The sequence below is a fragment of the Kineococcus rugosus genome, assembly GCF_050871975.1.
GTDB lineage: Bacteria > Actinomycetota > Actinomycetes > Actinomycetales > Kineococcaceae > Kineococcus.
Genome location: NZ_JBJLSJ010000020.1, coordinates 1 through 57,263, shown reverse-complemented (window position 1 = coordinate 57,263; position 57,263 = coordinate 1). Strand labels below are relative to the sequence as shown.

At 74.7% G+C, this 57,263-nt stretch carries 52 protein-coding genes (1 of these 52 running past the window's edge); 36 read left to right on the top strand and 16 right to left on the bottom strand.

The annotated features are described in order from the left end of the window. On the bottom strand, nt 1-1,236 hold the 5' portion of the coding sequence (locus ACRYM6_RS13055; RefSeq protein WP_432543310.1) for a hypothetical protein. The gene continues 123 nt to the left of window position 1, outside the view; the window shows 1,236 of its 1,359 coding nt (coding positions 1-1,236); it begins with the start codon at nt 1,234-1,236; the stop codon falls past the left edge of the window. A 318-nt stretch (nt 1,237-1,554) separates the two neighbouring features. On the opposite strand from ACRYM6_RS13055, the gene ACRYM6_RS13050 reads away from it, so the two are divergent. From ACRYM6_RS13050 to ACRYM6_RS13035, 4 genes are read left to right on the top strand one after another with little or no spacing between them, the layout of a single operon-like run. Beyond that, on the top strand, nt 1,555-1,875 hold the full coding sequence (locus ACRYM6_RS13050; RefSeq protein ID WP_432543309.1) for a hypothetical protein: 321 nt from the start codon (nt 1,555-1,557) through the stop codon (nt 1,873-1,875). 43 nt (nt 1,876-1,918) lie between these two features. Next, nucleotides 1,919-2,518, top strand: coding sequence for a TetR/AcrR family transcriptional regulator (locus tag ACRYM6_RS13045; protein WP_432543308.1), 600 nt, complete (start codon nt 1,919-1,921; stop codon nt 2,516-2,518). Beyond that, a complete protein-coding gene (locus tag ACRYM6_RS13040; RefSeq protein WP_432543307.1) occupies nt 2,515-4,104 on the top strand; it encodes an MDR family MFS transporter in 1,590 nt (529 codons plus the stop codon). Before ACRYM6_RS13045 ends, ACRYM6_RS13040 begins: the two co-directional genes overlap by 4 nt. A gap of 46 nt (nt 4,105-4,150) precedes the next feature. Beyond that, a complete protein-coding gene (locus ACRYM6_RS13035; protein ID WP_432543306.1) occupies nt 4,151-5,161 on the top strand; it encodes an ABC transporter substrate-binding protein in 1,011 nt (336 codons plus the stop codon). A 16-nt stretch (nt 5,162-5,177) separates the two neighbouring features. Here the strand turns inward: ACRYM6_RS13035 and ACRYM6_RS13030 are convergent, their stop codons facing one another. Then, nucleotides 5,178-5,981 carry a DeoR/GlpR family DNA-binding transcription regulator gene (locus ACRYM6_RS13030; protein ID WP_432543305.1) on the bottom strand — a complete coding sequence of 268 codons (804 nt, stop codon included), beginning with the start codon at nt 5,979-5,981 and terminating at the stop codon, nt 5,178-5,180. Between the two features lie 76 nt (nt 5,982-6,057). On the opposite strand from ACRYM6_RS13030, the gene melA reads away from it, so the two are divergent. The 9 genes from melA to ACRYM6_RS12985 all read left to right on the top strand — a co-directional run bounded on the left by melA (nt 6,058) and on the right by ACRYM6_RS12985 (nt 15,558). Then, entirely contained in the window at nt 6,058-7,377 is a 1,320-nt protein-coding gene (gene melA / locus ACRYM6_RS13025) for an alpha-galactosidase (protein WP_432543304.1), read from the top strand. Between the two features lie 25 nt (nt 7,378-7,402). Beyond that, the gene (locus ACRYM6_RS13020; RefSeq protein ID WP_432543303.1) at nt 7,403-8,704 is read left to right on the top strand and encodes an ABC transporter substrate-binding protein; all 1,302 of its coding nucleotides are present in this window, start codon (nt 7,403-7,405) and stop codon (nt 8,702-8,704) included. Nucleotides 8,705-8,712: 8 nt separating this feature from the next. Next, complete coding sequence (locus ACRYM6_RS13015; protein WP_432543302.1) at nt 8,713-9,654, top strand: carbohydrate ABC transporter permease; 942 nt, start codon at nt 8,713-8,715, stop codon at nt 9,652-9,654. Then, nucleotides 9,651-10,496, top strand: a complete 846-nt coding sequence (locus tag ACRYM6_RS13010) for a carbohydrate ABC transporter permease (RefSeq protein ID WP_432543301.1) — start codon at nt 9,651-9,653, stop codon at nt 10,494-10,496. The genes ACRYM6_RS13015 and ACRYM6_RS13010 overlap by 4 nt, the downstream gene beginning before the upstream one ends. A 77-nt stretch (nt 10,497-10,573) precedes the next feature. Then, nucleotides 10,574-11,674 (top strand): SIS domain-containing protein, encoded by a 1,101-nt coding sequence (locus ACRYM6_RS13005; RefSeq protein ID WP_432543300.1) that lies wholly within the window; start codon nt 10,574-10,576, stop codon nt 11,672-11,674. Beyond that, nucleotides 11,671-12,594 (top strand): N-acetylglucosamine kinase, encoded by a 924-nt coding sequence (locus ACRYM6_RS13000; RefSeq protein ID WP_432543299.1) that lies wholly within the window; start codon nt 11,671-11,673, stop codon nt 12,592-12,594. Before ACRYM6_RS13005 ends, ACRYM6_RS13000 begins: the two co-directional genes overlap by 4 nt. Further along, nucleotides 12,591-13,538, top strand: a complete 948-nt coding sequence (locus tag ACRYM6_RS12995) for a 1-phosphofructokinase family hexose kinase (protein WP_432543298.1) — start codon at nt 12,591-12,593, stop codon at nt 13,536-13,538. Before ACRYM6_RS13000 ends, ACRYM6_RS12995 begins: the two co-directional genes overlap by 4 nt. Continuing rightward, nucleotides 13,535-14,374 carry a class II fructose-bisphosphate aldolase gene (locus ACRYM6_RS12990; RefSeq protein ID WP_432543297.1) on the top strand — a complete coding sequence of 280 codons (840 nt, stop codon included), beginning with the start codon at nt 13,535-13,537 and terminating at the stop codon, nt 14,372-14,374. The genes ACRYM6_RS12995 and ACRYM6_RS12990 overlap by 4 nt, the downstream gene beginning before the upstream one ends. Next, nucleotides 14,371-15,558 (top strand): Gfo/Idh/MocA family protein, encoded by a 1,188-nt coding sequence (locus tag ACRYM6_RS12985; protein WP_432543296.1) that lies wholly within the window; start codon nt 14,371-14,373, stop codon nt 15,556-15,558. Before ACRYM6_RS12990 ends, ACRYM6_RS12985 begins: the two co-directional genes overlap by 4 nt. A 25-nt stretch (nt 15,559-15,583) precedes the next feature. On the opposite strand, the gene ACRYM6_RS12980 is transcribed toward ACRYM6_RS12985, so the two are convergent. The 3 genes from ACRYM6_RS12980 to ACRYM6_RS12970 form a co-directional block, all read right to left on the bottom strand. Further along, on the bottom strand, nt 15,584-16,600 hold the full coding sequence (locus ACRYM6_RS12980; protein ID WP_432543295.1) for a Gfo/Idh/MocA family oxidoreductase: 1,017 nt from the start codon (nt 16,598-16,600) through the stop codon (nt 15,584-15,586). A gap of 86 nt (nt 16,601-16,686) precedes the next feature. Further along, entirely contained in the window at nt 16,687-17,373 is a 687-nt protein-coding gene (locus ACRYM6_RS12975) for a LuxR C-terminal-related transcriptional regulator (protein WP_432543294.1), read from the bottom strand. Next, entirely contained in the window at nt 17,370-18,596 is a 1,227-nt protein-coding gene (locus ACRYM6_RS12970; protein WP_432543293.1) for a sensor histidine kinase, read from the bottom strand. The genes ACRYM6_RS12975 and ACRYM6_RS12970 overlap by 4 nt, the downstream gene beginning before the upstream one ends. Before the next feature lie 114 nt (nt 18,597-18,710). Between ACRYM6_RS12970 and ACRYM6_RS12965 the strand changes: the two genes are divergently transcribed. The 6 genes from ACRYM6_RS12965 to ACRYM6_RS12940 are packed head-to-tail and all read left to right on the top strand — an operon-like array spanning nt 18,711 to nt 24,540. Further along, complete coding sequence (locus ACRYM6_RS12965; protein ID WP_432543292.1) at nt 18,711-19,154, top strand: PspC domain-containing protein; 444 nt, start codon at nt 18,711-18,713, stop codon at nt 19,152-19,154. A 50-nt stretch (nt 19,155-19,204) separates the two neighbouring features. After that, nucleotides 19,205-20,677, top strand: a complete 1,473-nt coding sequence (locus tag ACRYM6_RS12960) for a PspC domain-containing protein (protein WP_432543291.1) — start codon at nt 19,205-19,207, stop codon at nt 20,675-20,677. Next, nucleotides 20,674-20,898, top strand: coding sequence for a hypothetical protein (locus ACRYM6_RS12955; RefSeq protein WP_432543290.1), 225 nt, complete (start codon nt 20,674-20,676; stop codon nt 20,896-20,898). The genes ACRYM6_RS12960 and ACRYM6_RS12955 overlap by 4 nt, the downstream gene beginning before the upstream one ends. A 21-nt stretch (nt 20,899-20,919) precedes the next feature. Further along, complete coding sequence (locus ACRYM6_RS12950) at nt 20,920-21,996, top strand: aldose epimerase family protein (RefSeq protein ID WP_432543289.1); 1,077 nt, start codon at nt 20,920-20,922, stop codon at nt 21,994-21,996. A 55-nt stretch (nt 21,997-22,051) separates the two neighbouring features. Then, a complete protein-coding gene (locus tag ACRYM6_RS12945) occupies nt 22,052-22,330 on the top strand; it encodes a DUF1490 family protein (protein WP_432543288.1) in 279 nt (92 codons plus the stop codon). Between the two features lie 8 nt (nt 22,331-22,338). Next, a complete protein-coding gene (locus ACRYM6_RS12940; RefSeq protein ID WP_432543353.1) occupies nt 22,339-24,540 on the top strand; it encodes a heavy metal translocating P-type ATPase in 2,202 nt (733 codons plus the stop codon). On the opposite strand, the gene ACRYM6_RS12935 is transcribed toward ACRYM6_RS12940, so the two are convergent. Both ACRYM6_RS12935 and ACRYM6_RS12930 read right to left on the bottom strand, forming a co-directional pair. Further along, nucleotides 24,452-25,684 (bottom strand): YibE/F family protein, encoded by a 1,233-nt coding sequence (locus ACRYM6_RS12935; RefSeq protein WP_432543287.1) that lies wholly within the window; start codon nt 25,682-25,684, stop codon nt 24,452-24,454. The two genes, ACRYM6_RS12940 and ACRYM6_RS12935, sit on opposite strands and share 89 nt — an antisense overlap. Before the next feature lie 64 nt (nt 25,685-25,748). After that, nucleotides 25,749-27,011 (bottom strand): TolB family protein, encoded by a 1,263-nt coding sequence (locus ACRYM6_RS12930; RefSeq protein ID WP_432543286.1) that lies wholly within the window; start codon nt 27,009-27,011, stop codon nt 25,749-25,751. A gap of 91 nt (nt 27,012-27,102) precedes the next feature. On the opposite strand from ACRYM6_RS12930, the gene ACRYM6_RS12925 reads away from it, so the two are divergent. The 5 genes from ACRYM6_RS12925 (at nt 27,103) to ACRYM6_RS12905 (ending at nt 32,237) form a co-directional block, all read left to right on the top strand. Then, entirely contained in the window at nt 27,103-27,927 is an 825-nt protein-coding gene (locus ACRYM6_RS12925; RefSeq protein WP_432543285.1) for a DNA-formamidopyrimidine glycosylase family protein, read from the top strand. Nucleotides 27,928-28,095: 168 nt separating this feature from the next. Further along, complete coding sequence (locus ACRYM6_RS12920) at nt 28,096-29,016, top strand: carbohydrate ABC transporter permease (protein WP_432543284.1); 921 nt, start codon at nt 28,096-28,098, stop codon at nt 29,014-29,016. Continuing rightward, complete coding sequence (locus ACRYM6_RS12915; protein ID WP_432543283.1) at nt 29,013-29,912, top strand: carbohydrate ABC transporter permease; 900 nt, start codon at nt 29,013-29,015, stop codon at nt 29,910-29,912. The genes ACRYM6_RS12920 and ACRYM6_RS12915 overlap by 4 nt, the downstream gene beginning before the upstream one ends. Nucleotides 29,913-29,937: 25 nt before the next feature. Then, nucleotides 29,938-31,293 carry an ABC transporter substrate-binding protein gene (locus ACRYM6_RS12910; protein WP_432543282.1) on the top strand — a complete coding sequence of 452 codons (1,356 nt, stop codon included), beginning with the start codon at nt 29,938-29,940 and terminating at the stop codon, nt 31,291-31,293. 17 nt (nt 31,294-31,310) lie between these two features. Beyond that, nucleotides 31,311-32,237 carry a glycerophosphodiester phosphodiesterase gene (locus ACRYM6_RS12905; protein WP_432543281.1) on the top strand — a complete coding sequence of 309 codons (927 nt, stop codon included), beginning with the start codon at nt 31,311-31,313 and terminating at the stop codon, nt 32,235-32,237. Nucleotides 32,238-32,282: 45 nt separating this feature from the next. Here the strand turns inward: ACRYM6_RS12905 and hisS are convergent, their stop codons facing one another. The 5 genes from hisS to ACRYM6_RS12880 form a co-directional block, all read right to left on the bottom strand. Further along, a complete protein-coding gene (gene hisS / locus ACRYM6_RS12900) occupies nt 32,283-33,551 on the bottom strand; it encodes a histidine--tRNA ligase (protein WP_432543280.1) in 1,269 nt (422 codons plus the stop codon). 59 nt (nt 33,552-33,610) lie between these two features. Continuing rightward, nucleotides 33,611-35,086, bottom strand: a complete 1,476-nt coding sequence (locus tag ACRYM6_RS12895; RefSeq protein WP_432543279.1) for a mannitol dehydrogenase family protein — start codon at nt 35,084-35,086, stop codon at nt 33,611-33,613. A gap of 77 nt (nt 35,087-35,163) precedes the next feature. After that, a complete protein-coding gene (locus ACRYM6_RS12890) occupies nt 35,164-36,048 on the bottom strand; it encodes a carbohydrate ABC transporter permease (protein ID WP_432543278.1) in 885 nt (294 codons plus the stop codon). Then, nucleotides 36,045-37,010 carry a carbohydrate ABC transporter permease gene (locus ACRYM6_RS12885; RefSeq protein WP_432543277.1) on the bottom strand — a complete coding sequence of 322 codons (966 nt, stop codon included), beginning with the start codon at nt 37,008-37,010 and terminating at the stop codon, nt 36,045-36,047. The genes ACRYM6_RS12890 and ACRYM6_RS12885 overlap by 4 nt, the downstream gene beginning before the upstream one ends. 78 nt (nt 37,011-37,088) lie before the next feature. After that, nucleotides 37,089-38,504 (bottom strand): ABC transporter substrate-binding protein, encoded by a 1,416-nt coding sequence (locus ACRYM6_RS12880; RefSeq protein WP_432543276.1) that lies wholly within the window; start codon nt 38,502-38,504, stop codon nt 37,089-37,091. 199 nt (nt 38,505-38,703) lie between these two features. Here ACRYM6_RS12880 and ACRYM6_RS12875 point away from each other — a divergent pair, with 199 nt between their 5' ends. Continuing rightward, nucleotides 38,704-39,678 carry a sugar-binding transcriptional regulator gene (locus ACRYM6_RS12875; RefSeq protein WP_432543275.1) on the top strand — a complete coding sequence of 325 codons (975 nt, stop codon included), beginning with the start codon at nt 38,704-38,706 and terminating at the stop codon, nt 39,676-39,678. Here ACRYM6_RS12875 and ACRYM6_RS12870 read toward each other — a convergent pair. Further along, nucleotides 39,675-40,703 (bottom strand): LacI family DNA-binding transcriptional regulator, encoded by a 1,029-nt coding sequence (locus ACRYM6_RS12870; RefSeq protein WP_432543274.1) that lies wholly within the window; start codon nt 40,701-40,703, stop codon nt 39,675-39,677. The genes ACRYM6_RS12875 and ACRYM6_RS12870 overlap by 4 nt on opposite strands. A gap of 122 nt (nt 40,704-40,825) precedes the next feature. On the opposite strand from ACRYM6_RS12870, the gene ACRYM6_RS12865 reads away from it, so the two are divergent. From ACRYM6_RS12865 to ACRYM6_RS12855, 3 genes are read left to right on the top strand one after another with little or no spacing between them, the layout of a single operon-like run. Then, a complete protein-coding gene (locus ACRYM6_RS12865) occupies nt 40,826-41,710 on the top strand; it encodes a phytanoyl-CoA dioxygenase family protein (protein WP_432543273.1) in 885 nt (294 codons plus the stop codon). Next, complete coding sequence (locus ACRYM6_RS12860) at nt 41,707-43,137, top strand: sugar porter family MFS transporter (protein ID WP_432543272.1); 1,431 nt, start codon at nt 41,707-41,709, stop codon at nt 43,135-43,137. Before ACRYM6_RS12865 ends, ACRYM6_RS12860 begins: the two co-directional genes overlap by 4 nt. Before the next feature lie 56 nt (nt 43,138-43,193). Beyond that, nucleotides 43,194-43,562 (top strand): hypothetical protein, encoded by a 369-nt coding sequence (locus ACRYM6_RS12855; RefSeq protein ID WP_432543271.1) that lies wholly within the window; start codon nt 43,194-43,196, stop codon nt 43,560-43,562. Nucleotides 43,563-43,574: 12 nt separating this feature from the next. Here ACRYM6_RS12855 and ACRYM6_RS12850 read toward each other — a convergent pair whose 3' ends face one another. Then, nucleotides 43,575-44,543, bottom strand: coding sequence for an aldo/keto reductase (locus ACRYM6_RS12850; RefSeq protein WP_432543270.1), 969 nt, complete (start codon nt 44,541-44,543; stop codon nt 43,575-43,577). 136 nt (nt 44,544-44,679) lie between these two features. Between ACRYM6_RS12850 and ACRYM6_RS12845 the strand changes: the two genes are divergently transcribed. Together ACRYM6_RS12845 and ACRYM6_RS12840 are read left to right on the top strand one after the other, a co-directional pair. Continuing rightward, the gene (locus ACRYM6_RS12845) at nt 44,680-45,108 is read left to right on the top strand and encodes an Hsp20/alpha crystallin family protein (protein WP_432543269.1); all 429 of its coding nucleotides are present in this window, start codon (nt 44,680-44,682) and stop codon (nt 45,106-45,108) included. A gap of 73 nt (nt 45,109-45,181) precedes the next feature. Continuing rightward, nucleotides 45,182-46,099, top strand: a complete 918-nt coding sequence (locus tag ACRYM6_RS12840) for an ABC transporter substrate-binding protein (protein ID WP_432543268.1) — start codon at nt 45,182-45,184, stop codon at nt 46,097-46,099. Nucleotides 46,100-46,112: 13 nt separating this feature from the next. On the opposite strand, the gene ACRYM6_RS12835 is transcribed toward ACRYM6_RS12840, so the two are convergent. Beyond that, complete coding sequence (locus ACRYM6_RS12835; RefSeq protein ID WP_432543267.1) at nt 46,113-47,099, bottom strand: NAD(P)H-quinone oxidoreductase; 987 nt, start codon at nt 47,097-47,099, stop codon at nt 46,113-46,115. A 10-nt stretch (nt 47,100-47,109) separates the two neighbouring features. Beyond that, a complete protein-coding gene (locus ACRYM6_RS12830) occupies nt 47,110-47,700 on the bottom strand; it encodes an NTP transferase domain-containing protein (protein ID WP_432543266.1) in 591 nt (196 codons plus the stop codon). A gap of 181 nt (nt 47,701-47,881) precedes the next feature. Between ACRYM6_RS12830 and ACRYM6_RS12825 the strand changes: the two genes are divergently transcribed. From ACRYM6_RS12825 to ACRYM6_RS12800, 6 genes are all read left to right on the top strand, one after another. After that, nucleotides 47,882-51,070, top strand: coding sequence for a sensor histidine kinase (locus tag ACRYM6_RS12825; protein ID WP_432543265.1), 3,189 nt, complete (start codon nt 47,882-47,884; stop codon nt 51,068-51,070). 81 nt (nt 51,071-51,151) lie between these two features. Further along, nucleotides 51,152-51,598 (top strand): roadblock/LC7 domain-containing protein, encoded by a 447-nt coding sequence (locus ACRYM6_RS12820; RefSeq protein ID WP_432543264.1) that lies wholly within the window; start codon nt 51,152-51,154, stop codon nt 51,596-51,598. Between the two features lie 6 nt (nt 51,599-51,604). Beyond that, nucleotides 51,605-52,000 carry a DUF742 domain-containing protein gene (locus ACRYM6_RS12815; protein ID WP_432543263.1) on the top strand — a complete coding sequence of 132 codons (396 nt, stop codon included), beginning with the start codon at nt 51,605-51,607 and terminating at the stop codon, nt 51,998-52,000. Then, nucleotides 51,981-52,604, top strand: a complete 624-nt coding sequence (locus ACRYM6_RS12810; protein ID WP_432510809.1) for a GTP-binding protein — start codon at nt 51,981-51,983, stop codon at nt 52,602-52,604. Before ACRYM6_RS12815 ends, ACRYM6_RS12810 begins: the two co-directional genes overlap by 20 nt. Nucleotides 52,605-52,716: 112 nt before the next feature. Beyond that, entirely contained in the window at nt 52,717-55,392 is a 2,676-nt protein-coding gene (locus ACRYM6_RS12805; protein ID WP_432543262.1) for an EAL domain-containing protein, read from the top strand. 121 nt (nt 55,393-55,513) lie between these two features. Next, nucleotides 55,514-57,263, top strand: a 1,750-nt coding sequence (locus ACRYM6_RS12800) for a chemotaxis protein CheA (protein ID WP_432543261.1), incomplete at its 3' end; no start/stop codon positions are given.

Sequence of the window (57,263 nt, the reverse complement as noted above, 5' to 3'; positions counted from 1 at the left end):
CAGGTCGGGGCGCGTCGTGGGCCAGCGGCGGCGCAGCCGCTGGATCCCGGCTGCGGCCGCGGGGTGCTCGCGGTGGTTCCACACGAAGGTGAGCAGTTCCGCGCCCCACGGCGAGGCCGTCACGAGTCCCGAGGTGTCGTGCACCGGCTGAGGGCTGTGCTTGGACGTCCACACCTGCCCCAGGGCGGTGATCGCGGCGGGGACGTCTTCGGCCCGGCCGTGGGTGGCGATGAGTCCACCGGCGTACCGGCGGTCGGCGCTGGACCGGTTCTGCAGGAGCCGTTCCCACAGGGCCTTCGCCGCGGGGCGGCCCCCGCGGTGGACGAGGTCGTCCATCGCGTCCAGGCGGACGTCCAGGCTCCTGGACCGGCTCAGCACCTCCAGCGCCTGCCGCACCGGGGTGGTGTCGGGGCAGCGGCCCAGAGCGCGGACGGCGTCGCCGGCCACCACCGCCGCGTCGGGCCCCTTGATCCCGGCGTGGTGGACGGCGGCCGCGGCCACGGCGGCCGCCGTCTGCTCGCTGAGGGGGGCGGGCATCACCGCGAGGATCTGCAGGGCCGGCCAGTGCAGGTCCCGGCACGGGCCGGCCAGCAGTTCGGTGAGCAGTTCCTGCGGCAACTGCGGGACAGGCCGGAACTCGGGGTAGGACCAGGACGCGACCTGGTCGAGGGCGTCCTGCAGCGCTTCGACCAGGGAGGTGACGTGTCGCGGTGCGCGGGTCCGGGTGGGCGAGGCCCGCAGCGCCGGGCGCAGCTGCTGCACCGCCGCGTCCAGCACCTGTCGGCACAGGTGCTCCTGGGGGGTGTTGCGCAGGGCGAACAGGCATCCCTGGGCGGCGCGGTCGCGGTAGCCGGGGAAGGCGGTGGGGTCGGTGACGATGTCCAGCAGCTGCTGGACGACCCGTGCCCCGCCGATGGCGAACAGGGCGCGGGGGTAGGGGCCGGGGATGTTCTCGTCTGGGCCGGGGCCGCCGATCAGCTCCTGCAGCCAGGTGTCGCTGACCGTCTCGGCGACGTCCAGCGGCCGGCTGAGCAGCACCGGTATCCCGGCGTGGCGCAACCTCCCGGTGGCGTAGCCGACGGCGGTGGGGCGGTGACTGCGGTCGATCTCCAGCCGGAACGTCGCCACCTGGTCGTCGATGGCGGGGTCGGTGCGGTGCAGGACCTCGTCGGCGTCGGGGTCGTCGAAGACGGCGGCAGCTGCCGCGGCGTCGCCGGCGGCGACTTCGACCTGCACCCGGCACGGTGCGTCCGGACCGAGGAACGAGACGGCCCACTCCTCCGCCTCCTGCGCTGTCACAGGACCTCGGGTCACCAGGTCACGCCTCTCTCTGTGCTGCACGTCCGGCTGCCGCAGGACCGGTGCGCCTCGCCCACCACCATGCCTGAGCGGTGGTCACCGCTGGGGGTGGGAGACGACACGGCACCCGTTCGCTCATCGGCACGGGCGGTGGATCACGACGACCGGACCCGGGGCGCCACCGCTCTGGACGGGGGTCGGGGGTGGGTGCGTCGCCGGCGTGCGGCCGCCGCGCCCGCCCGACACCATCGGCGGGTGGCGCCCCTCATCACCCCCGACGGCCGGTACCTCGTGGTGCGGGGGCGGTTGTGGCGGTGCTCGGACCCGTCGCTGCCCGAGGAGCGGCGCCAGGAGCTGGTGCGCGAGCTGATGGCCGCGCGGCGGCAGAAGCGGGACGCGGCCGGGGACGGCGAGCGCGAGGAGGCGCGGCGGCGCGTGGACGCGGCGAAGCACGCGCTGGGGGAGCGGGGTCCGGTGTGGTGGGACGACGGCGCGCCGGACCTGACGCGGCACCTGGCGCGCACCACGGAGTACGCGGACTGGTTCGCCGCGCAGGAGCCACCGCCGGGCGAGTGATCTGCACTTGACGCAAAGTCTGCACTGAGTGCAACCTGGGGTGGTGCCCGACCCCTCCCTGCCCGAACCCTCCCTGCGCGAACGCCGCCGCGCCGAGACCACGCAGCAGATCGCGGACGCGGCGGTCGACCTGGCGCTGGAGAACGGCTGGAACGCGGTGACGGTCGACGAGATCGCCGCCCGCGCCGGGATCTCCCGCCGCACGTTCTTCAACTACTTCGCCACCAAGGACGAAGCGCTGTTCCACAACACGATGGCCTGGCGGCCCGAGCTGCTGCAGGAGTTCCACGACTCCCCGCTACCGCTGGCCGACGCGCTCGAAGCGCTGTTCGAGCGGCAGGTCGAGAGCGAGACCCACGACCGCGACCGCGCCCTGCAGCTCATGGGCCTGGTCGAGACCTCCCCCGAACTGCTGCCCGGCCTCCTCGTGCGGATGGCCGCCGTCGAGGACGCGCTGGCGCGGGCGATCGCCGCCCGCGGCGCCGACGAGTTCACCGCCCGCACGGTCGCCGCCGTCGCCGGGGCGGTCCTGCGGGTCAGCGGCAGCACCTGGCTCTCCGGCCTGCAGCCGGACCTCCTGACCTCCACGCGGGCGGCCTGGGCCGCCCTGCGCACCCTCACCGACCACCGGAGCGACGTGTGACCACCACCGCCACCACCGAGGAGAAACCCCGCATCGGGTGGATCTTCACCAGCCTGATGCTCGTCATGCTGCTGGCCTCCCTCGACCAGACGATCGTCGGGACGGCCCTGCCGACCATCGTCGGTGAGCTGGACGGCCTGGAGCACATGAGCTGGACCATCACGGCCTACACGCTCGCGCTCACCGTCGCGATGCCCGTCTACGGGAAGCTGGGCGACCTCGTCGGCCGCAAGAACCTGTTCCTCGTCGCCATCGCGCTGTTCCTCGCCGGTTCGGCGCTGTGCGGGCTGTCGCAGGACATGCTGTGGCTCATCCTGTCCCGCGGGGTCCAGGGCCTCGGCGGCGCCGGGCTGATGATCATGTCGCAGACGATCATCGCCGACGTCGTCCCGGCCAAGGACCGTGCGAAGTACATGGCTCCCATCGGCGCCGTCTTCGGGGTCTCCTCCGTCGCCGGGCCGCTGCTGGGGGGCTGGCTGACGGACTCGGCGCACTGGCGCTGGGTGTTCTGGATCAACCTGCCGCTGGGGATCGTGGCGCTCGTCGTCGCGGCCGTCACCATCAAGCTCCCGGTGCGGAGGAACACCGCGCGGATCGACTACGCCGGCATGGTGCTGCTCGCCCTCGCGATCACCGGCCTCGTCCTGGTCACCAGCTGGGGCGGCAGCCAGTACGACTGGACCTCCGGCACGATCCTCGGCCTCGCCGCCGCGACCGTGGCCGCCGCCGTCGCGTTCGTCCTCGTCGAGCGCGCCGCGTCCGAACCGGTCCTGCCGATGCGGTTGTTCCGCAACCGCACCTTCGTCGTCACCACGCTGCTCGGCCTCGTCGTCGGCGCCGGGATGATGGGCGCCCTGGCGTACCTGCCGACGTACCTGCAGATGTCCTACGGCGTCGACGCCACCGAGTCCGGCCTGCTGCTCATCCCGATGGTCGTCGCGCTGCTGGTCACCAGCATCGGTTCCGGTGCGGTGGTGACGAGGACGGGGCGGTACAAGTTCCTCCCGATCGTGGGCACCGTCATCGCCGCCGCCGGGATGTACGCCATGTCGACCATGACGCTGGACACCCCGCTGTGGCAGTTGTGCGCCTACGTCGCCCTCCTCGGCGCGGGCCTGGGGCTGTTCATGCAGATCATCGTGCTGGCCGTCCAGAACGCCGTGTCCCCGCAGGAGATCGGGACCGCGACCTCGGCGAACAACCTGTTCCGCGAGTTCGGCGTCACCATCGGCATCGCGGTCCTCGGCACGCTGTTCTCCAGCCGCCTCACCGAGCGCCTCGGCGGCGCCCTCGGCGGGGACGTCGCCGCCGGCGGACACGGCGGCGCGAGTTCCCTGACCCCCGCGGCGCTGGAGCAGCTGCCGCCGCAGGTCGCCGACCTCGTCGTGAACGCCTACGCGACGGCGCTGGTCCCGATGTTCGCCTGGATGGTCCCGATGTTCCTGGTCGGCACCGTCATCGCGTGCTTCCTCCCCGAGATCCCGCTGTCCAGCACGACGGCGGTGAGCGAGGGCGAGGCCGAGCGCGCCGGGCGCGCTGCGGTCCCCGGCCAGCCGGGGGAGCGCGCCCCGCTCGTCACGGACTGATCCCGGCACCGGGAGAGGAGGTGAGGACAGGCTAAGCTTCCTGTCCGTGCCTCCTCTCCTGAACCGCCGCCACCTGCTCACCGGGACCGGCCTCACCCTCGCCGGCGCCGCCCTCACCGCCTGCGGCGCCGACGGGTCCGCCGCCGGTCCCCCCGCCACCGGAACCGGCAGCGCCGCCGCCGCGGGGTTCCCGTTCCGATACCGGCACGCCTTCGGCGAGACCGTCGTCGACGCCCCCGCGACCCGGGTCGCCGTCCTCGGCGTCACCGACGCCGACGCCCTGCTGGCCCTCGGCGGGCAGCCCCTGACGAACACCGGGTTCTCGTTCTACCCCGAGACCGGCCTCGGGCCCTGGGCCGCGGACCGGCTCACCGGCGACCTCGTCAAGCTCGGCTCCGACGTCGAGTCCGGCGTCGAGCAGATCGCCGCGGTCGAACCCGACCTGATCCTCGCGCTCGTCTCCGGCATCGACCGGGCGCGGTACGACGACCTCTCGCAGGTCGCCCCCGTCCTGGCCCGTCCCGCCGGCAGCACGGACTACGGCAGCGACCGGACCGCGACCACCCTCGCCGTCGCCGGCGCCCTCGGGAAACCCGCGGAGGGGCAGGCCCTCGTCGACGCGGCGGACGCCGCGTTCACCGACGCCGTCGCCGCCCACCCCGAGTTCGCCGGGAAGACCGCCCTGGTCGCCCTGCCCTACCAGGGCAAGTACGGCGTGTTCACCCCCGGCGACGCGCGCGGCGCCTTCCTGGCCGACCTCGGCTTCGCCCTCCCGCCGGCCGTCGCCGCCCTGGACACCGGGGAGAGCTTCTTCATCGACGTCTCCGCCGAGCGCCTCGACCTGCTCGACGCCGACGTCCTCGTCGTCCTCACCGACGACTCCACCCGCGCCGGGGTCGAGGACGACCCCGTGCTGCGCCGGCTGCCCGTCGTGCAGCGCGGCGGGCTGGTGCTGCCCACCGTCGACGAGCGCGGGGCGATGACCTACAACAGCGTCCTGTCGGTGCCCTACGGCGTCGAGGCGCTGGTCCCGCGGATCGCCGCCGCGCTCGCCTGAGCGGCCTCACACCGCGTCACACGGCGACCACGTGCACCCGGGGCCCGCACGCCCGGATCCGCTCCAGCTCCTCCCCGGGGGCACCGGAGTCGGTGACGACGTCGTGGACCCCGGCGAGGTCGGCCACCCGCGCCAGGGTGACCCGACCGATCTTGGAGGAGTCGGCCACCACCACCGTGCGCTGGGCGTTCCCGACCATCGCCGCGTTCGTCCGGGCCTCGATCTCGTCGTGGGTCGTGACCCCGCCCGCCGCGCTGAGCCCGTCCGCCCCGAGGAACGCGGTGCCGACGTTGAGGGCCGAGAACGTGTTCTCGGCCAGCACCCCCACCAGCTCGAAGGAGTTCGGGCGCACGATCCCACCGGTCACCAGGACCCGCAGGTTCGGGCGGGACCCGATCTCCCCGGCGGTGGTCAGCGAGTTCGTCACGATCGTCAGCTCGCCGCGGAACACCAGCGCCCGGGCGACCTCGGCGGCCGTCGTCCCACCCCCGATCGCGACGGCGTACGGGCCCTGCGGCAGGAACGTCGCCGCGCGCCGCGCGATGAGCTGCTTCGTGCGGTGCGAGGTCCCGGCCCGCAGCCGCACCGGGACCTCCACGGCCGCGGCGGCGATCCGGGCCCCGCCGTGGGTCCGGGTCAGCAGCCCCTGGTCCTCCAGGTCGGCCAGGTCGCGCCGGGCCGTGGCGACCGAGACGGCGAGCTCGTCGACGATGCGGTGCAGGCTGACCGTCTCCCCCGACGAGAGGAGGTCCAGCAGGGCGACCAGCCGGCGCGAACGCTTGCCCGAGCCGGCGCGGGGGAGGGGGAGTGCCGTCGTCACCAGGGATCCGATCAGTAGTTCTGAGCGGTTCGCTCAGATCGTTGCGGCCATCGCTCACCCCATTCAACATCGGCCCATGACTCGAGTCACCTTCGTCGGGGCCGGCAGCGTCGTCTTCACCCGGCAGCTGGTCGCCGACCTCCTCGGCTTCGACGACCTCGGCCCCCTCGACCTGGCGCTCTTCGACATCGACGAACGCCGGCTCGCCGTCGCCGAGGGCACCGCGCACCAGGTCCGCGAACGCCTCGGGCGCCCCGGGACCACGGTCACCGCCACCACCGACCGCCGCCGGGCGCTGGCCGGCGCGGACTTCGTCGTCGACATGGTCCAGATCGGCGGGATCGAGGCCACCCGGCACGACCTGGAGATCCCCGCCCGCTACGGGCTGAAGCAGACCATCGGCGACACCACCGGCGTCGGCGGGGTGTTCCGCGCCCTGCGCACCTTCCCGTTCCTCACCGGCCTCACCGCCGACCTGCGCGAGGTCGCACCGGACGCGGTGTTCCTGAACTACACCAACCCGATGGCCATGAACATCTGGTGGACCAGCGTCGTGGCCCCCGAGCTCACCGCCCTGGGCCTGTGCCACAGCGTGTACTGGACCGCGCACGACCTCGCCGGGCTGCTCGGCCTCGACGTGGAGGACACCCGCTTCCGCGCCGCCGGGGTCAACCACCAGGCCTGGCTGCTGGAGTGGACCCACGAGGGCCGCGACCTGTACCCGCTGCTGCGCGAGCGCATCGCCCGCGACCCCGAGCTCGAGCGCCGCGTCCGGGTCGAGGTCTTCCGCCGCGTCGGGTACTACCCGACCGAGACCAGCGAGCACTCCGCCGAGTACCTGCCGTGGTTCCTGCGCTCGCCCGAGCAGGTCGAGCGGTTCCGGCTCGAACCGTCGGAGTACCTGCGGATCTCCGAGGAGAACCTCGACGAGTTCCACGCCGCCGAGAAGGCCCTCGCGGCCGGGGAGGACCTGCCGCTGGAGCAGGGCGCGACCGAGTACGCGCCGCAGGTCGTCCACTCCCTCGTCACCGGCACCGAGCGGGAGATCCACGCCAACGTCGTCAACCGCGGGCTCGTCGACAACCTGCCGGCCGGCTGCGTCGTCGAGGTCCCCACCCTGGTCGGCCGGGACGGCATCCGCCCGCAGCCCGTGGGGGCGCTGCCCGTCCAGGCCGCCGCCGTGAACCGGCCGTACGTCTCGGTCGCCGAGCTCACCGTCGAGGCGGCCCGCACCGGTGACCCCCGGCTCCTGCGGCAGGCCGTCCTCGTCGACCCCAACGCCAGCTCGACGCTGACCCCGGAGCAGATCTGGGCGATGTGCGACGACCTCGTCGCCGCCCACGGCGACCTCCTGCCCGAGGCTCTGCGCGAGCCCCTGGCCCCGAACGCGCTGTGACCACCACCTGACCGAAGGAGTTCTGGTGCCCCCGTCCCGCCGGCTCGCCCTGGCCGCCACCGGCCTGCTCGCCCTGTCGCTGGCCACCGGCTGCGGCAAGGAGGAGATCACCGTCCTCGACACCTCCGCCGAGGTGCGCCTCACGTTCTGGTCGGGCCAGAGCGACGAGGCCGGGGACCTCCTGCAGGAACTCGTCGACGAGTTCGAGGAACTGCACCCCAACGTCACCATCGACATGTCCCCCGGGGCGTCCTCGACCGAGGAGCTGCTGCAGAAGCTGGCCGCGTCCTTCGCCGCGGACGAGGCCCCGGACATCTCCTACACGTTCGGGTCCTGGGCCAGCCAGCTCGAACGCTCCGGCCGGACCCTCGACATCACCGACGTCGTGGCCCGCCCCGAGGTGGGCTGGGAGGAGTTCACCGAGGCCGCCCGGCAGACGGCCCGGCCGACCGGCCGCCGCACCATCGGGTTCCCCGCCGTCGTGGACAACATCGCGCTGTTCTACAACACGACGGTCTTCGACCGCGCCGGGGTCCCGCACCCGACGGAGGACTGGACGTGGGAGGAGTTCCGGGCCGCCGCGAAGCAGCTCACCGACCCCGCCTCCCAGACCTACGGGTACGCCTACTCCGTCTCCGGCAGCGAGGAGACGACCTGGCAGCTGTGGCCGCACCTGTGGCAGAACGGCGGGGCGATCCTCGACGAGTCCGGCAGCCGGGCGGCGTTCGCCTCCCCCGAGGGGGTGGAGGCGCTGGAGTTCCTGCGCGCCATGGCCGTGGACGACCGCAGCGTCTACCTCGACCAGACCGACACGAAGTTCGCCCAGCTGTTCGCCAGCGACCGGGTCGCGATGATGACCTCCGGCCCCTGGGAGCTGTCCGCGCTCCAGACCGCGGGCACCTCCTACGGCGTGGTGCGGCTGCCCGGGACCGACGGCAACCACGAGACGGTCTCCGGCCCGGACCTGTGGACGCTGTTCGACAACGACGACGTCAACCGGGCCCACTGGGCGACCGAGTTCACCCGGTGGCTGACGTCGGCCGAGCAGGACGAGCGGTTCAACCTCGCCGTCGGGAACCTGCCGCTGCGGTCCAGCGAGGCCACCGGCGAGACGTTCCTCGCCCAGGCGCGCGAGCTGCCCGGCCTGGACGTCATGCAGGCCAACGCCGCCAACGCGAAGCAGTCGCGCCCCACCGTCCCCGGCTACAACGGCCTGTCCGAGGCCGTCGGCGCGGCGGTCGCGCGCGTCCTGCAGGGGCAGGGCGCGCCCGGGCCGGCCCTGGCCGAGGCCACCGTCGCCGCCGACAAAGCCCTCCGGCAGAGCTAGGAGCCCCCGTGACCATCACCGGAACCACCGGACCGCGCACCCAGCGGCCCCCCGCCGAGACCGCCGCACCCCGCCGCCGCCGGCTCACCGGGGAGGCCTGGGCCGGCTGGGGCTTCGTCGCCCCCGCCCTGGTCGTCGTCGGCGGGCTCACCCTGTTCCCCGGCGTGTGGGCCCTCGTCCTGTCCTTCCGCGCCTGGGACGGTTTCAGCCCGCCGGTCGGGGTGGGCACCCAGAACTACCGCGACCTCCTGACCGACGCGGACGTGGGCGCGGCCGTCCTGCACACCGGCCTCTACACCGTCCTGTTCGTGCCGGCCTCGCTGCTGCTGGGGGTGTTCCTGGCCGTCGCGCTCAACCGCAGGATCCGGTTCGTCGGGCTCTACCGCACGGCGGTGTTCGTCCCGTTCGTCGCGTCGGCGGCCGCCACCGGCATCCTCACCACGTACCTGTTCAGCCCCCAGTTCGGGCTGGTGAACAACGTGCTGCGGGTCCTGCACCTGCCCCAGCAGGGGTGGCTGGAGGACAGCGGCCAGGCCATGGTCGTCATCACGATCATGTCGCTGTGGGGCCAGGCGGCGTTCACGACCGTCATCTACCTCGCCGCCCTGCAGGACGTCCCGGCCGAGACCCTCGAGGCCGCGCGCATCGACGGCGCGACCTCCTGGCAGGTGTTCTGGCGGGTCGTCTGGCCCCAGCTGCGGCCGGTGACCTCGTTCGTGGCCGTCTACCAGACCCTGCAGGCGGTCCAGCTGTTCGACCTCGTCTACGCCACCACCCGCGGCGGGCCGCTCGGCGCGACCGAGACGATCGTCTACCAGGTGTGGACGACGGCGTTCCAGCACCTGCAGTTCGGGTACGGCTCGGCCATCGCGTACGGGCTGTTCCTCGCCACCCTCGCCGTGACGGTCGCCGTCACCCTCACCCAACGCCGTGCCGGGAGGACCTCGTGACCACGCTCACCCCGCCGCGCCCGCGCCGCCGGCTGCCGTTCAGCCCCTGGCACCTGCTGCTGGTGCCCGTCGCGCTGCTGTTCGTGCTGCCCTTCGCGCAGATGCTCCTCACCTCGCTGACCCCCGCGTCGGACATCAACCGGTTCCCGCCCGCGTTCCTCCCCTCCGAGCTGACGCTGAGCGGCTACGAGAAGCTGTTCGAGCAGTCCTCGATCCTGCGCTGGCTGCTCAACACCGCCGTCGTGTCCGCGGTCGCCATCGTCTCCCACCTGGTCCTGTGCTCGCTGGCCGGCTACGGCTTCGCGCGCCTGCGGTTCCCGGGCCGCTCGTTCGGGTTCCTCGCCGTCCTGGCCACCATCATGATCCCGTCGCAGCTGCTGATGATCCCGACCTACGTGATGTTCGCGCGGCTCGGCCTGGTCAACGACCTCGGTGCCGCGATCGTCCCCTGGCTCGCCTCGGCGTTCGGCATCTTCCTCATGCGGCAGTTCTTCCTGTCGCTGCCGGCCGAGCTGGAGGAGGCCGGCCGCATCGACGGGTGCTCCCGCTGGGGCGTCTTCTTCCGCATCGTCCTGCCGCTGGCCCGGCCGGCGCTGGCGACGCTGGCGATCTTCACGCTGCTGGGTTCCTGGAACGACCTCGTCTGGCCGCTGGTCGCCATCAACGACGAGGACGCCTTCACCCTGCAGCTGGGCCTGACGAACTTCCAGGGCACCCGCCGCACCGACTGGTCGCTGCTCATGGCCGGGAACGTCGTCGCGACCCTGCCGCTCGTGCTGCTCTTCCTCCTCGCGCAGAAGCAGTTCGTCGCGACCATGGCCTCCGCCGGCCTGAAGGGCTGAACCCCGTGACCACCCGCACGACCACCTCCACGACCACCCCCACGACCACCCGCACGCCCCGAACCGCAGGAGCACCCGTGCCCCACCTGGCCACCCCCACCAGCGCGACGCACCGCGAGATCCGGCAGCAGCCGGACGCCTGGCGCGAGCTGCGAGACCTCCTGGCCCACCGCGGGCCCGCGCTGCGGGAGTTCCTGGCCCCGCTGCTCGCCCGCGACGACCTGCGCATCGTCCTCACCGGCGCCGGCACCTCCGCGTTCATCGGCGACATCGCCGGTGAGGCGCTGCGCCGCACCCTGCGCCGCCGCGTCGAGCCCCTCGCCACCACCGACCTCGTCGCCGACCCGCTGGGGACCCTGGCCGAACCGCTGCCCGTGCTGCTGGTCTCGTTCGGCCGGTCCGGCAACAGCCCCGAGAGCTCCGCCGCCACCCGCGTCGCCGAGCAGGTCGCCCCGGAGGTCCACCACCTCGTCATCACCTGCAACGCCGAGGGACGCCTGGCCCGCGAGCACGCCGACGCGCCGCGGTCGTTCGTGCTGCTGCTGCCCGAGCGGACCAACGACACCGGTTTCGCCATGACGTCGAGCTTCTCGACGATGCTGCTGGCGGTCCTGCTGGCCTTCGAGCCCGGGCGCGCGGGCACCGTCGACGCCCTCGCGGACGCCGCGACGTCCCTGCTGGAGCGCTCGGGGGAGGTCGAGGCGCTGCTGGACGGCGAACCCCGGCGCGTCGTCTACCTGGGCAGCGGGCCGCTGCGCGGGCTCGCGCAGGAGTCCGCGCTGAAGCTCCTGGAACTGACCGCCGGCCGGGTCGCGGCCTTCCACGACACCCCGCTGGGGTTCCGGCACGGACCGAAGTCGGTCGTCGACGACCGCACGCTCGTCGTCGTCCTGGGGTCCGGCGACCCCTACACCGCGCGCTACGACGCCGACATCGTCGCCGAGCTGCGGCAGGACCACCCCGGCCGCGTCGTGCACCTGGGCGCGCAGGACTTCCCGGTGCCCGGCCTCGACGACCTCGACGACGGCCTGCGGGCCGTGGCGCTGGCGACGTTCGCGCAGCTGCTCGCCCTCGGCGCCTCGGTGCGCCTGGGCTGCACGCCCGACAACCCGTTCCCCGACGGCTCGGTGAACCGCGTCGTCCGGGGCGTCCGCATCCACGAACTGCCCCTGCCGTGACCCACTACCTCGGCATGGACGGCGGCGGCACCAAGACCGCCTTCGTCCTCGTGGACGCCGACGGCGCGGTCGTCGCCCGCGACCAGCAACCGTCCTGCTACTACTTCGGCCGGGACGGGCTCGCCCCGGTCGAGCGGATCGTCGCCGACGGGGTGGCCGCCGTGACGGCCGGGATCGACGCCGACGACCTCGGCTTCGCGTTCTTCGCCTTCCCCGGCTACGGCGAGTTCAGCGCCGACGTCCCCGCCCTGGACGCCCTCCCCGAGAAGGTCCTCGGCCACCGGCGCTACGTCTGCGGCAACGACATGGTCAGCGGCTGGGCCGGGTCCCTGGGCGGGCGGGACGGGGTCAACGTCGTCGCCGGGACCGGCTCCATCGCCTACGGCGAGCGGGACGGGAGGTCCCACCGGGCCGGGGGCTGGGGAGAGCTGTTCGGCGACGAGGGGTCGGCCCACTGGGTCGCCGTCCGCGGCCTGAACGCCTTCTCCCGGATGGCCGACGGCCGCGCGCCGCGGACGGCCCTGCACGACACCGTCCGCGCCGCCCTGGGCGTCGCCTCCGACCTCGACGTGATCAGCGTCGTCCTGGACCACTGGCAGGGGCGGCGCACCGAGGTCGCCTCCCTGGCCCGCGCCGTCACCGCCGCCGCCGCCGACGGCGACCCGACGGCCCGGGGCATCGTCCGGGACGCCGCCGCCGAGCTCCTGCTGCTCGTGGAGACCACGGCGCGCGCCCTGGGGTACCGCCCCGGCGAGGACGTCCCCGTGTCCTACTCCGGCGGGCTGTTCCAGGCGCCCGTGGTGCGGGAGGAGTTCGTGGCCGCCCTGGCCGCCAGCCCGCTGCGCCCCACCCTGGTCGAACCCCGGTACGACCCCGGGCACGGCAGCGCGCTGTACGCCCTGCGGCGGGCGGCGTCGTGATCGTCGTCGTCACCCCCAACCCGGCGGTCGACGTGACCTACCGCGTCGAGGAGCAGCGCACCGGCCGGACGCAGCGGGTCCTCGACGTCGCGCGCCGCCCCGGCGGCAAGGGGGTCAACGTCGCCCGGGTCCTGCACGCCGCGGGCGTGCCGTGCCGGTGCGTGCTGCCGCTGGGGGGCCCCTCCGGCGCGTGGCTCGCCGCGGCGCTGGACGTCCCGGCGACGACGGTCGCGCTGTCCGGCCCGACGCGGACCACCGTCACCGTCGTCGACGACCTGACCCACCCGACGGTGCTCGCCGAACCCGGGCCGGCGGTCACGGCCGCGGAGTGGGACGCGCTGACCGCGGCCGCCGGCACCGCGGACGCCGACGCCCTCGTCGTGTCCGGGTCCCTGCCGCCGGGCGCCGACCCCGCCGGCGTGGGACGGCTGATCGCCGCGCGGACCGGCCTCACGGTCGCCGACGTGCCCGGCCCGGCCCTCCTCGCGGCCGCCGGCGCCGGCGCGGACGTGTGCAAACCGAACCGCGAGGAACTCCTCGCGGCCACCGGCGCCGCCTCCGAGGCGGACGGTGCCGCCGACCTGCTCGCCCGCGGCGCCGGGGCCGTCGTCGTGTCCCGGGGGGAGGACGGGCTGGCCGCCTACACCGGGGGCGCGGTCCTGACCGTCCCCGCGGTCCCCGGGGTGCGGGGCAACCCCACCGGCGCCGGGGACGCCGCCACGGCGGGGCTCGTGCTCGCGCTCACCCGGGGCCTGGCCCTGGAGGACGCGCTGCGCTGCGCCGCGGCCTTCGGCGCCGCCGCCGTCCTGCGCCCCACGGCCGGCGAGGTCGACCACCGCGCCCTCACCCGCTTCCTCGACGACCTCCCCCTCGACCTCCCCCTCGACCTCCCCCTCGACCTCCCCCTCGACCTCCCCCTCGACCCGACCAGGAGCCCGGCATGAGTTCCCCGTTCACGACGCTGCTCGACGACGCCCGCGCCGCCGGCCGCGGGGTCGGCGCGTTCAACGTCGTCCTGCTCGAGCACGCCGAGGCCATCGTCGCCGGGGCCGCCGGCGCCGGGCTGCCCGTGGTCCTCCAGATCAGCGAGAACTGCGTCACCTACCACCGGGGGCTGGTCCCCATCACGGTCGCCGCGCAGGCCGTCGCCCGCGCGGCGGACGTGGAGGTCCTCGTCCACCTCGACCACGTCAAGGACCTCGACCTCGTCGCCACCGGGATCGAGCTCGGCGTCGACTCGATCATGTTCGACGGGTCCGAACTGCCCTACGAGGAGAACCTCGCCGCCACCCGCGACGTGGCGCGGCGCTGCCACGACGCGGGCATCGGCGTCGAGGCCGAGCTGGGCGAGGTGGGCGGCAAGGACGGCGTGCACGTCCCCGGCGCCCGCACCGACCCCGCGGACGCGGCCGAGTTCGTCGCGGCGACCGGCGTCGACGCGCTGGCCGTCGCGGTGGGGACCTCCCACGCCATGCGGACCCGGGTGGCCAGCGCCGACCGCGAGCTGATCCGCGAACTGGCCCGCAGCGTCCCCGTCCCGCTGGTCCTGCACGGTTCCTCGGGGCTGTCCGACGCCGAGCTGCGCGGGGCGGTGGGGGCGGGGATGACGAAGGTCAACGTCGCCACCCACCTCAACGGCCTGTTCACCGGGGCGCTGCGGCAGGTGCTCACCGCCCAGCCCGACGTCACCGACCCCCGCCGGTACGTCAGCGCCGGCCGCGCCGCCGTCGAGGAGGAGACCATCCGCCTCCTGCGGGTCCTGGCCGAGGGGACGGCGTGACGCCGGACCTGCCGGTCGCCGTCGTCGGCGCCGGGGACCGCGCCGAGCTCGGCACCCACGTCGCGCAGGCGTGGCCGTCGGCGCGCGTCACCGCCGTCGCCGACACGACCCCGGCGGGCCGGGACCGGGCGGCGGCCCTGTTCCCCGGCGCCGCCGTCTTCGCCGACCACCGCGACCTCCTGGCCGGGACCGGCGTGCGGGCCGCGCTGGTCACCACCCCCGACGACACCCACGCCGGCATCGCCGTCGACCTGCTGCGCGCCGGGGTCGCGGTCTACCTGGAGAAACCCCTGGCCACGACGCTGGCCGACGCCGACCGGGTCCTGGCGACGGCGACCGCGACGGGGACGCCGCTGTACGTGGGGCACAACCTGCGGCACGCGGACGTCGTGCGCACCATGAAGGGGATCGTGGACCGCGGGGAGATCGGCGAGGTCAAAGCCGTGTGGGTGCGGCACTTCGTCGGCCACGGCGGGGACTACTACTTCAAGGACTGGCACGCCGACCGCCGCCGCACGGGGACGCTGCTGCTGCAGAAGGGGAGCCACGACCTCGACGTCGTGCACCACCTGGCCGGCGGGTACACCCGCCGCGTCGTCGGGATGGGCGACCTCGTGGTGTACGGCGCGATCACCGACCGGCGGGAACGGGCGGGCGAGGCGGTGCCGGACCGGTTCACGGCGGGCACCTGGCCGCCCGCGGCGCAGACCGGGCTGAACCCCGTCGTCGACGTCGAGGACCTGTCCATGGTGCTCATGGGCCTGGACAACGGCGTGCAGGCCAGTTACCAGCAGTGCCACTTCACCCCCGACTACTGGCGCAACTACACCGTCATCGGCACCGAGGGGCGGCTGGAGAACTTCGGCGACACCGCCGGCGGCGTCGTCCGCGTGTGGGACCGCCGCCACGAGTGGACCGCCACCGGCGACCGCGAGCACCCGATCGGGGGCGTCAGCAGCGGCCACGACGACGCCGACCTCGCGACCCTGGCGGAGTTCTTCGCCCACGTGGTCGAGGGTTCCCCCACCCTGGTGTCCCCGGTCGCGGCCCGCGAGGCGGTCGCCACCGGGGTCCTGGCGGCGCGGTCCCTGCGGTCGGGGTCGGTGCCCCTGACGGTGCCGGACCCGCCCGACGACGTGGTCCGGCACTTCGCCCGCGCCGGCGCCGGCCGGGCCGCCGGCTGACCGCCGGGTCAGGACGCGGTGCGGGTCACGACAGGTCGACCGCGACCGTGCGCCCCTCCCGGGCCGACACCTCCGCGGCGTCGGCCAGCAGCAGCGCGGCGCGGCCGTCCTCGAAACCCGGGCTCGGGTTCGCGGACGTGTCCTGGCCGCGGACGGTGGCGATGAACGCGGCCAGTTCCAGCTCGTACGCGTCGCGGTAGCGCTCCAGGAAGAACCGGCGGTACGGCTCGCCGGAGGCGGTCGCCGCCGCCGACGTCGACCGCACCAGCGTCGGCGTCACGTTCCCGACCTCCAGCAGCCCCGCGGAGCCGAACGCCTCGATCCGCTGGTCGTAGCCGTAGGCGGCGTGCCGGGAGTTCGTGATGGTCACCGACTCCCCGCCGGCCCCCACCAGCGTCGTGACGGCGGCGTCGAAGTCGCCCGCCGCGGCGATGCCCGCGCTGAACTGCCGCAACCCGACCGCCGTCACGGACACCACGTCGGGGACGAAGGAGCGGGCCGTGTCGAAGTCGTGGATCGTCATGTCGCGGAAGATGCCGCCGGAGACCGCGACGTACTCCGACGGCGGTTCCTCCGGGTCGCGGCTGGTGATGGACAGGTGCTCCAGGCGGCCGATCTCCCCGGCCCGCACGCGGCGGCGCAGTTCGGTGAAGTGCGGGTCGAAGCGCCGGTTGAAACCCAGGACGACGGGCGTCGCCGCCGAGCGGGCCCGCTCGCGGACCGCGTCGACGCGGGCGATGTCCAGGTCGATGGGCTTCTCGCACAGCACCGGTTTCCCGGCGTCGAGCGCGGCGGTGATGAGGTCGACGTGGGTGGGGGTGGGGGAGGCGACGACGACCGCGTCGACGTCGTCGGCCGCGATCGCGGCCAGCGCGTCGGACGTCGCGCGGCCGCCGTAGCGGGCGACCGTCCGCTCGGCGCCGGGCAGGAGCGCGTCGGCGGCGACGGTGAGCACGGCGTCCTCGCTGCGGTGCAGGGACGCGGCGTGGACCTGGCCGATGCGGCCGGTGCCGATGAGCGCGAAGCGGAGGGGCTGGGACATCGGTGTCCTTCCAGGGACGCGGGGTGGACCGGTCCAGAGGGTAGTGCCCACCCCGCCCCGGCCACCGGGGAGCCCTCCGCCGCCGCTCAGAGCAGGCGGCGGGCCGCCGCCCAGCGGGTCAGCTCGTTCCGGTTCGACAGCTGGAGCTTGCGCAGCACCGCCGAGACGTGCGTCTCCACCGTCTTCACCGAGATGAACAGCTCCTTCGCCACCTCCTTGTAGGCGTAACCGCGCGCGATGAGCCGCATCACCTCCCGCTCGCGGGCCGAGAGCCGGTCCAGCTCGTCGTCGGCCGCGGCGACCTCCCCGGCGCCCGCGCCGAACGCGTCGAGCACGAAACCCGCCAGCCGCGGCGAGAACACCGCGTCGCCGTCGGCGACGCGGCGCACCGCGGCGGCCAGCTCGTCCCCGCTGATCGTCTTCGTCACGTACCCGCGGGCGCCGCGGCGGATGACGGCGATCACGTCGTCGGCCGCGTCGGACACCGACAGCGCCAGGAACCGGACCGGCGGCGCGGCGGTCAGCAGGTCAGCGCAGCGGGCCAGGACCTGCGCCCCGCCCGAGCCGGCCCCCGGCGCCGGGTTCTCGTCCGGCCCGGCCGGCAGGTGCACGTCGAGCAGCACCACGTCGGGCCGCAGCGCCACCACGGCCGCGACGGCCCCCTCGACATCGGCGGCCTCGCCGACGACCTCCAGGTCGTCCGCGGTGGACAGTTCCGCCCGCACCCCCGAACGCACCATCCGGTGGTCGTCCACGACGAGGACCCTGATCACGAAACCCCTCCCGGCAGCCGCAACGTCACTTCGGTCCCGCCGTCGGCGGGACGGCGGATCGAGGCCGAACCCCCGGCGCGCTGCATGCGCCCCACGATGGACTCGCGCACCCCCAGCCGGTCCTCGGGGATCGCGTCGAGGTCGAAACCCTCGCCGCGGTCCCGGACGAACACCTCGACGTCGGCGCCCACCGGCTCGGCGTACACCGACACCGCGCCCCCCGCGTGCCGGCCCGCGTTCAGCATCGCCTCGCGCGCGGCCTGGGCCAGCGCCGACAACCCGCGGTCGAGCTCGCGGTTGTCGAGGTCGCCCACCAGGACGACCTCCACGACGGCGCCCGACACGTCCTCCACCTCGCTGGCCGCGGCCCGCAGCGCCGCGCCGAGCGTCCCGGCGGCCGTCCCGTGGTCGCCGTACAACCACTGCCGCAGTTCACGTTCCTGGCGCCGGGCCAGCCGCGCGACCTCGCCGGGGTCGGCCGCCCGCTTCTGGATGAGGGCCAGCGTCTGCAGCACCGAGTCGTGGACGTGCGCGGCGAACTCCGCGCGCTGCTGCTCCCTCGCCAGCGCGGCCCGTTCCGCGCCCAGGTCCTGCCACAGCCGCACCACCCACGGGGCCACGACGAGGCCGACCCCGCCCAGGACGACGACCCCGGCCAGCGCCGACCGCCAGAACTGCCCCACGTCACCGACGACGACGAAGAACAACCCGGCGCCCACGACGACCAGCGAGGCCCCCACCAGGACCCGCGCGACGGCGCCGCGGCCGTCGGAGGACTCCTCCACGAACCGGCGCCGCCGGGTCGCGTCGAGCTGGCTCCACGCCAGCACCACCCCGGCGCCCGCGACCAGCACCGGCACCACGAACCGGGACGACCCCTGCACGAGGTTCACGGCGGGCACGATCCCGACCCCCACCACCAGGGCCACCCCGACGAGGGCGTTGCGGTGCGCGAGGACCCACCCGGCGGGGTCGGCGCGCTGCGCGGGGTCGAGGGCCAGCTGGCGCTCGTCGGGCAGCAGCAGCGCCAGGACGGCGTACAGGACGACCCCGAAACCTCCGAGGAAGGCGGCGGCGGCGAACACGGCGCGGACCCGGGCCAGCGGGATCCCCGTGTGCACGGCGATCCCGGCCGCCACGCCGGCCACCCGCTTGTGCTCCACGGCCCGCAGCAGCGGGGGTCTGGTCACCGTGCCCGGGGGTGCTGCCGCCTGCGTGCTCACGTCCCGATCGTGGCACGCGCCGCCCGACCCCGGGGACCCCCGCAGCCGAGGTTCAGGGTCGTCTCAGGGTCGTCCCCGATGTGCCCGGGGGTCCGCGCGGGCCAGTCTCGGGACATGACCTCGACCGACCACCTCAGCTTCGGCAAGACCCCCTCCGACACCCCCTCCGACACCACCCAGGAGCCCACGATGAGCCAGCCCGTCGACGACCCCGCCCGCCCGACCGCCGCCGACCGCTTCTTCGGCGCGGTCCGCCGCACCCGCCTCGTCCGCAGCCGCGACCGCTGGATCGCCGGGGTCGCCGGCGGCGTCGCCGAGCGCACCGGCGTCAACGTCAACGTGGTCCGGATCGGCTTCGTCGTCCTGGCGCTGTTCGGCGGCATCGGCCTGGGCCTGTACGGCCTGGCCTGGGCGCTGCTGCCCGACGCGACCGGCCGCATCGAGGCGCAGGTGGCGCAGCGCGGCGACGTGTCCGGCGCGCTGGTCCTGGCCATCGGGCTGGTCGTGCTCGACCTGATCGTCGGCAACGGCCTGCTGGGCCTGGGCTGGATCTTCTGAGCCGCCCGGGCTGACCCCGGATCCCCTGGGACCGATGGGAGAGTCGGACCGTGAGCACCCCCACCCGTCAGGGCGCGAAGTTCTTCGCGACCGTCCGGTCCGCCGGCGTCGAACGCTCACCGGACCGCTGGTTCGCGGGCGTGTGCGGCGGCATCGCCGCCCGGCTGGGCGTCGACCCCCTGCTGGTCCGCGGCGTCCTCGTCGCGCTGACCGTCGTGGGGGGCCTGGGGCTGGCCTTCTACGGCGCCTGCTGGCTGCTGCTGCCCGACGGTCGCGAGGACGGCGGCGGGCGCATCGAGGCCGAGGCGGTCCTGCGCGGTGAGCTGTCCGGCGCGGCCTGGCTGTCGGCGGCGCTGGTCGTGGCCGACCTCGTCCTGCCCCGCGCCCTGCTGGGGCTGCTGAACGGCGGGCTCAGCGGCGCCGGTTCGGGTTTCCTCATCACCGGGCTCGTCGCGCTGCTGGGCTGGTGGCTGCTGCGCGACTTCAGCCTGCCGCCGTGCGCGCGGCGCGAACCCGTCACCGCCCCCGTCACCGAACCAGGACCCCGGCCCGGACCCGAGGCGGTCACCCGCCCGGTCTCGCTCGTCAAGCCGGACCCCGCGGTGGACCCCGTGGCGGACCCCGTGGCGGACCCCGTGGCGGACACCGGCCCGCAGGCGGGTTTCGGGTCCCCGACCGAGCGGCGCGCCGCCGCCCGCGAGCAGGCCCGCGAGCGGGGACGGCTCGCCGTCGAGGAAGCGGCCCGCCGCGCCGCCGACCGCGCCCGCCGGAAGGCCGAGCAGCAGGCCCGGCAGCGCCCGGGGTCCCCGCTGCTGACCACCGCGACCCTCGGGCTGGCGCTGCTGGCCGCGGGCGCCGTCGTCGCCGCCGGGCTCCTGACGACCCTCGACGCCCGCGCGCTGACCCTCGCCCTGGCCGCCGCCGTCGTCGTGGCCGGCCTGGGGGCGGTGGTCGCCGGGCTGCGCGGCCGGCGCACCGCGCTCGTCGGGCTGGCCTGGCCCGCGGCGTTCGCCGCCGTCGCCACCGCCCTGCTGCCGCCGTCGACGAACTGGACCTGGGAGGTCGACCGGACCTGGCGCCCCACGACGCAGGACGGGATCAGCTCCGCCGTCGGCCTCCTGACCGTCGACCCCACCGGGCTGGACGCCGGCCCGGCCTCGGCGACGATCGCCGCCGGCCGGCTGGCCGTGGAGGTGCCGCGGGACGCGACCGTCCTGCTGGACGCCACCGCCCTGGCCGGGACGGTCCGGTGGCGGCCCGCCGCCGACGTCGTGGAGGTCGGGGCGCCGCGCGGGACCGAACCGTCGCGGGAGGGCGGGGACGAGGTCGCCGGTGGCCTGGACGTCCGGCGCGTCTTCGCCCTCGGCCCCGACGCCGCCGACCTCGCCGCCGCCGTGCGGGTGCGCGGCGACGACCCCGACGACTGGACCGTGCCCGCGGGCACCCCGCAGCTGCGCGCCGCGAGCTGGACCGGTGAGGTCCGGATCGGCGCCCCCGGATCGACCACCCTGGAGGGGAAGTGAACGAGGAGGCGCCCCGTCGGGGCCCGAACCCCGGTGCCGTCCTCGGCGGGCTGGTGCTCGTCGCGATCGGCGCGGCCGTCGCCGTCCAGGAGCTGTTCGGGCTCAGCTGGGACTGGAAGTACTGGGCGGCCGGGATCCTGCTGCTCGGCGGCGCGGCCGTCGCGACCGGGTCGGTGGTGACCGCGGCGCTCCGCGGCGCCGACCGCGAGCGGCCCCGGTAGCCCCCCGGTAGCGTCGCCCCGGTGGAGAACTCCGTGGGTTCGGTGACGGTCGAGTCCGGGTGGGGCGCGCTGCAGGACGGCACGCCCGTCGCGCGCTGGGTCCTGGACGACGGGACGGTGCGGGTGGGGCTCGTCGAGCACGGCGCGCGCCTGCAGTCGCTGCTGGTGCCCGACCGCGACGGCGCGCTCGCCGACGTGGTCCTCGGGTTCGCCGCCCTGGAGCCGTACGCCGGGAAGGGCCGGTCGTTCGGGGCCACGGTGGGCCGGTTCGCGAACCGCATCGCCGGCGGCCGGTTCGAGCTCGACGGGCAGTCGTTCGCGGTCCCGGTGACCGACCGGGGCAACGCCATCCACGGCGGGACGCACCCGTTCTCCGAGCAGTCGTGGACGGCCCACCGGGTCGAGGGGGCCTGCGGGGTGAGGTTCTCGCTGCTCAGCCCCGACGGGGACAACGGGTTCCCCGGCGCGCTGTCGGTGCACGTGACCTACCTGCTGCACGAGGGGGCGCTGACCGTCGAGTACGCCGCGACGACCGACGCGACGACGGTCGTGAACCTCACCAACCACGCCTACTTCAACCTCGCCGGGGACGGTGCGGGGACGGTCGACGCGCACCTGGTCCAGGTCCTGGCCGACCGCTACCTGCCCGTCGACGAGACGGGCCTGCCGGAGGGGGAGCCCCAGCCCGTCGAGGGCACCCCGTTCGACCTGCGCGAGCCGGTGCCGGTGGGGTACCGCGTCGACGCCGACGACGAGCAGCTGCGGCGGGGGAAGGGTTTCGACCACTGCTTCGTCCTGGCCGACGTCCCGGCCGGGGCCCGCGAGGCCGCGCTCGCCGCGGTGGTCGAGGAACCGGTGTCCGGCCGCCGGCTGGAGGTCCGCACCGACCAGCCGGGGATCCAGTTCTTCACCGGCGGGTCGCTGGCGGGGACCCTGGTCGGCAAGGCCGGGGTGCCGTACGGGCCGCGCGCGGGGCTGGCGCTGGAGACGCAGGGGTTCCCCGACGCCCCGAACCGCCCGGGGTTCCCGACGACGGTGCTGCTCGTGGGCGAGGAGTTCCACAGCCTCACGGAGTACCGTTTCACGCTCGCCCCGTGAGGAGCGGGTCCGCGCCCGGTGTGGTGCAATGAGAACCGATCTCAGTGGAGGAACCGTGCTGCCCATCGCCGCGCCCCTCGGGCGTCTCGTCCTGACCGCCGCCGCCTCGGCCGGCCTCGTCAAAGCCGTCAGCGACGGCCGCGGCGCCGCCGCCCTGCGCCGCATCGCCGTCACCGGCACCAAGGTCGGCATCAGGACCTCCCGCGCCGCCGAGACCGGCGTCGAGCGGTTCCGCCTCGGCGCCGGCGACATCGTCGCCCAGGCCTACGACGAGCTCGGCGAGCAGGCCCCCGTGCCGCCCACGCCCCAGGCCGGGCACGACCACCAGCACTGACCGTGGAGCTGTCCCCGCTCACCGTCGTCTCCGACGTCGCCGGCCGCGCCCGCTTCCAGGCCGACTGGCTGCGCCGCAGCCCGGCCCGGGCCGTCGCCGCCGAGGAAGCCCTCGACCGGCTGCCCGGGACCCGGCTCGCGCGGGCCTACCCGGTGACCGGCAGCGTCGTCGTCCACTACGACCCCGAGGCCCTCGACGTCACCGACCTGCTGGCCGCCGTCGCCTCGGCCGCCGCCATCCCCGCCGACGCCGCCCCGACCCGCACCCCCCGCTCGGCCGACGTCGGCAACGGCGAGGTCGCCCGCATCGCCGTCGGCGGCGCGGCCCTCGCGCTGCTGGGCCTGCGCCGCTACGCCTTCGGCCGCCCCCCGCTGCTGGGCCCCACGTCCCGGCTCGTCGCCACCGGCGTCACGATCTTCTCCGGCTACCCCTTCCTCAAGGGCGCCGTCGGGGCCCTGGCCGGCAAGCGCAGCCCCGGCACCGACGCCCTCGTCTCGGCCGCCACCGTCGCCAGCCTGCTGCTGCGCGAGAACGTCGTGGCCCTCACCGTGCTGTGGCTGCTGAACATCGGCGAGTACCTCCAGGACCTCACGCTGCGCCGCACCCGCCGCGCCATCGCGGACCTGCTGCGGGGCAGCGAGACCACCGCCTGGGTGCAGCGCCGCACCGCCGACGGGCAGGTCGTCGAGCAGCAGGTCGACCTCGCCGACCTCGCCGTCGGCGACCTCGTCGTCGTCCACGACCAGTCCACCGTGCCCGTCGACGGCGACGTCGTCGAGGGGGAGGCCGTCGTCGACCAGGCCGCCCTGACCGGGGAGAACCTGCCCGTCCAGCGCACCGTCGGGCACCCCGTCCTCGCCGGCAGCGTCGCCCTGCGCGGCCGGCTCGTCGTGCGCGCCACCGCCACCGGACAGGACACCGCCGTCGGGCGCATCGTCGCCCGCGTCGAGGACGCCCAGGCCGACCGCGCCCCCGTGCAGACCGTGGGGGACGCGTTCTCCCGCCGGTTCGTGCCCGCCTCCTTCGGGCTCGCCCTCGCCACCCTCGTCCTCACCCGCGACGTGCGGCGCGCCATGACGATGCTGCTCATCGCCTGCCCCTGCGCCGTCGGGCTGGCCACCCCCACCGCCATCAGCGCCGCCATCGGCAACGGCGCCCGCCGCGGGATCCTCGTCAAGGGCGGCTCCCACCTCGAGGCCGCCGGCCGCGTCGACGCGTTCGTCTTCGACAAGACCGGCACCCTCACCGTCGGCCGCCCCGTCGTCACCAACGTCCTCAGCTTCCGCGACGACTGGACCCCCGAGCAGGTCCTGTCCGAGGCCGCGAACTCCGAGGTCCACTCCAAGCACCCCCTCGCGCAGGCGGTGATCCGCTCCACCGAGGAACGCCACCTCGTCATCCCCACCCACGAGGAGTGCGAGGTCATCCTCGGCCTCGGGATGCGCGTCCAGGCCAGCGGCCGCGTCCTGCTCGTCGGGTCCCCCGGCCTCATGCGCCGCGAGGGCGTCCCCGTCGACGACCACGCCCAGGACTGGGTCGACCGGTTGCAGGCCGCCGCCGAGACCCCCCTGCTGCTGGCCGTCGACGGGGTCCTCACCGGCCTGGTCAGCCTGCGCGACGAGGTCCGCTCCGAATCGCGCGGCGTCCTGGAGGAGCTGCGGCGCACCGGGGTCCGGCGCATCGTCATGCTCACCGGCGACAACGCCGCGACCGCCGCCGCCGTCGCCGCCGAGCTCGGCGTCACCGAGTTCCGCGCCGAGGTGATGCCCGAGGACAAGCAGGACGTCGTGCGCGACCTGCAGGCCGAGGGGTACGTCGTCGCGGTCGTCGGGGACGGCACCAACGACGCCCCGGCGCTCGCGCTGGCCGACCTCGGGATCGCGATGGGGATGTCCGGCACCGACGTCGCCGTGGAGACCGCCGACGTCGCGCTCGTCGGCGACGACCTGCGCCGGCTGCTGGAACTGCGCGACCTCGGCGACCGCACGCTGGGTCTCATCAAGCAGAACTACGGCGCCTCGATCGCCGTCAACGGGGTCGGGCTGGCGCTCGGGGCGGCCGGTGCGCTCTCACCCGTGCTCGCCGCGATCGCGCACAACGCCTCGTCGGTGTTCGTGGCCGTCAACTCGGCCCGGCTGATCCGCTACCGGATCCCCGCGGGGAGCGCAGCACGAGGGCCGCGGCGAGCGCCGTCGTCAGCGGGACGGTGAGCGCGAGGGCGATGCCGCCGACGGCGGACCGGACGAGCTCCTCGGCGATGGCCGAGGAGTTCACGAGCTGGCCGAGCGGCTGGTCGTACAGCCGCACGAGCAGCAGCGACGGCATCGCCGCCCCGGCGTAGGCGAACGTCACCGTGTAGACGGTGGACGCCAGGTGGTCGCGCCCGACCCGCATGCCCGCCGCGAACAGTTCCCGGAACCCCGCGGCGGGCTGCGCGGCGCGCACCTCCCACACCGCCGCGGCCTGCGTGATGGTGACGTCGTTCAGCAGGCCCAGCGCCGCCACGAGCGTCCCGGCCAGCACCACCCCGCGCAGGTCCACCGCCCCGGTCAGGACGGTGACGGTGTACGCGTTCTCGTCGCTCAGGCCCGTCAGGTGGGCCGAGTCCACGGCCAGGACCGCCGCGACGGCCGTCACGACCAGCCCCGCGACGGTCCCCAGGTACGCCACCGTGGTCCGCGTCGAGAAACCGTGCGTGAGGTAGATGACGACGCCCATGACGGCCGTCGCCGCGCTCAGCCCCACCACGACGGCGTCCTCCTGCGCCAGCAGGGCCGGGACGACGTGGAACGCGATCGCCGCGCCCCCCAGGGCCAGGCCGGCCAGCGCCGCGAGCCCGCGGCGGCGGCCCACCGCGACGGTCAGCACCACGAACACCGCCACCACCACCGCCAGCGGGACGCGGCGGTCCACGTCGTCCCACACGTAGGTGTCCTGCCCGCCGGCCTCGGCGGGGTAGCGGGTCAGGACGACGCGGGTGCCCGGGGACAGCCCGCCGTGGTACGCGGCGGCGGGCACGGGCACCGTCACCTCGGTGCCCGCGGGCCCGTCGACGCGGACCGTCGCCTCGGGGCACTCGACGGTCTCCGGCAGCGTCCCGTCGGGCAGCCGCTCCTCGGCCAGCTCGCCCCGGCAGGTGAGCATCGTCGTGGACAGGACGTCACCGCGCACCGGTTCCGCGCCCACGTACCCCACCGACGCGCTCGGGACGTCCCGCGGCCAGGTGGCCGCCATCCCCGCGACCGCGGCGAGGACCACGGCGAGGACGACGAGCGTCAGGACCCGCCGCGCGCGCCGCCCCAGCGGCGCCGGCGGGGAGCCGTCGTGGACGTGGGGGTGCGGGTGCGGTTCCACCGCTCCATCCCACCACGGCCGGCGGCGGGGACCCCCGGTCGCGGCAGCCGCGCCGGGGGAGGGCTCAGCCGCGGCTGGGGTCGCGGGCCCACTCGGGGACCGCCGTCAGCGCGTGCAGCTCCCGCACCCGGCGGCGCACGCCCGCGGTCGCCGGGGCCGCCAGCAGCGCCGCGCCGAGCACCAGCCCCACCCGCAGCTCCAGCGGCCACGGACCGCGGTCGACCGCGACGCCGGGGACGGTGACGGCCCCCGGCAGCAGCGCCGTCGCCAGCGACACCTCACCGACGGCGTACTCCCCGCCCGTGGTCGGCACCCGGAAGAACGGCGTCGTCACCCCGGTGCGCAGGTCGCTGCGCACCACCCGGAAGTCCTGCCCCTCGCCGGCGTCCACCGCCGGGTGCACCACGACCTCCGGCGACGTCCAGCCCAGCACCCCGCCGCTGCCGGGCACCGGCGCCGGGACCTCGGCGCCCGGCTCCGTCGGCACGAACCGCAGCCGCTGCCCGCCCTCGGACACCGCGACGAACCGCGCGTCGGGCGACCAGGCGGGCCCGTCCACCAGCGTCGTGCCCGCCGGCAGGGGCAGTTCCGCGCCGGCCCCGGTGGCGAGGTCCACGACCCGCAGGACCTGCGCGCCGGGGGCCTGGAACGCGATCCGGGAACCGTCGGGGCTGAACGCCGCCGCCACGACCCGTTCCCCGCCGGCGACCGCCACCGCCCGGCGGGCCGCGACGTCGAACACGTACAGCTGCCCGGGGGTGCTCGTGAACGGGGTCGTCGGCTCCTCCGTCCCCAGGTAGGCGACCGCCGCGCCGTCCGGGCTCCACGCCACCGGCACGACGCCCGGGACGCGCGGCACCACGTGCACGCGGGCCGCGCCCGTCGCCAGGTCCACCAGCGCGAGGTCGGAACTGCCCACCGTCCCCGGGGCCGGGCCGGCGGGACCGGAGGACCAGTCGCCCAGGACGACCGTCCGCCCGTCGGGCGAGAGCAGCATCGGCGCCGGGTCGCCCTGCGTGTCCGGGGCACCGCGGTCGAGGGCCTCGGTGAGCCGGCGCGCGGCGCCGCCGTCGGCGCCCACCAGCAGCGCCTGCGGGGCGTCGTCGAACTCCACGCCCAGCCCCTGCCGGTACAGCGCCAGGGCCGCGCCGACCGGGTTCGTCGCCAGGTCGGCCGTCAGGTGGCTGTAGCCGGGCAGCTCCTCGGGCACCACCGCGCGCGCCGGAACCCGGCGCTGGCCGGGGAGGGCGGCGACGGCCAGGACGGCCGCGACCCCGACGAGCAGGACGCAGAGCGCCACGAGCAGGGGCAGCCGACGTGAGCTCATGCCTCAGCTTCACCCCAGCCGACCGCGGCGGGCCAGTCGTCGCGCGTGAACACGTCGTGCGGATCGGCCGGACCTCGGGCACGGTGGCCGGGTGCCCGAAGGAGACACCGTGTTCCTGCTCGCGCGCAGGCTCCACGCGCGGCTGGCCGGGCGCCCGGTGCTCGGCAGCGACCTGCGCGTCCCGCAGCTCGCGACGGCCGACCTCAGCGGCGCGCGCATCCTCGGGACCGCCTCGCGGGGCAAGCACCTGCTGACCCGCTTCGACCCGGCCGGCAGCGCGCTGACCGAACCGGTGACCCTGCACACCCACCTGCGGATGGACGGGGAGTGGACGGTGCTCGCCCCCGGCAAGCGGCTGCCGACGCGGCTGTGGCCGGACGTCCGCGTCCTGCTCACCACCGACGGGCCCACCGCCGCCGCGCTGCGGATGCCGGTCGTGGAGCTGCTGCCCACCGCCGAGGAGCACCGCGCCGTCGGCCACCTCGGCCCCGACCTGCTCGACGCCGCCACCCCCGTCGAGGACCGGGTGGCGGCCGCCGTCGCGAACCTCGCCGCCCGCCCCGAGCGCGGCCTCAAGGCCGCGCTGCTGGACCAGCGCAACCTCGCCGGCCTGGGGAACCTGTGGGCCGACGAGCTGTGCTTCCTGCGCGGGCGCTCGCCGTGGGCGCCGGTCGCCGACGTCGACCTGGCCCCCCTGGTCCGGCTCGCCGTGAAGATGCTGACGTTCTCGGTGGGGCCCTCGCGGGCGCCGCAGGTCACCACGGGCGACACCCGCCCCGGCCGCCAGCACTGGGTGTCCGGCCGGGCCGGGAAACCCTGCCTGCGGTGCGGGACGACGGTGCAGGTGCGCGCGGAGGTCCCCGGGGACCCCGAGCAGCGCCGCACCTGGTGGTGCCCGTCCTGCCAGCCCGGCTGAGGACCGGTCCGCGCGGTGAACGCCCGATGACGCGGACGGCGCGCGGGCTCGACGCAGGTGAACACTCGGTGACCGTTGCCCGGGACGGGTCGGGACGGGGCAGGACGCCCGGGACCGCGAACTACTGTTCACAAGGTCCAGCCCACCCCGTCCTGGGAGGAGGTCGCGTTGACGACCCTCCACCAGGTTCCCGCAGCACGCACCCGGAGAACTCCGTGGACGTCGTGGGGAACCTTCCTGCTGCTCGCGGGGCCCAACGTCGCGCTCCTCGTCCTGTTCGTCTACAAACCCCTCGTGCAGAACGTGCAGTACTCGCTGCTGCACTGGAACCTCGGGTCCGACACGGCCACCTACGTCGGCCTGCAGAACTACGTGAACTACTTCACCGACCCGAAGACGCCGACGGTCCTGCTGACGACGCTGGTGTTCGCGGTCGTCACCGTCGGGGGCTGCATGGCCCTGGGCCTGGCGCTGGCCCGCCTGCTCGACCGGGACCTGCGGGGCCGCACGTTCGTGCGGGCTGTCGTCTTCGCCCCGTACGTGCTGTCCGGCGTCGCCGTCGGCATCTGCTGGCTGTTCGTGTTCGACCCCCAGTACGGCCTGGTCTCGGGCCTGCTGCGCGCCGTCGGCGTGGGGTCCCCGAACTGGTACAACGACCCCGGCTGGGCCCTGGCGATGGTCTGCGTCGTGTACCTGTGGAAGTACGTCGGCTACGTCGCGATCATCTACCTGGCCGCGTTGCAGTCCGTCCCCGCCGACATCCTCGAAGCGGCGCAGATCGACGGCGCCTCGGCCACCCGCACGTTCTGGTCGATCGTGTTCCCGCTGCTGTCGCCCACGACGTTCTTCCTGGGCGTCACCGTGTTCATCGAGTCCAACGCCGGCGGGTCCTTCGACATCATCCGCGCGATGACCAAGGGCGGCCCGCTGGAGGGCACGACCACGATGGTCTACCAGGTGTACCAGGAGGCCTTCGTCGACGGCTCCGCCGGGTACGCCTCGGCCATCGCCACGCTGCTGTTCCTCGCCCTGCTGGTCGTGACGATCGTGCAGATGGTCGTCGTCGAGCGGAAGGTGCACTACCGGTGAGCGTCGAGGAGAGGACCACCGCCGGGTCCGGGCGCGTCCCCGCCCCCCGGTCCGGTGGGCAGGAGCTGCGGCAGCCGGGGCGCCGCGTCGACGTCGCCGGGTACGCCGGTCTCGTCGTGGCCGGTCTCATCATGGTCGTGCCGCTGCTGTGGATGCTGCTGGCGTCCTTCAAGGACCGCAGCGAGATCTACACCATCCCGTCCCGGTGGCTGCCGGGTGCGCTGCAGTGGCAGAACTACGCGGACGTGTTCGCGACCGTCCCGTTCGGGCACTTCCTGCTGAACAGCGTCCTCACCACGGTGGTCGGCGCGGGCCTCAAGGTCGTCCTCGGGCTCATGTGCGCGTACGCGCTGGTGTTCGTGGAGTTCCCCGGCCGGCGCGTCGTGTTCCTCGTGGTGCTCGCCGCGCTCATGGTCCCGCCGCAGGTCACGCTCATCCCGAACTACACGCTCGTCGCGCAGATCGGCTGGCTGAACTCCTACCAGGGGATCATCGTCCCCGGCGTGGCGAGCGCGCTCGGGACGTTCCTGTTCCGGCAGCACTTCCAGACGCTGCCGGCCTCAGTCCTGGAGGCCGCCACCCTCGACGGGGCGGGGCACTGGCGGCGGCTGTGGCAGTTCGTCGTGCCGCTGTCCGCGCCGACCGTCTCCGCCGTGGCGCTCGTCTCGGTCGTCACCGAGTGGAACCAGTACCTGTGGCCGCTGCTCGTCACCGACCGGTCCACGATGATGACCCTGCCGGTGGGCCTGACCCTCCTGCAGAACAACGACGGCATCACCAACTGGGGTGTCCTCATGGCCGGCACGGTGCTGGTGATGCTGCCCGTGCTGCTCGTCTTCCTCTTCTTCCAGCGCCGACTCGTGGCGGGCCTCGCCGCGGGCGCGCTCGCGAACTGAACCCTCGAAACCCAGGAGTGCTCACGTGAACGACCTCGTCCTGCCCCGCCGCGGTGCCCTCGGCCTCATGGGCGTGGGAGCCGGTGCCCTCGGGCTGGCCGCCTGCTCCGGCCCCTCGACCGCGGCGTCCGGTGACAGCACCGCCGCGGCCGGGAAGACCGACTGGAGCACCGTCACCCCGGCCGACCGCGTGACGATCTGGACGAACCACCCGGGTTCCTCCCAGGCCGTCGAGGCGGAGTTCCTGACCCGCTGGGCGGAGGAGAACTCCGACATCGAGGTCGAGTTCGTCACGGCCGGTTCCAACTACGACGAGATCTCGCAGAAGTTCCAGGCCGCGCTGACCGGCTCGGACCTGCCCGACCTGGTGCTGCTGAGCGACGTCTGGTGGTTCCGGTACGCGATCAACGGCCAGCTGACCCCGCTGCAGGACCTGCTGCCCGCGGCCGGGGTCGACGTGGGCAACTACCAGGAGGGCCTGTACGCCGACTACCAGTACGACGGCTCGCAGTGGGCCGTCCCGTACTGCCGCTCCACCCCGGTCTTCTACTACAACAAGGCGCACTGGGCGGCGGCCGGGCTGCCCGACCGCGGGCCGCAGACCTGGGCCGAGTTCGAGGAGTGGCTGCCGAAGCTGGCCGCCGCCGGCACCGGCGCGCAGGCCCCGTACGGCCTGGGCAAGGGCACCGGCAACGCGACGTGGATCCACCAGAACCTCATCTGGGGGCGGGGCGGCGCGCTGAGCGACGAGTGGACGATGACCATCGACAGCCCCGAGGTCCTCGCGGCCAGCGACTACCTGCGCGACTACATCACGAAGGGGTGGGCGGCGGTCTCCTCCTCGGACCAGGCGTCCGACTTCGGCGCCGGGCTGTACTCCTCGGTCATCGGCTCGACCGGTTCGCTGTCGGGCATCCTCAAGGCCGCCGGCTTCGAGGTCGGCAACGCCTTCCTCCCCGGCGGCCCGGCCGGTCAGTTCACCCCGACCGGCGGCGCCGGGTTCGCCATCCCGGTGAAGCGCTCCCCCGAGCAGCAGCTCGCCGCGGCGAAGTTCCTGGCGTTCCTCGCCGAGGACGACAACACCGCCTACTTCTCCCAGAACACCGGGTACATGCCCGTCACCACGGGCGCGGTGAACTCCTCGGTCATGCAGGAGGTGTACGCGCAGACGCCGCTGTTCAAGACGGCCGTCGACCAGCTCGCGAACACCCGCACCCAGGACTACGCCCGCGTCTTCGTGCCCGGCGGGGACCAGTCCACCGTCACCGCCTGGGAGAAGGTCATGCTCCAGGGAACCACCTCGAAGGACGCGTGGGGCACGGCCCAGGCCGAGGTCCAGCGCTCCTACGAGGCCGACGTGAAGCCGCTGCTGAAGGCCTGACCGGGGGGACCGACGCCATGACCCGACCGCTCGTGATCGCGCACCGCGGCTACTCCGCGGTGGCCCCGGAGAACACCCTCGCCGCGTTCGAGGCGGCCCTGCGCGCCGGGGCCGACCTGCTGGAGCTCGACGTGCGGCTCGACGCCGACGGGATCCCGGTCGTGCTGCACGACGCGCGGCTGGACCGCACGTCGGACACCACCGGTGACGTCGAGGACCGCGCCGGGGCGCAGGTCCGCGCCGCCGACGCCGGGTCGTGGTTCGCCCCGGCGTTCGCCGGGCAGCGCGTCCCCACGCTGCGGGAGGCCGCCGACGTGGCGGCCCGGTTCCCGGCCGCCGGGCTGCTCGTGGAGTTCAAGGGCGCCTGGACGGCGGACGCCGCGGCCACGGCGGTCGCGGCGCTGCGCACGGCCGGGGTGGCCGGGCGCAGCGTCGTCCAGAGCTTCGAGCGCAGCACCGTGCAGGCCCTGCGCGACGTCGCCCCCGACGTCCGGCGGGCCCTGCTCGTGCTGCACCCGGGTGAACCCGTGGCGTGGGAGGACCTGGAACGGTCCTTCTGGGAGGTGGCGCGGGACCCGTTCACGGCGCTGTCCACCCCCGCGGGCGCCGCCCGCGCCCGGGCGGAGCAGGACGTCGCCGACCTCGGCGTCGTCGCGGTGAACCCGTACGTCGCGTCGCTCGTCGCCAGCCCGCACGTCATCGACGAGTACCACGCGGCGGGGGTGGCGACCTACCCCTACACGGTGGACGAGCCCCGCGTGTGGGCCGACCTGCTCCGCCACCGCGTCGACGGGATCATCACGAACGACCCCGGCCGGCTGCGCGGTTTCCTCGACGCGCGCGAGGTCCGCTCGTCGCAGGACGAAGCCCTCGAGGACCGGCAGCAGCTGACCGTGGCCGCGACCCGGCAGGGTCGTCCCGCGCCCCGGCTCACCCCGGCCTGACCCGCCGCCGCGGCCGGGGACCCCGGGTCCCCGGCCGCGGTGGGGTCAGGAGGCGGTGAGGGGCGCGGGGTCGGTGAACCCCAGCACGCCCTCGTCGTCCACCCGGGCCCGCACGACCTGCGCGTACCCCTCGGCGACGAGCGCGTCGAACAACGGCTGCATCCGCTTGGCCTGCTTCACCAGCGCGACCCGCGCCCCACCGGCCCGCAGCTCCTGCTGCTTGCGCAGCAGCGCACCCGCGTCGGCGCCCGCCGGGTGGACCAGCGCGATCGCCCCGGCCGCGTCGACGGGCAGCGCGATCTCGTCGACGATCCGCTCGAAGCCGATGGAGAAGCCCGCCGCGGGCAGGTCCCGGCCGGAGAACCGGCCCACCATGTCGTCGTAGCGGCCGCCGCCGGCGATCGAGGAACCCCCGCTCGCCAGGCCCATCTCGAAGATGGGGCCGGTGTAGTAGCCCATCCCGCGCACCAGCGTCACGTCGAACCGGACGTCGAGGTCGGGGGCCGACACCGCCAGCGCCGCGGCGATCTCCTGCAGCCGCTCGACGGACTGGGCCGGGACCGCGGCGGGCAGGGCACCGTCGCCGAGGCGGGCGACGTCGCGCAGCGGCAGCAGGCTCGTCAGCGCCTCCTCCAGCGCGCTCACCGCCTCGTCGGCGAAACCCTTGGCCCGCAGCTCGGCGAGCACGCCGTCCAGGCCGATCTTGTCGTTCTTGTCGACCGTGATCAGGACGCTGCCGTGGTCGGTCTCGGCGAACCCGCAGCCGGTCAGCAGCCCCGTCAGGACGCCGCGGTCGTTGATCCGCAGGATCGTGCCGGTCAGGCCCAGGCGGGTCAGCGCGGCGTGGGTCGCGGTGACGAGCTCGACCTCGGCGAGGGTGCCCGGTTCACCGACGATGTCGATGTCGCACTGCACGAACTGGCGGTAGCGGCCCTTCTGCGGCCGCTCGGCCCGCCACACCGGCCCGATCTGGACCGCCTTGAAGGGCATGCGCAGCGCCGCCGCGTTCGAGGCGACGTACCGGCTGAGGGGGACGGTGAGGTCGAAGCGGAGCCCGAGGTCGGCGGCGTCGGCGGGCAGCAGCGGCTCGTCGGCGGCCAGGCCGCGGCGCATGACCTTGAACAGCATCTTCTCGTTCTCCCCGCCCTGCCCGGACTCCAGGCGGGACAGTTCCTCCAGGGCCGGGGTCTCGACCTCGTCGAAGCCGAACGAGCGGTAGACCTCCCGGATCACGTGCAGCGCGTGCTCCCGGCGGGCCTTCTCGACCGGCAGGACGTCGCGCATGCCCCGTGCGGGGACCACCTTGGAAGCCATGGGCCCATCGTAGGAGAGCCGCGCGGGGCCCCGGGACGCCCCGGGGCCCCGCACCGGCGTCAGCGCGCGGCCAGGTCCTCCAGCGTCGCGCGGGCCCCCTTGGCGTGCAGCGACGCCAGCGCGGCGGTGTACTCCGCGACGAACGCCTCGTCGTCGACGAGGTCGCCGAACAGGGACCGGTCGGCGATGAAGGCCGTCGGCTCCTCCCGGTTGCGCTGCGCGGTCGCGACGAGGCGCTCGGCGATCCGGTCGGACACCTCGATCGGCTCGCCCTGCTCGTCGACGCCCTCGGCGTAGCGGGCCCAGCTCGCGACGACGGCGGCGGCGCGGAAGAACTCCCCGCCGGAGGCGATCTGCTGCCGGACGACCGGCAGCAGCCACTTCGGGATGCGGTCCGAGCTCTCGTTGCACAGCCGCGCGACCGTGTCGCGGACCTCGGCGTTGGAGAAGCGGGAGATCAGCTCGCGCCGGTAGGCGTCCAGGTCGATCCCGGGGACCGGCTCCAGCGTCGGCGTCGCCTCGCGCTCCATGTAGGCCAGCAGGAAGCCCGCGAACAGCGGGTCCTGCGCCACCTCGTGCACGAGCCGGTACCCGGCCAGGTACCCGAAGTAGCACAGCGCCTGGTGGCTGGCGTTGAGCAGCCGCAGCTTCATCAGCTCGTACGGCTCGACGTCGGCGACGAGCTGCACGCCGGCGTCCTCGTAGGGGGGCCGGCCCAGACCGAAGTCGTCCTCCAGGACCCACTGCACGAACGGCTCGCACACCACGGGCCAGGCGTCCTCGACCCCGAACCGCTCGGAGACCTCGGCGCGGTCGTCGTCGGTGGTGCCCGGGGTGATGCGGTCGACCATGGAGTTCGGGAACCGGACGTTCGCCTCGATCCACGCCCCGAGCTCGGGGTCCTTGACCGTGGCGAAGGCGACGAACACCTTGCGGGCGACGTGCCCGTTGCCCTGGACGTTGTCGCAGGACATCACCGTGAACGGCGCGACGCCCCGCTCGCGGCGGCGGCGCAGCGCCTCGGTGACCAGGCCGAACGCCGTGCGCGGCACGGCCCCGTCGGCGAGGTCGGCGGCCACGCCCGGTTCGTCGAGGATGAACTCGCCGGTGACGGCGTCGATGTTGTAGCCGCCCTCGGTGACGGTGAGGGACACGATGCGGATCCGCGGGTCGGCCATGGCCTCGACCGCGGCGTCCGGGTCGGCTGGGGCGTGCAGGACGTCGAGGATGGAGCCGATGACGCGGGGCTCGCGGGAGCCGTCGGGGGCCTTGAGCACCAGGGTGTAGAGGCCGCCCTGGGCGTCCATGACCTCCTTCATCCGCGCGTCGTGGGGCAGGACGCCGACGCCGCGGATGCCCCAGTCCAGCGCCTTCCCCTCGTTCATGAGGCGGTCGAGGTACATGGCCTGGTGGGCGCGGTGGAAGCCGCCCACCCCCAGGTGCACGATCCCGGGCGTGACCTGCGTGCGGTCGTAGCCGGGGACGGGCACGCTCGCGCCGATCGCGGCGAGGTTGGCCGGGTTCAACTGGGTCACTGGCGCTCTCCGAGGGTCGTTCCGTCGACTGCGGTCGCTGGGCGGGGGGTCACTCCACGGCGGTCACTCCACGGCTGTCACTTCACCGCACCCATGGACAGACCCTGCACGAGCTTGTCCTGGGCGGCGAAACCGGCGACGAGCACGGGCAGCGAGATGACCGTGGCCGCCGCGCACAGCTGGGCGAGGAACAGGCCCTGGCTGGTGACGAAGCCGGTGAGGAACACCGGCGCGGTGCCGGCGACCGTGGCGGTCAGGGTCCGGGCCAGCAGCAGCTCGTTCCAGGAGAAGATGAAGCAGATCAGGGCGGTCGCCGCGACGCCCGGCATGGCGACGGGGCGGACGATCGACCAGAGCATCCGGATGAGCCCGGCACCGTCGATGGACGCCGCCTCCAGCATCTCGCCGGGGACCTCGGCCAGGAACGACTGCATCATCCAGACCGCGATGGGCAGGTTCATCGACGTGTACAGGACGATCAGCAGCCAGATGTTGTCCAGGGTGCCGGTCTCGGTGGCGAACAGGTACAGCGGCAGCAGGCCCGCGACCAGCGGCATGAACTTCGTGGACAGGAAGAAGAACATGACGTCGGTCCACTTGCGGACCGGGCGGATCGACAGCGCGAACGCGGCCGGGATCGCCAGGCACAGCACCAGGACCGTGGAGATCACCGAGGCCATCGCGGAGTTGAGCAGCGGGGCGACGGGCCCGGCGGACAGGAAGGCGCGGTAGCCGTCCAGGGTGAGGGCGGCGGCGATCGAGGGCGGGTTGGTGGCCGCGTCGGTCTCGGAGTGCAGGGACGTCAGGACCATCCACAGCACCGGCAGGACGAACAGGACGCCGACGACCCAGGCCAGGGCACCCCAGATCGGCTTGCTGCGGTTCAGCTCCCGGGCCCGCTGCTCCTTCCGGGAGGTGGGGACGTGGGCGTTCGTGCCCGACTTCAGAACGGCGGTGCTCATCGACCGGCCTCCTGCTTGAACATGCTGGACACGACGCGCAGGGCGAACGTCGCGATGACGATGGTGGCGATGACGACCACGACGCCCATGGCCGAGGCGAGGCCGTAGTCGTGGGCGGAGAACACGGTCTGGTAGATCGTGTAGGGCAGGTTCGCGGTGCCCAGGCCCCCGGCGGTGATGGTGAACACGGCGTCGAAGTTCTGGACGATGTAGATGGCGCCGAGCAGGCCGCCGAGCTCGAGGTACTGCCGAAGGTGCGGGAACGTCAGGTACCGGAAGATCTGGAACGACGTGGCGCCGTCCATGCGGGCGGCCTCCTCGGCGTCGGCGGGCTTGGACTGCAGGCCGGCGAGCAGGATCAGCATCATGAACGGCGTCCACTGCCAGATGAGGGACACCTCGATGGCGATCTTCGGCGCGGTGGACAGCCAGTCGACCTGCGGGGCGTTCTCGGACCCGAACAGCTTCCAGACCGCGTTGATCGTGCCGTTGAGCAGGCCGTAGTTCGGGTTGAACAGGGCGTGCTTCCACAGCAGGGCGGCGGCGATGGGGACGACGAGGAACGGCGCGATCATCATGGTGCGCACGGCACCGCGGCCGGCGAACTTCCGGTCCAGCAGCAGGGCGATGAGCAGCCCGAGGACGAGGCTGACGAGCACGACGGTGACGGTGAGGACGACCGTGTTGACCACGGCCTCGCGCAGCGCGGCGTTGGTGAACACCGAGACGTAGTTGTCGATCCCGCCGAAGCCGCGGTCCTGCGGGTAGTAGGAGTTCCAGTTCATGAACGAGATGACGATGGTCGCCACGAACGGGAGCTGCGTCACGACGATCGTGAAGACCAGCGCGGGCAGGAGGGGCGCGCGGCGGGCCCAGTCGGCGGCCTTGCGCGCCGAGCCCGCGCTGCGCTGGGGCCGGTCGGGGCCGACCTTCGTGTGGTTGGGGGCGGTGCTTGCGCTCATGGGGGACGTCCTCCGTGCTCCCGGGGGCCGACGGCTGGGGGACGCGGGGCCCCGGCTGCCGCCGGGGCCCCGCGGCGGTCACTTCTTGTACTTGTCGCTGACCAGCTTCGTCGCGAGCTCCTGGCCCTGGTCCAGGGCGTCCTCGACGGTCGTCTGCCCGGCGATGGCGGAGGAGACGAACTGCGAGACCTGGGTGCCGAGGTCGGCGAACTCGGGGATGGCGATGAACTGGATGCCGGGGGCGGGGCGGGGCTGCAGGCCCGGGTCCTCGGGGTTGGCGGCGTTGATGGCGTCCTGGGTGGCCTGGTAGAAGGGCGCGGCGGACTGCTGGTAGTCGGTGTTCTCGTAGGTCGAGGTGCGCTTGCCGGCCGGGACGCTGGCCCAGCCGACCTCGGTGCCGACGAGTTCCTCGTACTTCTGGCTGGAGGCCCAGGAGATGAACTTCCAGGCGTTCTCCTTGCGCGGGGACTTCTCCTGGATGCCCCAGGCCCAGGTGTAGAGCCAGCCGGAGGACTCGGTCTTGTTGACCGGTGCGGCGGTGTAGCCCATCTTCCCGGCGACGGGGGAGCCGGCCGCGTCGAGGGAGCCGGCGGCCGACGTCGCGTCGTACCACATGGCGACCTGGCCCTGGGTCATGCCGTTGAGGCACTCGGTGAACCCGGCCTGCGGGGCGCCGTTCTCGCCGTGGGCGCGGACGAGGTCGACGTAGAACTTCGTCGCCTCGACGAACTCCGGCGCGTTGACCTGCGCGGTCCAGTCCTCGCTGAACCAGGTGCCGCCGAAGGTGTTGACGACGGTGGTGAGCGGGGCGAACACCTGGCCCCAGCCGGGCAGGCCGCGCAGGGCGATGCCCTTCATGTTCGGCTGCGCACCGTCGAGCTGAGCGGCGAAGTCGGCCACCTCCTGCCACGTCGGCTTCTCCGGCATGACCAGGCCCTTGGCCTCGAAGACGTCCTTGCGGTACATGAGGAACGAGCTCTCGCCGTAGAACGGCTCGGCGTAGACCTTGCCGTCCTCGCCGGTGAGGGCCGTCGCCAGCGGCTTGAGGATGTCGTCCTGGTTGAACTCGGAGTCGCCGGAGATGAAGTCGTCCAGCGGCGCGAGCCAGCCGTTGGTGGAGTAGAACGGCACCTCGTAGTTGGAGATGGAGGCGACGTCGTACTGGCCGGCCTGGCTGGAGAACTCCTGGCTGATCTTGTCGCGGACGTCGTTCTCGGGCAGGACGGTGTAGTTCACCGTGATGCCGGTGTCCTTGGTGAAGTGGTCGGCCGTCAGCTTCTGCAGGTCGACCATCTGCGGGTTGTTGACCATGATGACGTTGACGGTCTTGTCGTCGCCGCCCCCGCCGCCGCCACCCGCGCCGCCCCCGCCGCCGGCTCCGGAGCAGGCGCCCAGGAAGGCCGCGCCGCCGAGCCCGGCCGCGCCGCCCAGGGCCGCCCGGCGGCTGATGCTCGAGCGGGTGCCGGGCAGGTGGATCCCCTGTCGTCCAGCCATGGTGTGCCCTCCAGTGTCCTCTTCGACGTCTTCTTCGACTGGTCGAGGTGTCCGGGACTGCGTACCGGTGGTGCTCCCGGCGCTGCGACCGTTGCGACCGCTCATTTGAGCGGGCTACTCTCAGCTGTGCCGATCGTGACGCGCGGCACAGGGCACTGTCAACTCGTTCCCCCCGTCTCCACCCCTCCCAGGAGCAGCCATGGCGAAGACGCCCGCCCGCGGCGCCACGTCCCGCCGCCCGTCCACGAGCGCCCTCGCCCTCGCGGCCGCCGCGGCCCGCCGCTTCTACGTCGAGGGCCAGACCAAGGTCGACATCGCCCGCCAGCTCGGCGTCAGCCGGTTCAAGGTCGCCCGCCTGCTCGCGGACGCCCAGGAGGCCGGCCTCGTGCAGATCCAGGTCGTCGTGCCCAGCTCCCTCGACGGCGACCTCGCCGACGCCGTGCGCGAGCGGTTCGGCGTGCGGGCGGTCTACGTCGTGCGCCCCGACGACGACACCGTCGCCGGGCAGCGCCGGGCCGTGGCCACCTTCACCGCCGGGCTGCTGGAGGAGAGCGTCACCGCCGAGGACGTCGTCGGCCTCGCCTGGGGCCGGACCATCTCCCAGCTGGCCGCCGCCCTGTCGGCCACCCTCGGCTGCCGGTTCGTGCAGCTGTCCGGGGCGCTGCCGCGCCCGGACGTGGAGGAGAGCGCCGTCGAGCTCGTGCGCCGCGCCGCCGAGGCCACCGGGTCCTCGGCCACCACCTTCTACGCCCCCCTCGCCGTCCCCGACGCCGCCACCGCCGACGGGCTGCGGTCGCAGTCCGGCATCAGCGAGGCGCTGGCCGAGCTGGACCGGCTCACCCGCGCCGTCGTCTCGGTCGGCGCCTGGCGGCCGGGGGAGTCGACCGCGCTGGACTCCCTGGGCACCGCCGACCGGGACGCGCTGGCCGCGGCCGGGGCGGTCGCCGAGATCACCGGCGTGCTCCTGGGCGCGGGCGGCACCGAGATCGACGCCCTCGCCGACCGCATCATCGGCGTCACCGGCCCGCAGCTGCGCGCGACCCCCGACGTGGTCGCCATGGCCTGCGGGGACCTGCGCGCCGAGGCCACCGCGAGCGTGCTGCGCAGCGGGCTGGTCTCGACGCTGGTGACGCACGCGTCCCTGGCCCGCGCGGTCCTCGCGACCCCGTCCTAGCGCCCGCCGCCCGGCTCCGCGCCCGCCGTGCTCTCCCGCACGACGAGCCGGTGCGGGACCACGATCCGCTGGGCCGCGACGGTGCCGCGCCGGCCGATGCGGTCGGCCAGGCACGCGAGCGCGCGGGCGGCGATCTGCTGCTTGTCCGGGGACACGGTGGTCAGCGACGGCGTCGCGTACCGGCCGTCCTCGATGTCGTCGAAGCCGGCGACGGCGATGTCGTCGGGGACGCGCCGCCCGCTGCGCAGGATCGCCCGCAACGCCCCCAGCGCGAGGCCGTCGCTGAAGCAGAAGACCGCGTCGGGCGGTCGCGGCGCGTCCAGCAGGGCTTCCACCGCCCGCGCCCCCTGGGCCCGGTGCAGCGTCCCGACGGGCACCTCCAGCGTCTCGTCGTGGGGCAGGCCGGCCTCGGCGAGCGCCTGCCGGTACCCCAGGAGCCGTTGCGCCGCAGTGCCGTTGCTCAGGTGCGGTTGCAGCCCGACCGCGGCGATGCGGCGGCGCCCGAGGCCGGCGAGGTGGGACGTCACCGCGTGCGCCGCGGCGACGTTGTCCACGGTGACGTGGTCGGCCACGCCCGCCGGGTCGCGCTCGCCCAGCACGACCAGCGGCAGCCGGCTCGCGTGCTCGGACAGCTCCTCCGGCGGCAGCGCCCAGGGGCTGACGACCAGGCCGTCGAGCATCCGGCCGCCGCTGCCCCCCAGCAGGCGGCGCTCGCCCTCGACGGTGCCGCCGGACTCGTTGACCAGGACCGTCCAGGACCGTTCGAGGGCGTTCTGGACCAGCAGGCCCGCCACCTCGGCGAAGTAGGCCGAGGTGAGCTCGGGGACGACGAGGCCGATGACGCCGGTGCGCCCGCCGCGCAGGTGGCGGGCGGCCAGGTTCGGCCGGTAGCCCAGCTCGTCGAGGACCTGCTGGACGCGGGCCCGGGTGGCGGGGGCGACCGGCCCGGCCCCGCTGACGACGTTGGACACCGTCCGCACCGAGACCCCGGCCTTCGCCGCGACCTCGCGCAGGTTCGCCGCCACGCGTGCACTCCCTTCGTCCGCTCCTCCCGAGGATCGTCGCACGGCGCTCCCGGTCATCGCTTGCCACGTGGCATGCCACGTTGCAGACTGGAGTCGCCCCGTACTCGACGAAGAGGTGGACCATGACCGCGAACGTGACGGCGAACGAAACCGCGAACGAGCCCGCGGACCGGGCCCGGACCGCGCCGCAGGGCGCGGAGCCCAGCACCGAGGAACTCGTGGCGGCGATCCACCGCGACGGGATCGTCGCCCGCAAGGGCGCCTTCAGCACCGAGTGGGCCGACCGGCTCCGCGAGGACATCGAGGCCGCCTTCGAGGAGGCCCGCTCCCGCCCCGACGGCGCGGTCGGCCGCGGCCCCAACCGCTACTACGTGGAGATCCACCCCGAGCAGATGCGCGGGTTCGTCGACCTCGTCGACCACCCGTGGGTGCGCCAGGTCTGCACCGGCGTCCTCGGGGAGGACTACGAGATCGTCGAGCTCGGCTTCGACGTCCCCTTCGCCGGTGCCGTGAACCAGCCCTGGCACCGCGACTTCCCCGCCCCGGAGGAGACCCGCCGCGACCGGCGCCTGACCTCGCTGGCCTTCAACCTCACGGCGGTCGACACCGAGGAGGACATGGGTCCCTTCGAGGTCGCCCCCGGCACCCAGTTCGACGACGGGTCGGAGTTCAAGCACGAGATGTTCCCCGACAAGTCCCTCTACGGCCGCTACGAGGGGCTGGCGGTCCGCAAGTACCCGCAGCGCGGTGACATCTCGGCGCGCTCGGCGCTGACCATCCACCGCGGGACGAAGAACTTCTCCCAGAAGCCGCGCCCCGTGCTCGTCCTGGGCGTGGACGCCCCCGGCGCCGGCAACGCCGAGCACCACGACATGGCGGTCACGAAGCAGTACTGGGAGGAGCTGCCCGAGCGGGTCAAGGCCCACCTGCGCTGCCCGGTGGTGGACGAGCTCACCCCCATCACGCAGAAGCACACCATCGAGGGCCTCGTCATGGGAGAGGCGTGAGCGTCCGCCCCGCCGCCGCGGGCCGGCAACCCCGGCTCGTCCTCGCCGTGGCCGCCACCTCCGCCCTCGGGGGGCTGCTGTTCGGCTACGACACCGGGATCATCGCCAGCGCCCTGCTGTTCCTCAGCCGCGACTTCGGGCTCTCCCCGCGCGAGCAGGAGATCGTCGTCAGCGCCATCCTCGTCGGCGCCATGGTCGGCGCCCTCGGCGGCGGGGCGCTGTCCAACCGGTTCGGGCGCCGGCGCATCGTCATGGCCGTGGCCGTGGTGTTCGGGCTGGGGGCCGTCGCGGCGGCCCTGGCCCCGGGCACCGGCTCCCTGATCGCGGCCCGCTTCGTCCTGGGCCTGGCGGTCGGCGGCGCCTCGGCGATGGTCCCGGTCTACATCGCCGAGATGTCACCCCCGGCCATCCGGGGCCGGCTCATGGTGCTGTTCCAGCTCATGGTGGCGATCGGGCAGCTCACGGCCTACGTCTGCGGGTACCTGCTCGCCGGCAGCGGCGGCTGGCGCTGGATGTTCGCGCTCGCCGTCGTCCCGGCGGTCGTCCTGGCCGTCGGCATGACCCGGCTGCCGGAGAGCCCGCGCTGGCTCGTGGAGGCCGGGCGGACCGGGGAGGCCCGCAGGGTCCTGGCCACGCTGCGCCGGCCCGAGGACGACGTCGACGGCGAGATCGCCGACATCCGCGCCGTGCAGGACCGGCTCCCGAGCAACCCCTGGCGGGAACTGCGCCGCGGCTGGATCCGGCCCGCGCTGGTGGCCGCGCTCGGCATCGCCATGTTCTCCCAGCTCACCGGGATCAACGCGGTCGTCTACTACGCCCCGACGGTGCTCACCGACGCGGGTTTCGGCGACTCCGTGGCCCTGCTGACCGGCATCGGGATCGGCGTCGTGCTCGTGGCCGCGGGCATCGCCGGGACCCTGCTGGTCGACCGCGTCGGGCGGCGCCGCATCCTGCTGCTGCTCATGCCCGGTTCCGCGCTGGCGATGGGGGTGCTCGCGCTGTCCTTCCTGCCCGAGCAGACCTCCGTGACCCAGCAGTGGGTGATCGTCGGCGCGCTGTTCGCCTACATCGGCCTCAACGGCGTGAGCATGCAGTCGGTCGTCTGGCTGCTCGGTCCGGAGATCCTGCCGCTGGCCGTGCGCGGCCCCGCGACGAGCCTGGCGGCGCTGACCCTGTGGGGCTTCGACCTGCTCATCGCCGTGACCGCGCTCACCGCCGTCAACAGCATCGGCCGGACGGCCACCTTCGGGATCTACGCGCTGATGAACGTGCTGTGCATCGCCTTCGTGGCCCGCTACGTGCCCGAACCCAAGGGCCGCAGCCTGGAGCAGATCGAGCAGGCCCTGCGCGGGCCCGGGCGGTTCGTCGAGTCCGTCGGCGCGGCCGACCGCGACCCGGTGCCGGCCGCCGCGCCCCGGCGGCCCTGACCCCGCCCGATCCCGTCCCGCGGCTCCACGCCCCGGCGGTTCCGCACCGTCGGGGCGTGGAGCTGCCCGCCCCGGGCGGGCACGAGCGCCCCGACGACCTGCGGCTGATCGACCGGCACCTCGGCGGGCCGCCCGGCCCGGTCCTCGGCGCCGGCTGCGGCCCCGGGCACCTGTCGGGGTTCCTGCGCGCGACGGGAGCCGACGGCGCGCTGGTCGTCGGGTTCCTCACCGGTGGGCGCTGCGAGCCCTTCGCGCACCGGGCCCTGACGGCGCACCGGTGGCCCGTCGACGCGTTCGCCGGGCAGCTGGCCGCGGCCGGGTTCGAGGAGGTCGAGCGGGGGGTGCGGGGGAGAGCGGGCCGGCGCCGCCCGCACGGTGCGCCGGCCGCGCGGGCGGGCCGGTGGGTGGCCGGGTCCGGTGGGTGACCGGGGGGGGCGTCAGAACCCGGCGACCTCGTGCGGTTCGTAGGGTGCCTCCAGCTCCGCGACCTCCTCGTCGGTCAGGTCCAGCTCCAGCGCGGCGAGCGCGTCGTCGAGGTGGTGGGGTTTCGTCACCCCGACGACGGGGGCGGTGACGACGGGGTTGCGCGCCACCCAGGCCAGCGCGACCCGGGCGCGGGGGACGCCGCGGCGTTCGGCGACGCGCGCCACGGCCGCGACGACCTCGGCGTCGGAGTCGCGGTAGAGGGTCTTGCCGAACTCGTCCTTCTCCGAGCGGTTCGTCGCCTCGGACCAGTCGCGGGTCAGCTTCCCGCGGGCCAGCGGGCTCCACGGGAGGACGCCGATGCCCTCGTCCGCGCACAGCGGCAGCATCTCGCGCTCCTCCTCGCGGTAGAGCAGGTTGTAGTGGTCCTGCATCGTGACGAACCGGGTCCAGCCGTGGCGTTCCTGCAGGTGCAGGGCCTTGGCGAACTGCCACGCCCACATCGAGCTCGCGCCCAGGTAGCGGACCTTCCCGGCCACCACGAGGTCGTGCAGCGCCTGCAGCGTCTCCTCCAGCGGGACCGTCGGGTCGAACCGGTGGATCTGGTAGAGGTCGACGTGGTCGGTGCCCAGGCGGCGCAGTGAGTTGTCGATCTCGGTGAGGATCGCCTGCCGGGACAGCCCGGCGCCGTTGGGGCCCGGGCGCATCCGGCCGTGGACCTTGGTGGCGATGACGACCTGGTCGCGGGGGACCGCCGCCAGCAGCGTCCTCCCGACGATCTCCTCGCTGGAGCCGTCGGAGTAGACGTTGGCCGTGTCGAAGAAGTTCACCCCCGCGTCCAGGGCGCGGTGCAGGAAGGGGCGGCTCTCCTCCTCGGGCAGGGTCCAGGCGTGGTTGCCGCGCTGCGGGTCGCCGTAGCTCATGCAGCCCAGCGCCAGGCGGGACACCTCGAGGCCGGTGCGGCCGAGTTTCACGAAGTCCATGGCGGGGTCCTTCCCCGGGACGGGCCCGCTCACCCGTACGCCCCCGGCGAACGCCGGCATTGAGCCGACCCGACTCAGGTTGTGACCCCTGGAGGCGCTCGACCCGGGCGCCGAGAACCGTCCGAGGAGGACAACCATGAACACCCTGTCCGTGTGGCGCCGCAGCCCCTTCGAGACCCGGGCCCAGTTCGACGCGCTGGTCCGCAGCAGCCTCACCCCCGTCCCCGCCGAGATCGCGCCCGCCGCCGAGGTGGGGCGTGACGGCGACGACGCGGTCGTGCGGCTGGAACTGCCCGGCGTCGCCCTCGACGACGTGACCGTCGAGGTCGAGCGGGGCCGCCTCGTCGTGCGCGGCGAGCGGAAGGACCCCCGTCCCGAGGACGCGCGGGGCCGCAGCGAGATCCGCTACGGCGCCTTCCGCCGCGCCTTCTCGCTGCCCAGCACCGTGACGTCCGACGCCGTGAGCGCGAGCTACGACGCGGGCGTCCTGACGGTCCGGGTCGCCGGCGCGCACGCGACCGCGCAGCCGACCCGCATCGCCGTCACGGCCGCGACCCCGGCCTGACACCCGCACCCGGTGCGCGGTCCACGTCCCGGCGTGGACCGCGCCCAGGTAGGACAGGCTAAGCTCACCTGCCGTGCGCGTGCCGACCCTCGCCCTCGTCCTCGCCGCCGGCCTCACCGCCGCCGGCTGCTCCTCCCCGGCCTCCCCGGCCTCCCCGGCCGCTGAGCAGACCCCCGCCGCGGCCGGGCGCAGCGTCCAGCACGCCCGCGGCACCACCACCGTCCCCGCCGAACCCCGGCGCGTCGTCGTGCTCGAACCCCTCGAGCTCGACACCGCCGTCGCCCTCGGCGTCACCCCCGTCGGGGCCGCCGTCGCGAGCAACGTCACCGGCGTCCCCGCCTACCTCGGCGTCGGCGACGCCGTGGAACCCGTCGGCACCGTCCCCGAACCCGACCTCGAGGCCATCGCGGCGCTCGCCCCCGACCTGATCCTCGGCACCGAGTCCCGGCACTCCCAGCTCTACGACGCGCTGGAGGGCATCGCGCCCACCGTGTTCATGGCGACCCAGTCCGACCCCTGGCAGCAGAACGTCGAACTCGTCGGCGAGGCCCTCGGCCGGGCCGACCGGGCCGCCGAGCTCCTCGCCGACCACCGCCGGCACTGCGAGCAGGTCGCCGACGAGCACCCCGGCGCCGGGACCGCGAACCTCGTCCGCCCCCGCGACGGCGGCACCCTCAGCCTCTACGGCCCCACCTCGTTCGCCGGCAGCGTCCTGGAGTGCGCGGGCCTGACCCTGCCCGCCCGCGACTGGGGCGGCGACATCCAGGTCGACATCTCCCCCGAACGGGTCCCCGAGGCAGCGGCCGACCACCTGTTCGTCCCCGTCCAGGACGTCGAGGACCCGGCCGGTGTGCCGACGCTCGTCGCGGGCAACCCCGCGGCCTTCCCGGCCGTGCACCTCGTCGACACGTCCTACTGGATCTCCGGGGTCGGCCCGCTGGGGGCCCGGCGCGTCCTCGACGACGTCGACCGCGTCCTCGACGCCCCCTGAGCCGGGGCGCCCCTCAGGGCGCGGGGGGTTCGGCGCCCGTGAGCAGCAGCAGCTTGCCGACGTGCGCCGACCCCTCCAGCACCTCGTGGGCGCGGGCGGCGTCGGCCAGGGCGAACCGCTCGTGGACCACGGGGCGCACCGCGCCGTCGGCGACCAGCGGCCACACGTGGTCGCGCACGCTCGCGACGACCGCCGCCTTCTCCGCCGCCGGCCGCGCCCGCAACGTCGTGGCGTGCAACGAGACCCGCTTGCGCATCAACGTGCCCAGGTCGACCTCGGCGCTCGCCCCGCCCTGCGTGGCGATCACCACCAGCCGCCCGCCCGTCGCCAGGACGTCCACGTTCCGCGTCAGGTACGGCGCCCCCACGACGTCGAGGACGACGTCGGCCCCCGCCGGTTCCCAGTCCCGCACCGCCGCCACGAAGTCGTCGGTGCGGTAGTTCACCAGCAGTTCCGCCCCGAGCGCGGCGCACGCCTCCAGCTTCTCCGCCGACCCCGCCGTCACCGCCACCCGCGCCCCGACCTGACGGGCCAGCTGGATCGCCATCGTCCCGATGCCGCTGGACCCGCCGTGCACCAGCAGCGTCTCGCCCGGCCGCAGCCCCGCCAGCGTGAACACGTTGCTCCACACCGTGCAGGTCACCTCCGGCAGCGCCGCGGCGTCCTCCAGCGGCACCCCCGCCGGGACCGGCAGCACCTGCCCGGCCGGCACCGCGACCAGCTCGCCGTACCCGCCGCCGGCCAGCAGCGCGCACACCGGCTCACCGACCCGCCACCCCGTCACCCCCGGGCCGAGCTCGGCGACCCACCCCGACACCTCCAGCCCCGGGTGCTCCGGCGCACCCGGCGGCGAGGGGTACTTCCCCCGACGCTGCATGACGTCGGCGCGGTTCACCCCCGCCGCGGCGACCCGCACCACCACCTCCCCGGGCCCGGCCACCGGGTCGGGCAGCTCGGACAGCCGGAGGGAACCGGGAGGGTCGACGATCACCGCGCGCACCCTGGGGACCCTACGTCGGCCCGTCCGGCCCCGCCCCTCCCAGCAGGTCCCGCGCCCGGTCCAGGTCCGCGGGCACGTCCACGTCCAGGCACTCGCGCGCGCTGACCGGGACCTGCCCGACCCGCCCGCGGAACAGCTCGCGCACCGGCCGGCCCGCCACCGCGGGCAGCCCGCCCAGGACGCGGACCGCCGCGGCGCGCCGGTGCGCCGACAGCAGCGGCTGCCACCGGCCGTCCGGGTCCACCCCCACCACGGCGTCCAGCGCCGGGTCCGCCCGCAACGCCGCCACCAGGCGCGGGACCGCGCCCGCCGCGAACGGCTGGTCCCCGCCCAGCAGCACCACCACCTCGCCCGGCACCGCCGCCAGCCCGGCCGCGAAACCGGCCAGCGGCCCACCCCCGGGCGGGTCCTCGCGCACCCCGCCGGGCCCCACGACCACCACGTCCCACCCGGCCAGCCCGTCCAGGAGGGTGCCCCGCACCGTCGAGGACCCCAGGGGAGCGGCCAGCTTGTCCGCCCCCGCGCCCGCCCGGGCCGCGAAACGGGTCCCCGAGCCCCCCGCGACCACCACCACGCCGACCCCGGCCCCGACCCCGCTCACGGGTCGAGGGACGCACGGCCGGTTGAAACGGTCAAGCGACGCGCCGGGGTGCCGATGGGCCGAACGAGGGTTTCGGTGCCCACCCGGTTCACCCGGCGGTCCCGCGTCCCGATCACTCACGAGTCTGCTCGACACCCCGGTGAGCAGTTCGACCGCTCACCAACGCGTACGGAAGGTTGACATGCTGCGGAACCTGAGCATCCGAGCCAAGCTCGCGGTCCTCCTGGTCGTCCCCCTCGTGCTCCTGCTCGTCGCCGTCGTCGCCACGACCGCCCAGAACGCGGTCTCGACCACGGAGCGCCGTCACCTCGCCACCTACGCGAAGTCGACCGCGACGATCAACGAGTTCTTCACCGCGCTCCAGACCGAGCGCCGGGACAGCGTCCAGTACCTGACCGCACCCACCGACGAGGGCAAGGGGAAGCTGGCCACCGACCGGGCCGCGACCGACGCCGCGATCGCCGCCGTCCAGCAGGCCGTCGTCGACAGCGGTCTCGACCTCACCGCCGGCAGCGCCGGCGCCGTCAACGACGCCGTCACCCGGGCCCTCGGCCAGACGCTGCCGCAGGTCCGCAGCGCCGTCGACGGCACCACCACCACGCCCACCGCGGCCCTCACCACCTACAGCGCCATCAGCTCCGCCGCGACCGACCTCACCGTCGCCGTCGCCGAGCAGGCCGGTGACCGCGAGATGGCGCAGGAGATCGGCGCCTTCGGGTACCTGCTCAAGCGCGTCGACTCCCTCGCGGTCGAGCAGACCGCCGGTGCCCTCGTCCTGGGCGGCACCACCTCCTCCGCGATCACGGGGCTGCGCGAGACCGCCATCGAGCGCGGCGACTACTTCGAGCAGCAGGCCCGCTACCGCCTGCGCGAGGACGACATCGCCGAGTTCGACGCCGCGCTGAACACCGGCGCCACGAGCTCCGCGCTCGCCTTCCTCAACCAGGACCGCAACCTCTTCGCCGCGGGCAGCACGTCGCTGACCGCCGCCGCGTGGGAGGACACCACCGGGAAGGTCATCACGGCCTACCAGGAGGCCATCGTCGAGCGCGCCGCCGACGTCGCCGAGGAGGCCGAGGCCGAGGCCACCCGCGCCACCGTCGGCACCGTCGTCCTGATCGCCGTCACCCTGCTGCTGTTCGGCGCCGTCGGCTGGTTCGGCTTCCGCACCGCCCGCGACGTCGGCCGCCGCCTCGCCGACCTGGCCCGCGCCGCGACCGAGGTCCGCGACGAGCTGCCCCGCATGGTCGAGCGCATGCAGACCCCCGGCGAGGGCCCGGGCGTGGAGTTCACCCCCATCCCGGTCACCAGCAACGACGAGATCGGCCAGCTCAAGGTCGTCATCAACGACCTCAACGAGACGACGTTCCGCATCGCCGGTGAGCAGGCCGCCCTGCGCGCCTCCATCGCCGAGATGTTCGTGAACGTCGCCCGCCGCGACCAGACGCTGCTGGCCCGCCAGCTCGCCTTCCTGGACCAGCTGGAGCGGACCGAGGAGAACCCCGACACCCTCGAGGACCTCTTCACCCTCGACCACCTCGCGACCCGGATGCGGCGCAACGCCGAGTCCCTGCTCGTGCTGGCCGGCATCAACACCGGCCGCCGCCTGCGCCGCCCGCTGCCGCTGTCGGACGTCGTCCGCACCGCGGCCGGCGAGATCGAGCACTACGACCGCGTCGACCTCGCCCTGCAGGTCGACCCGCCCGTCGTCGGCCACCTCGCGCTGTCGGCCTCGCACATGATCGCCGAGCTCCTCGAGAACGCGACGAACTTCTCCGACCCCGGCAGCCGCGTCGTCGTCGGCACCGCCGAGACCGACCGCGGCGTCGAGATCACCATCCGCGACACCGGCCTCGGCATGAGCGCCGAGGAGGTCGAGACCGCCCACCAGCGCATCTCCGGTGGCCGCGCCTCGGAGTTCGTCGGCGCCCAGCGCCTCGGCTTCTACGTCGTGGGCCGCCTCGCCGGCCGCCTGGACGCCGAGGTCGAGTTCGTCACCGCCGAGGGCCGCGGCACCACCGTGACCCTCGTCCTGCCCGCCGCCCTGTTCACCCCGGGCAGCGTCAAGGGCGGCCAGCCGGAACTGGCCGCGCTGGACTCCGGCCTGCCGGTCGCCGACGCGGCGGTCTCCGCCCTGCCCGAGGCCCCCTCGGCCCTGCCGCAGGCGCCGTCGGCCCTGCCCGACGCGCTGCCCACCCGCACCCCGTCCGCCCCCACCGGCGGCGCGAACACCATCGTCAGCAACCCGCTGGCCGCCAGCGGCCTCGGTGACGCCCTGTCCGAGACGCTGTCGAAGTCGGCCGCCGAGGCCGCCGCCGGCTCCGAGGTCGGGGTGACCGCGCCCAAGGCCAAGGTCGAGGGCCGGCAGCTGCCGACCCGCCGCCGCGGCGCCCAGGCGCAGGCCAAGGCCGACGCCGCGGCCGCCCCGGCGGCCCCGGCTCCCGCGGCGCCCCCGGTGGTCCCGCCGGTCGTCGAGCCCGAGCAGGCCTGGCAGCCCACCGCGGCTCCCGCGCCGAGCGCCGCGGCCATGCCCAAGCGCGAACGCCGCGAGCAGGCCCCCGCGGCTCTGGCTGCGGCGCAGGACATCCTGCCCAAGGCCGGGAAGAAGCCGCGCCAGGTCCGCGACTCCGCGACGCCGCCGAAGACCGCGGCCGAGGCGTTCTGGACGTCCCGCAAGCGCGCCGCCGACACCGAGCTGGCGGGGTCCGCGCTGGACGCCCTGGAGGCGAACCGCGCGGTGGAGACGCCCGCCGCGCCGGTCGCCCCGGTGGCCGGGCCGGCCGTGCCCGTCGCCGAGCCCGTGGTCCCGGTCGCCGAACCGGTCGCCCCGGTCGTCGCCCCGGTCGTCGCCCCGGTCGCCGAGCCGGTCGTCCCGGTCGCCGAGCCCGTCGTCGAGACGGTCGTCGAGCCGGTCGTCCCGGTCGCCCCGGTGGCCGAGCCCGTCGTGCCGGTCGTGCCCGTCGCCGAGCCCGTGGTCCCGGTCGCCGAGCCGGTCGCCCCGGTGGTCCAGACGCCCGTCGTCCCGTCCCCGGTCGTCCCGGCCCAGACCGGGAACCGCACGGTCGGTGAGGCCCTGCGCCAGCGCAACGCCCTCGCGGCCGAAGCGCTGAACGCCCTCACCGAGGGGCAGAACTTCACCCCCTCGCGCGGCACCGGTTCGGCCCCGCTCGTCCGCCGCCAGGCGGGCGCCACCGCGGCCGCCGCCAAGCCCGCCCCGGCCCGCCCGGCGGCCAACCGCCAGCGCCGCGCCCCCGCCGACGTCCGCTCGATGCTGTCCGGCTTCCAGGCCGGCGTCTCCCGCGGCCGCGCCGGCGACACCCAGGCCGACGCCCCGGCCGCTCCCGAGAGCGGAACCGCCGGTGACGCCTGACCAGAACCCCCGGAGGACCCTCCGGGCAGCCACCCGCACCACCACCCACCAGCAGAACGCCCCGAGAAGAGGAAACCCACTGTGACCGCGCTTAGCTCCGAGGCCGCCGACTTCAGCTGGCTCCTCGACAACTTCGTCAAGAGCGTCCCCGGCGTCACCCACACCGTCGTCGTCTCCGCCGACGGCCTCCTGATGGCGATGTCCGACAAGCTCCACCGCGAGGCCGGCGACCAGCTCGCCGCGATCGTCTCGGGCGTCTCCAGCCTCGCCCGCGGCGCCGCGAACCAGCTGCAGTCCGGCGACGTCCGCCAGGCCATCATCGAGATGGACGACGCGTTCTTCTTCCTCGTCAACATCTCCGACGGCTCCGTCCTGGCCGTCGCCGCCGAGGCCGGCTGCGACGTCGGGCTCATCGGCTACGAGATGGCGATGCTGGTGCAGCGCGCCGAGACCGTCCTCACCCCGCAGCTGGTCTCGGAGATGCGGGCGGCCCTGCCCACCTCGGTGCCCGTCGCGGGCCGGTGGTGACGCCGCATGACACCCCCTGGTAGCGCGGACCTCTGGTCCGACGACGACGACCAGGACGCCGAGGAGTTCACCGTCCGCCCGTACACCGTCACCGGTGGCCGCACCCGCCCGAGCAACGCCGACCTCCCGGTCGAGGCGCTCGTGGAGGCCACGGCCGCACCGGAGGTCGGGATGACGCCGGAACGGCGCAAGATCCTCGAACTCACCAGGACGTCCTACCTGTCGATCGCGGAACTGTCCGCCCACGTCCACCTGCCGGTCGGCGTCGTGCGCGTCGTGATCAGCGACCTGTCCCAGTCCGGGAAGGTCCGCATCCACGGCATGACCATGACCTCCGCCCCCCAACCCGCGACCACCATCAGCGTTCTGGAGAGTGTTCTCAATGGCATTTCCTCGCTCTGACGTCAGCCCCGCCGGAGCCGGAGCGCCCGCGGGGACCGACGTCCAGGCACCGCCCACCGTCGTCAAGATCGTCGTCGCCGGCGGGTTCGCCGTCGGCAAGACGACCTTCATCGGGTCGATCTCCGACATCGAGCCGCTGCGCACCGAAGCCGCCATGACCGAGCACTCGGTCGGCGTCGACGACGCGGGCCTGAACTCCGACCGCAAGACCTCCACCACGGTCGCCATGGACTTCGGCCGCATCGCGCTGCCGGGGAACCTGTGGCTGTACCTGTTCGGCACCCCCGGCCAGGACCGGTTCCTCTTCATGTGGGACGACCTGGTCAAGGGCGCCATCGGCGCGGTCGTCCTCGTCGACACCGACCGCCTCGACCAGTGCTTCCCGGCGGTGGACTACTTCGAGTCCCGCGGCATCCCGTTCGTCGTCGCCGTCAACTGCTTCGACGGCGTCGCCCAGCACGAGCTGGACTCCGTCCGCGAAGCGCTCGCCGTCCCCGACCACGTCCCGCTCGTCTACACCGACGCCCGGTCCAAGGCCGCGACGAAGCACAGCCTCATCACCCTCGTGCAGACGGCGCTCGCCCGCCTCAACGCCGGCGCCTGACCGCCCGACCCCCGCGAGGGCCGGCTCCCCACCGGGGAGCCGGCCCTCGTGCGTTCGGGGGAAGCCCGGCCCGCGACCTTGAGCCGGGCGCCCCGCGCGCCGATCCACGACCGTGCAGCTCTCGCGCCCCGGCTGGTCGGTCCCGTCCCTGCAGCGCAGCCTCCTGGCGCTGGTCCTGGTCCCCGTCGTGGGCCTGGGCGGGGCCGTCGCGCTGGCCGTGGACGCCAGCCACGACGTCTCCCGCGCCGCCGCCACCGCCGCCGCGCAGGTCCGCGCCGCGGCCCTGCTGGACGCCGTGCGCGGCGGCGTCGCCCAGGAGGTCGTGCCCGTCCTGGGGCAGGCCGTCCTCGCCGACCCCGCCGCCGCCGCCGCGTCCGGCCTGGACCCCGCGGCCCTGTCCGGCATCACCGCCCTCGCCGGCCCGGCCATCACCGGGCAGCTGCGCACCGCGCAGGCCGCCACCGACGCCGCCGTGGCCGCCACCGCCGGCACCACCGCCGCGCCCGAGGCCGGCGCCGCCGCCGCCGAGGTCGCCCGGCTGCGCGCCCTCGCCGCCGCCGGCGGCGACACCACCGACCTCTTCACCCGCTACCGCGCCGTCGTCGCCGACCTCGCCGACCGGGTCGACGACCACCTCGACGCCGCCCGCGACCAGTCCCTCGACGGTCCCGGCGCCCGCGCCGTCCAGGACCTCGACCGCGCCCAGGAGGCCGCCACCGCCGCCAGCCTGCAGGTCCCGCTGCTCCTGGGGTCGCTGTCGGTGCCCGAGGAGGGACGGGCCGCGGCCCGCTCCGCCTTCCTGCAGGCCTGGGGCGGCTACCGCGCCGCCGACGCCGTCCTCACCGCCCGCGCCGACCCCGCGACCGTGACGACGTGGCGCGCGGCCACCGGCAGCGACGCCGCCCGGCAGGTCGACGCCCTCCTCGACACCGCCGCCACCTCCCAGGTCGCGCTGCCGCTGGAGCGGTTCCTCACCCTGACCACCGCGAACAGCGACCGCGACGCGGCCCTGCGCGCGGCGGTGGACACCGCCGGCGCCCGCGCCGTCGAAGCCACCGCCCTGCCCGCCCGCCGCACCGAGGCCGAGCTGCACGCCTTCCTGCTCATCGTCCTGGTCCTGCTGCTGGTCACCGCCGGCGTCGCGGCCGTGGTGCACCGCTTCATCGCCGCCCCGCTGCGCCGCCTGGCCCGCCAGGCCGAGGCGGTGCGCGACGGCGAGCTGGACCGCGACCACCACGGCGAGCGCCTCGACGTCGTCGAGGCCGGGCCCCGGGAGGTGCGCAGCGTCGCCCGGGGCCTGGCCGCCACCGTGGCCGGCCTGCGGCGGGTGCAGGCCCAGGCCCAGGCCGTCGCCGACGGCGACCTCGAGGCCGAGGTCGTGCAGGAACCGCTGGCCGGGTCCCTCGGCGCGGTCGTGCACTCCTCCATCACCCAGATGATCAGCGCCATCCACGAGCGGGAGCGGCTGCAGGTGAGCCTGGCCCACCAGGCCTCCCACGACGCGCTGACCGAGCTGCCCAACCGCGCCGGGGCCGGGACCCTCATCGAGCGGGCCATGCACCGCGCCGGCCGCACCGGCCGCGCCGTCGGGCTGCTCTTCGTCGACCTCGACCACTTCAAGGCCGTCAACGACAGCCTCGGCCACGCCGCCGGCGACGAGCTGCTGCGCGTCGTCAGCGCCCGCATGGAGGCGACCGTGCGCGGCGGGGACGCGGTGTGCCGCCTGGGCGGGGACGAGTTCGTCGTCCTCGTCGAGCCCGCCGAGGACCACCGCCAGCTCGTCGAGCTCGGGCAGCGGCTCATCGCCGCCGTCTCCGCACCCGTCCGCGTCGGCGACCGCACCGCGCGCGTCGGCGCCAGCGTCGGCGTCGCGATCAGCGGCCCCGGCACCACCCCGGAACGGCTGCTGCAGGACGCCGACGCCGCCGCCTACCGCGCCAAGGAGTCCGGGCGCGGGGTCGTGGAGGTCTTCGACGAGGACCTGCGCCGGGAGCTGGCCGAGCAGGCCGAGACCGAGGACGCCCTGCGCCGGGCCCTGGAGGAGGGGGAGCTGCTGCTGCACTACCAGCCCGTCCTGGATCTCGTCACCGGCCGCGCCACCGGCGTCGAGGCCCTCGTGCGCTGGGCACGGCCCGGGCACGGCCTGGTGCCCCCCGACGCCTTCATCCCCACCGCCGAGCGGTCCGACCTGGTCTGCGACCTCGGCCGCTGGGCCCTGGGCGCGGCCCTGGACCAGCTCACCCGCTGGGACGCCGCCGACGGCGGGGAGCTCGCCGGGCTGGGCGTGGCCGTCAACGTCTCCGGGCGCCACCTCGCCGGCCGCCACCTCCTGGAGGACGTCGCCGACGCGCTCGCCGCCTCCGGGGTCGATCCGACCCGCCTCACCCTGGAGATCACCGAGACGGTGCTCGTCGACGTGCCCTCCGCCCTGGACCAGCTGCGGGCCCTGCGCGCCCTGGGCGTGAAGATCGCCATCGACGACTTCGGCACCGGCTACACCTCCATCGGGCAGCTGCCCGAGCTGCCCGTGGACGTCCTGAAGATCGACCGCAGCTTCGTCGCGACGCCCGGCCCCGGGCACGCCGACCTGGTGCGCCTGGTGATCTCCGCCGCGCACAGCTTCGACCTCGGCGTCGTCGCCGAGGGCATCGAGGAGAACGACCAGCTGCACCGCCTCGTCGCCGACTCCTGCGACGCCGGCCAGGGCTTCCTGTTCGCCCGCCCGGTGGCGCCCGGCGACCTGGTCCTGCCCGGGCCCTGCCCGTCCGTGGGCGCGGCGCCGGCCTGAGGCGCGCTGCGCCGTCCGGGTGGGTTTCAGCTTTCGCCCGCGGATGCCGATGGGCATCTAGAGCAAGTGACGCACCGCGGTCCCGCCCGGGGACCGTCCCTACGCGAGAAGCGGAGTCCACGTGGACGACATGGACGAGATCGTCCAGGAGTTCCTGGTCGAGAGCTACGAGAACCTGGACCAGCTGGACTCCGACCTCGTCGCGCTGGAGCAGCAGCCCGGCTCGCGCGAGCTGCTCGCGAGCGTCTTCCGGACCATCCACACGATCAAGGGCACCTCCGGCTTCCTGGCGTTCTCGCGCCTGGAGTCGGTCGCGCACGTCGGGGAGAACCTGCTGGCGCGGCTGCGCGACGGCCAGCTCGTCATGACGCCGGTCACCACCGACGTCCTGCTGCGCATGGTCGACACCATCCGCGCGCTGCTGTCCTCCATCGAGTCCTCGCACAGCGAGGACGGCGTCGAGGTCTCCGCCGTCGTCGCCGCCATCCGCGCCGTGCTCGACGGCGACGTCCCGGTCCTGCCGGCCTCCGACGCCGCCGGCGTCGAGGTCCCCGCCGCGCCGGTCGCCGAGGCCGCGCCCGCGCCGGTCGCCGAGCCCGCCCCCGTCGTCGAGGCCGTCGCCGAGCCCGAGCCCGTCGTCGAGCCCGAGCCCGCCCCCGTCGTCGAGGCCGTCGCCGAGCCCGAGCCCGAGGTCGCCCCCGCGCCCGTCGCCGAGGTCCCCGCCGCTCCGGCTCCGGCTCCCGCGCCGGCTCCCGCGCCGGCTCCCGCGCCGGCCCCGGCCCCCGCTGCCGCGCCCGCCGCGCCCGCCGGTGGCGCCCCCTCGGAGAAGGCGTCCGCCGCCGAGGCCACCATCCGCGTCGACGTCGAGCTCCTGGAGTCCCTGGTCCGCCAGGCCGGCGAGCTCGTCCTGGCCCGCAACCAGATCCTCCAGCGCGCCGGCGCGCTGCGCGACGAGGACCTCACCCGCGCCTGCCACCGCCTGAACCTCGTCGCCAGCGAGATGCAGGAGACGGTCATGCGGACCCGCATGCAGGCCATCGACCACCTGTGGTCCAAGCTGCCCCGCGTCGTCCGCGACCTCGGCAACATGCTCGGCCGCAAGATCAAGCTGGAGATGGAGGGCGGGGAGACCGAGCTCGACCGCACCCTGCTCGAGGCGGTCAAGGACCCGCTGACCCACATCGTCCGCAACGCGGTCGACCACGGCATCGAGTCGCCCGAGACCCGCCGCGCCGCCGGCAAGAACGAGGTCGGCACCCTGAAGCTGCGCGCCGCGCACGAGGGTGGTCAGGTCGTCGTCGAGATCAAGGACGACGGCAAGGGCATCGACCCGGTCGTCATCGGCGCCAAGGCCGTCGAGAAGGGCCTGGTCTCCGCGGCCAAGCTGGAGTCGCTCACCCCGAACGACATCCTCCAGTTCCTGTTCCTGCCCGGGTTCTCCACCGCCGCGAAGGTCACGAACGTCTCCGGCCGCGGCGTCGGCATGGACGTCGTGAAGACGAACATCGAGCGCATCGGCGGTTCCGTCGACGTCGAGTCCGTCACCGGCCAGGGCACCGTCTGGCGGCTGCGGATCCCGCTGACGCTGGCGATCGTGCCGGCCCTGACCGTCGAGTGCGCCGGTCAGCGCTACGCCATGCCCCAGGTGAACCTGCTCGAGCTCGTGAGCCTGGACACCGAGCGCATGAGCAAGGCCATCGAGGACGTCGGCGGCGCGAAGGTGTACCGCCTGCGCGGTGCGCTGCTGCCGCTGATCCGCCTCGAGGAGGGGGGGGGGGGGGGGGGGGGGGGGGGCGGGGGGGGGGCCCCCCCCCGCCCCACCGCCCGCCCGCGATGGGGTGCGGCGGGGGCGGGGGCGGCGCGGGGGGCGG

Coding starts and splice junctions, on each gene's coding strand:
- melA (WP_432543304.1), top strand. CDS start 6,058: ATGACTCGAGTCACCTTCGTCGGGGCCGGCAGCGTCGTCTTCACCCGG.
- ACRYM6_RS12990 (WP_432543297.1), top strand. CDS start 13,535: ATGAGTTCCCCGTTCACGACGCTGCTCGACGACGCCCGCGCCGCCGGC.
- ACRYM6_RS12980 (WP_432543295.1), bottom strand. CDS start 16,600: ATGTCCCAGCCCCTCCGCTTCGCGCTCATCGGCACCGGCCGCATCGGC.
- ACRYM6_RS12965 (WP_432543292.1), top strand. CDS start 18,711: ATGACCTCGACCGACCACCTCAGCTTCGGCAAGACCCCCTCCGACACC.
- ACRYM6_RS12930 (WP_432543286.1), bottom strand. CDS start 27,011: ATGAGCTCACGTCGGCTGCCCCTGCTCGTGGCGCTCTGCGTCCTGCTC.
- ACRYM6_RS12905 (WP_432543281.1), top strand. CDS start 31,311: ATGACCCGACCGCTCGTGATCGCGCACCGCGGCTACTCCGCGGTGGCC.
- hisS (WP_432543280.1), bottom strand. CDS start 33,551: ATGGCTTCCAAGGTGGTCCCCGCACGGGGCATGCGCGACGTCCTGCCG.
- ACRYM6_RS12890 (WP_432543278.1), bottom strand. CDS start 36,048: ATGAGCACCGCCGTTCTGAAGTCGGGCACGAACGCCCACGTCCCCACC.
- ACRYM6_RS12885 (WP_432543277.1), bottom strand. CDS start 37,010: ATGAGCGCAAGCACCGCCCCCAACCACACGAAGGTCGGCCCCGACCGG.
- ACRYM6_RS12880 (WP_432543276.1), bottom strand. CDS start 38,504: ATGGCTGGACGACAGGGGATCCACCTGCCCGGCACCCGCTCGAGCATC.
- ACRYM6_RS12875 (WP_432543275.1), top strand. CDS start 38,704: ATGGCGAAGACGCCCGCCCGCGGCGCCACGTCCCGCCGCCCGTCCACG.
- ACRYM6_RS12865 (WP_432543273.1), top strand. CDS start 40,826: ATGACCGCGAACGTGACGGCGAACGAAACCGCGAACGAGCCCGCGGAC.
- ACRYM6_RS12850 (WP_432543270.1), bottom strand. CDS start 44,543: ATGGACTTCGTGAAACTCGGCCGCACCGGCCTCGAGGTGTCCCGCCTG.
- ACRYM6_RS12845 (WP_432543269.1), top strand. CDS start 44,680: ATGAACACCCTGTCCGTGTGGCGCCGCAGCCCCTTCGAGACCCGGGCC.
- ACRYM6_RS12825 (WP_432543265.1), top strand. CDS start 47,882: ATGCTGCGGAACCTGAGCATCCGAGCCAAGCTCGCGGTCCTCCTGGTC.
- ACRYM6_RS12815 (WP_432543263.1), top strand. CDS start 51,605: ATGACACCCCCTGGTAGCGCGGACCTCTGGTCCGACGACGACGACCAG.
- ACRYM6_RS12810 (WP_432510809.1), top strand. CDS start 51,981: ATGGCATTTCCTCGCTCTGACGTCAGCCCCGCCGGAGCCGGAGCGCCC.